Source organism: Streptomyces sp. ISL-98 (genome assembly GCF_018614055.1).
Classification (GTDB): domain Bacteria; phylum Actinomycetota; class Actinomycetes; order Streptomycetales; family Streptomycetaceae; genus Streptomyces; species Streptomyces spiramyceticus.
Genome location: NZ_JAGGPB010000045.1, coordinates 1 through 57,671, shown reverse-complemented (window position 1 = coordinate 57,671; position 57,671 = coordinate 1). Strand labels below are relative to the sequence as shown.

General features: G+C 69.3%; 52 protein-coding genes, 1 tRNA gene and 1 riboswitch (1 of these 54 running past the window's edge). Of the genes, 27 read left to right on the top strand and 26 right to left on the bottom strand.

All coding sequences use genetic code 11. The annotated features are described in order from the left end of the window. From J7I98_RS28735 to J7I98_RS28720, 4 genes are all read right to left on the bottom strand, one after another. A protein-coding gene (locus J7I98_RS28735; RefSeq protein ID WP_214927948.1) for an acyl-CoA dehydrogenase family protein crosses the window boundary here: on the bottom strand, nt 1–91 show its start. Its footprint begins 1,046 nt before the window's first position; the window shows 91 of its 1,137 coding nt (coding positions 1–91); its start codon is at nt 89–91; its stop codon lies off the left edge, out of view. Beyond that, nucleotides 91–1,104, bottom strand: a complete 1,014-nt coding sequence (locus J7I98_RS28730) for a bifunctional MaoC family dehydratase N-terminal/OB-fold nucleic acid binding domain-containing protein (protein WP_214927947.1) — start codon at nt 1,102–1,104, stop codon at nt 91–93. The genes J7I98_RS28735 and J7I98_RS28730 overlap by 1 nt, the downstream gene beginning before the upstream one ends. Continuing rightward, nucleotides 1,101–2,279, bottom strand: coding sequence for an acyl-CoA dehydrogenase family protein (locus tag J7I98_RS28725; RefSeq protein WP_214927963.1), 1,179 nt, complete (start codon nt 2,277–2,279; stop codon nt 1,101–1,103). Before J7I98_RS28725 ends, J7I98_RS28730 begins: the two co-directional genes overlap by 4 nt. Before the next feature lie 191 nt (nt 2,280–2,470). Next, nucleotides 2,471–2,782 carry a hypothetical protein gene (locus J7I98_RS28720; protein WP_214927946.1) on the bottom strand — a complete coding sequence of 104 codons (312 nt, stop codon included), beginning with the start codon at nt 2,780–2,782 and terminating at the stop codon, nt 2,471–2,473. Between the two features lie 324 nt (nt 2,783–3,106). On the opposite strand from J7I98_RS28720, the gene J7I98_RS28715 reads away from it, so the two are divergent. Continuing rightward, on the top strand, nt 3,107–3,976 hold the full coding sequence (locus J7I98_RS28715; RefSeq protein ID WP_214927945.1) for a bifunctional DNA primase/polymerase: 870 nt from the start codon (nt 3,107–3,109) through the stop codon (nt 3,974–3,976). Nucleotides 3,977–4,346: 370 nt separating this feature from the next. Beyond that, complete coding sequence (locus J7I98_RS41395; protein ID WP_251021336.1) at nt 4,347–4,544, top strand: hypothetical protein; 198 nt, start codon at nt 4,347–4,349, stop codon at nt 4,542–4,544. A gap of 360 nt (nt 4,545–4,904) precedes the next feature. Here J7I98_RS41395 and J7I98_RS28705 read toward each other — a convergent pair whose 3' ends face one another. The 3 genes from J7I98_RS28705 to J7I98_RS28695 form a co-directional block, all read right to left on the bottom strand. Next, entirely contained in the window at nt 4,905–5,105 is a 201-nt protein-coding gene (locus tag J7I98_RS28705; protein WP_214927944.1) for an EF-hand domain-containing protein, read from the bottom strand. 485 nt (nt 5,106–5,590) lie between these two features. Beyond that, a tRNA-Ser gene (locus J7I98_RS28700) sits at nt 5,591–5,677 on the bottom strand. Nucleotides 5,678–5,719: 42 nt separating this feature from the next. After that, the gene (locus tag J7I98_RS28695; protein ID WP_214927943.1) at nt 5,720–7,213 is read right to left on the bottom strand and encodes a S1C family serine protease; all 1,494 of its coding nucleotides are present in this window, start codon (nt 7,211–7,213) and stop codon (nt 5,720–5,722) included. Between the two features lie 255 nt (nt 7,214–7,468). On the opposite strand from J7I98_RS28695, the gene J7I98_RS28690 reads away from it, so the two are divergent. The 3 genes from J7I98_RS28690 to J7I98_RS28680 all read left to right on the top strand — a co-directional run bounded on the left by J7I98_RS28690 (nt 7,469) and on the right by J7I98_RS28680 (nt 10,120). Further along, complete coding sequence (locus tag J7I98_RS28690) at nt 7,469–8,284, top strand: glycerophosphodiester phosphodiesterase (RefSeq protein WP_214927942.1); 816 nt, start codon at nt 7,469–7,471, stop codon at nt 8,282–8,284. A gap of 140 nt (nt 8,285–8,424) precedes the next feature. Continuing rightward, nucleotides 8,425–8,937, top strand: coding sequence for an ATP-binding protein (locus J7I98_RS28685; protein ID WP_374225182.1), 513 nt, complete (start codon nt 8,425–8,427; stop codon nt 8,935–8,937). A gap of 208 nt (nt 8,938–9,145) precedes the next feature. Further along, a complete protein-coding gene (locus J7I98_RS28680) occupies nt 9,146–10,120 on the top strand; it encodes a DUF5926 family protein (protein WP_214927941.1) in 975 nt (324 codons plus the stop codon). 228 nt (nt 10,121–10,348) lie between these two features. Here J7I98_RS28680 and J7I98_RS28675 read toward each other — a convergent pair whose 3' ends face one another. Further along, the gene (locus J7I98_RS28675; protein ID WP_251021334.1) at nt 10,349–10,873 is read right to left on the bottom strand and encodes a hypothetical protein; all 525 of its coding nucleotides are present in this window, start codon (nt 10,871–10,873) and stop codon (nt 10,349–10,351) included. 285 nt (nt 10,874–11,158) lie between these two features. After that, nucleotides 11,159–11,851, bottom strand: a complete 693-nt coding sequence (locus tag J7I98_RS28670; protein ID WP_214927939.1) for a bifunctional DNA primase/polymerase — start codon at nt 11,849–11,851, stop codon at nt 11,159–11,161. A gap of 463 nt (nt 11,852–12,314) precedes the next feature. On the opposite strand from J7I98_RS28670, the gene J7I98_RS28665 reads away from it, so the two are divergent. Next, complete coding sequence (locus tag J7I98_RS28665) at nt 12,315–13,814, top strand: PP2C family protein-serine/threonine phosphatase (RefSeq protein ID WP_214927938.1); 1,500 nt, start codon at nt 12,315–12,317, stop codon at nt 13,812–13,814. 88 nt (nt 13,815–13,902) lie between these two features. After that, nucleotides 13,903–15,363 (top strand): aminopeptidase P family protein, encoded by a 1,461-nt coding sequence (locus J7I98_RS28660; protein WP_214927937.1) that lies wholly within the window; start codon nt 13,903–13,905, stop codon nt 15,361–15,363. A 36-nt stretch (nt 15,364–15,399) separates the two neighbouring features. Here J7I98_RS28660 and J7I98_RS28655 read toward each other — a convergent pair whose 3' ends face one another. Beyond that, complete coding sequence (locus J7I98_RS28655; RefSeq protein WP_214927936.1) at nt 15,400–15,858, bottom strand: ATP-binding protein; 459 nt, start codon at nt 15,856–15,858, stop codon at nt 15,400–15,402. 180 nt (nt 15,859–16,038) lie between these two features. Here J7I98_RS28655 and J7I98_RS28650 point away from each other — a divergent pair, with 180 nt between their 5' ends. The 10 genes from J7I98_RS28650 to J7I98_RS28605 all read left to right on the top strand — a co-directional run bounded on the left by J7I98_RS28650 (nt 16,039) and on the right by J7I98_RS28605 (nt 26,148). Beyond that, complete coding sequence (locus J7I98_RS28650; RefSeq protein WP_214927935.1) at nt 16,039–16,863, top strand: hypothetical protein; 825 nt, start codon at nt 16,039–16,041, stop codon at nt 16,861–16,863. A 106-nt stretch (nt 16,864–16,969) separates the two neighbouring features. Next, nucleotides 16,970–17,716, top strand: coding sequence for a YcnI family protein (locus J7I98_RS28645; protein ID WP_214927934.1), 747 nt, complete (start codon nt 16,970–16,972; stop codon nt 17,714–17,716). A 29-nt stretch (nt 17,717–17,745) separates the two neighbouring features. After that, nucleotides 17,746–18,402 carry an SCO family protein gene (locus J7I98_RS28640; protein ID WP_214927933.1) on the top strand — a complete coding sequence of 219 codons (657 nt, stop codon included), beginning with the start codon at nt 17,746–17,748 and terminating at the stop codon, nt 18,400–18,402. Continuing rightward, complete coding sequence (locus tag J7I98_RS28635; protein WP_214927932.1) at nt 18,399–18,875, top strand: copper chaperone PCu(A)C; 477 nt, start codon at nt 18,399–18,401, stop codon at nt 18,873–18,875. The genes J7I98_RS28640 and J7I98_RS28635 overlap by 4 nt, the downstream gene beginning before the upstream one ends. 14 nt (nt 18,876–18,889) lie before the next feature. Next, on the top strand, nt 18,890–20,806 hold the full coding sequence (locus J7I98_RS28630) for a copper resistance CopC/CopD family protein (protein WP_214927931.1): 1,917 nt from the start codon (nt 18,890–18,892) through the stop codon (nt 20,804–20,806). Nucleotides 20,807–20,811: 5 nt separating this feature from the next. Next, entirely contained in the window at nt 20,812–22,056 is a 1,245-nt protein-coding gene (gene efeB, locus J7I98_RS28625; protein WP_214927930.1) for an iron uptake transporter deferrochelatase/peroxidase subunit, read from the top strand. Between the two features lie 56 nt (nt 22,057–22,112). Continuing rightward, nucleotides 22,113–23,048, top strand: a complete 936-nt coding sequence (gene pheA / locus J7I98_RS28620) for a prephenate dehydratase (protein ID WP_214927929.1) — start codon at nt 22,113–22,115, stop codon at nt 23,046–23,048. A 606-nt stretch (nt 23,049–23,654) separates the two neighbouring features. Then, complete coding sequence (serS, locus tag J7I98_RS28615) at nt 23,655–24,932, top strand: serine--tRNA ligase (RefSeq protein ID WP_214927928.1); 1,278 nt, start codon at nt 23,655–23,657, stop codon at nt 24,930–24,932. After that, nucleotides 24,929–25,747, top strand: coding sequence for an HAD family hydrolase (locus tag J7I98_RS28610; RefSeq protein WP_214927927.1), 819 nt, complete (start codon nt 24,929–24,931; stop codon nt 25,745–25,747). Before serS ends, J7I98_RS28610 begins: the two co-directional genes overlap by 4 nt. Before the next feature lie 35 nt (nt 25,748–25,782). Continuing rightward, nucleotides 25,783–26,148: a DUF488 domain-containing protein gene (locus J7I98_RS28605; protein ID WP_214927961.1), complete on the top strand. Its 366-nt coding sequence runs from the start codon at nt 25,783–25,785 to the stop codon at nt 26,146–26,148. Nucleotides 26,149–26,191: 43 nt separating this feature from the next. On the opposite strand, the gene J7I98_RS28600 is transcribed toward J7I98_RS28605, so the two are convergent. From J7I98_RS28600 to J7I98_RS28580, 5 genes are all read right to left on the bottom strand, one after another. Beyond that, complete coding sequence (locus tag J7I98_RS28600; protein ID WP_214927926.1) at nt 26,192–26,908, bottom strand: hypothetical protein; 717 nt, start codon at nt 26,906–26,908, stop codon at nt 26,192–26,194. Between the two features lie 269 nt (nt 26,909–27,177). Then, on the bottom strand, nt 27,178–27,897 hold the full coding sequence (locus J7I98_RS28595; RefSeq protein WP_214927925.1) for an ABC transporter permease: 720 nt from the start codon (nt 27,895–27,897) through the stop codon (nt 27,178–27,180). Nucleotides 27,898–27,915: 18 nt separating this feature from the next. Further along, nucleotides 27,916–28,827 carry an ABC transporter ATP-binding protein gene (locus tag J7I98_RS28590; RefSeq protein ID WP_214927924.1) on the bottom strand — a complete coding sequence of 304 codons (912 nt, stop codon included), beginning with the start codon at nt 28,825–28,827 and terminating at the stop codon, nt 27,916–27,918. Continuing rightward, the gene (locus J7I98_RS28585; RefSeq protein ID WP_214927923.1) at nt 28,824–29,732 is read right to left on the bottom strand and encodes an ABC transporter permease; all 909 of its coding nucleotides are present in this window, start codon (nt 29,730–29,732) and stop codon (nt 28,824–28,826) included. The genes J7I98_RS28590 and J7I98_RS28585 overlap by 4 nt, the downstream gene beginning before the upstream one ends. Next, complete coding sequence (locus J7I98_RS28580) at nt 29,722–30,759, bottom strand: ABC transporter ATP-binding protein (RefSeq protein WP_308377979.1); 1,038 nt, start codon at nt 30,757–30,759, stop codon at nt 29,722–29,724. Before J7I98_RS28580 ends, J7I98_RS28585 begins: the two co-directional genes overlap by 11 nt. Before the next feature lie 295 nt (nt 30,760–31,054). Between J7I98_RS28580 and J7I98_RS28575 the strand changes: the two genes are divergently transcribed. The 5 genes from J7I98_RS28575 to J7I98_RS28555 all read left to right on the top strand — a co-directional run bounded on the left by J7I98_RS28575 (nt 31,055) and on the right by J7I98_RS28555 (nt 36,273). Then, nucleotides 31,055–31,930 (top strand): M24 family metallopeptidase, encoded by an 876-nt coding sequence (locus J7I98_RS28575; RefSeq protein WP_214927921.1) that lies wholly within the window; start codon nt 31,055–31,057, stop codon nt 31,928–31,930. After that, nucleotides 31,927–33,696, top strand: a complete 1,770-nt coding sequence (locus tag J7I98_RS28570) for an SDR family oxidoreductase (RefSeq protein ID WP_214927920.1) — start codon at nt 31,927–31,929, stop codon at nt 33,694–33,696. Before J7I98_RS28575 ends, J7I98_RS28570 begins: the two co-directional genes overlap by 4 nt. Further along, complete coding sequence (locus J7I98_RS28565) at nt 33,693–34,640, top strand: metal-dependent hydrolase (RefSeq protein ID WP_214927919.1); 948 nt, start codon at nt 33,693–33,695, stop codon at nt 34,638–34,640. The genes J7I98_RS28570 and J7I98_RS28565 overlap by 4 nt, the downstream gene beginning before the upstream one ends. A 25-nt stretch (nt 34,641–34,665) precedes the next feature. Further along, entirely contained in the window at nt 34,666–35,607 is a 942-nt protein-coding gene (locus tag J7I98_RS28560; RefSeq protein ID WP_214927918.1) for a MerR family transcriptional regulator, read from the top strand. A 123-nt stretch (nt 35,608–35,730) separates the two neighbouring features. Next, nucleotides 35,731–36,273, top strand: coding sequence for an RNA 2'-phosphotransferase (locus J7I98_RS28555; RefSeq protein WP_214927917.1), 543 nt, complete (start codon nt 35,731–35,733; stop codon nt 36,271–36,273). Nucleotides 36,274–36,347: 74 nt separating this feature from the next. Here J7I98_RS28555 and J7I98_RS28550 read toward each other — a convergent pair whose 3' ends face one another. Together J7I98_RS28550 and J7I98_RS28545 are read right to left on the bottom strand one after the other, a co-directional pair. Further along, nucleotides 36,348–37,043, bottom strand: coding sequence for a maleylpyruvate isomerase N-terminal domain-containing protein (locus J7I98_RS28550; protein WP_214927916.1), 696 nt, complete (start codon nt 37,041–37,043; stop codon nt 36,348–36,350). Between the two features lie 127 nt (nt 37,044–37,170). Further along, nucleotides 37,171–38,070 carry an LLM class flavin-dependent oxidoreductase gene (locus tag J7I98_RS28545; RefSeq protein ID WP_214927915.1) on the bottom strand — a complete coding sequence of 300 codons (900 nt, stop codon included), beginning with the start codon at nt 38,068–38,070 and terminating at the stop codon, nt 37,171–37,173. Nucleotides 38,071–38,440: 370 nt separating this feature from the next. Here J7I98_RS28545 and J7I98_RS28540 point away from each other — a divergent pair, with 370 nt between their 5' ends. Further along, the gene (locus J7I98_RS28540) at nt 38,441–39,310 is read left to right on the top strand and encodes an HAD hydrolase family protein (protein WP_308377976.1); all 870 of its coding nucleotides are present in this window, start codon (nt 38,441–38,443) and stop codon (nt 39,308–39,310) included. Nucleotides 39,311–39,358: 48 nt separating this feature from the next. Here J7I98_RS28540 and J7I98_RS28535 read toward each other — a convergent pair whose 3' ends face one another. From J7I98_RS28535 to hisC, 6 genes are all read right to left on the bottom strand, one after another. After that, entirely contained in the window at nt 39,359–40,435 is a 1,077-nt protein-coding gene (locus J7I98_RS28535) for a M23 family metallopeptidase (protein WP_374225185.1), read from the bottom strand. Between the two features lie 131 nt (nt 40,436–40,566). Beyond that, a complete protein-coding gene (locus J7I98_RS28530) occupies nt 40,567–42,300 on the bottom strand; it encodes a GAF domain-containing protein (RefSeq protein ID WP_214927912.1) in 1,734 nt (577 codons plus the stop codon). Between the two features lie 24 nt (nt 42,301–42,324). Continuing rightward, the gene (gene cydD / locus J7I98_RS28525) at nt 42,325–46,170 is read right to left on the bottom strand and encodes a thiol reductant ABC exporter subunit CydD (protein ID WP_374225181.1); all 3,846 of its coding nucleotides are present in this window, start codon (nt 46,168–46,170) and stop codon (nt 42,325–42,327) included. 15 nt (nt 46,171–46,185) lie between these two features. Continuing rightward, nucleotides 46,186–47,187, bottom strand: coding sequence for a cytochrome d ubiquinol oxidase subunit II (gene cydB / locus J7I98_RS28520; RefSeq protein ID WP_214927910.1), 1,002 nt, complete (start codon nt 47,185–47,187; stop codon nt 46,186–46,188). 18 nt (nt 47,188–47,205) lie between these two features. Continuing rightward, a complete protein-coding gene (locus J7I98_RS28515; protein WP_214927909.1) occupies nt 47,206–48,711 on the bottom strand; it encodes a cytochrome ubiquinol oxidase subunit I in 1,506 nt (501 codons plus the stop codon). A gap of 224 nt (nt 48,712–48,935) precedes the next feature. Next, nucleotides 48,936–50,015 carry a histidinol-phosphate transaminase gene (gene hisC / locus J7I98_RS28510; protein ID WP_214927908.1) on the bottom strand — a complete coding sequence of 360 codons (1,080 nt, stop codon included), beginning with the start codon at nt 50,013–50,015 and terminating at the stop codon, nt 48,936–48,938. 349 nt (nt 50,016–50,364) lie between these two features. Between hisC and J7I98_RS28505 the strand changes: the two genes are divergently transcribed. The 3 genes from J7I98_RS28505 to J7I98_RS28495 all read left to right on the top strand — a co-directional run bounded on the left by J7I98_RS28505 (nt 50,365) and on the right by J7I98_RS28495 (nt 53,784). Then, nucleotides 50,365–51,477: a LacI family DNA-binding transcriptional regulator gene (locus J7I98_RS28505; RefSeq protein WP_214927907.1), complete on the top strand. Its 1,113-nt coding sequence runs from the start codon at nt 50,365–50,367 to the stop codon at nt 51,475–51,477. A 193-nt stretch (nt 51,478–51,670) separates the two neighbouring features. Beyond that, nucleotides 51,671–52,771, top strand: a complete 1,101-nt coding sequence (locus tag J7I98_RS28500) for a metallophosphoesterase (RefSeq protein WP_374225184.1) — start codon at nt 51,671–51,673, stop codon at nt 52,769–52,771. A gap of 182 nt (nt 52,772–52,953) precedes the next feature. Then, the gene (locus J7I98_RS28495; RefSeq protein ID WP_214927905.1) at nt 52,954–53,784 is read left to right on the top strand and encodes a hypothetical protein; all 831 of its coding nucleotides are present in this window, start codon (nt 52,954–52,956) and stop codon (nt 53,782–53,784) included. A 49-nt stretch (nt 53,785–53,833) separates the two neighbouring features. On the opposite strand, the gene thiC is transcribed toward J7I98_RS28495, so the two are convergent. Beyond that, a complete protein-coding gene (thiC, locus tag J7I98_RS28490) occupies nt 53,834–55,609 on the bottom strand; it encodes a phosphomethylpyrimidine synthase ThiC (protein WP_214927904.1) in 1,776 nt (591 codons plus the stop codon). Continuing rightward, nucleotides 55,602–55,739: riboswitch (TPP riboswitch) on the bottom strand. It overlaps the preceding gene by 8 nt. 71 nt (nt 55,740–55,810) lie before the next feature. Here thiC and J7I98_RS28485 point away from each other — a divergent pair. Beyond that, entirely contained in the window at nt 55,811–57,130 is a 1,320-nt protein-coding gene (locus J7I98_RS28485; protein WP_214927903.1) for a YibE/F family protein, read from the top strand. Between the two features lie 10 nt (nt 57,131–57,140). On the opposite strand, the gene J7I98_RS28480 is transcribed toward J7I98_RS28485, so the two are convergent. Together J7I98_RS28480 and J7I98_RS28475 are read right to left on the bottom strand one after the other, a co-directional pair. Continuing rightward, nucleotides 57,141–57,356: a DUF5326 family protein gene (locus J7I98_RS28480; protein ID WP_214927960.1), complete on the bottom strand. Its 216-nt coding sequence runs from the start codon at nt 57,354–57,356 to the stop codon at nt 57,141–57,143. 179 nt (nt 57,357–57,535) lie between these two features. After that, a partial coding sequence (locus tag J7I98_RS28475; RefSeq protein ID WP_374225183.1) for a transposase occupies nt 57,536–57,671 on the bottom strand: 136 nt, incomplete at its 5' end.

Sequence of the window (57,671 nt, the reverse complement as noted above, 5' to 3'; positions counted from 1 at the left end):
GGGACAGCCGCTCATGCGTCGGCAGGTCCCCGAAGATCTGCGCGGCCAGCTCCTGCGCCGCTCTCTGCTCCTCCGTCGGCGTGAAATCCATCAGCCCTCACCCCCTCCGCCATGCTCGGCCGGGCGAAAGACCGGCAGCTCCAACTCCTTGTCCACGCGCAGGAATTCCAGCTGTACGGGCATGCCGATCCGCACCTTGTCGTACGCCACCCCGACCACATTGCTGATGATCCGCACACCCTCCGACAGCTCGATCAGCACGACCGCGTAGGGACCCGCCGCGTCAGCGGCATGATCAGACGCAGCGAAGGCCGGGAAGGCGGGGTGGTGCATGACGACGTACGAGAAGACCGTCCCCGCGCCGCTCGCCTCGACCGTGTCCCACTCCGGTGACCCGCACGCCCCGCACCCCGGCAGCCAGGGGAACCGCAGTGTCCCGCAGCCGCCGCACCGCTGTATCAGCAGCCTGTGCCCGGCCACCCCGTCCCAGAACCCGGCGTTGTCCCGGTTGATCACGGGCCTCGGCCGCTCGCCCTTGGGCCTTTTCCCCGCCGGCGCGTACTTGAGGATGCGGAATCGGTGCGTCCCCGCCAGTTCGCCGTCCGCACGGACATCCATCCGCGTCGTGACGAAGTGTCCCGTCCCCAGCTTGGTGGTTTTGCGCTCCGACACCGACTCGATCACTGCGTCGAAGGTGATCCGGTCCCCCGGCCGCAGATCCCGTACGTACTCCTGCTCGCAGTCGGTCGCGACCACCGAGGTGTACCCCTCGCCGTCGAGCAGCGCGGACAGTTCGTCGTACGCCGACGACCTGCCCGTATGCCCGGAAAGGCCGCCCATCGTCCAGGCCTGGAGCATTGTCGGCGGAGCAATCGCGTCCGGGCCCGAATACGCCGGACTCTCGTCCCCCATCGCCTCGCACCAGTGTCTGATCATCGGCTCGTTGACGGCGTCCTTGCCGACGCCCGAGGTCGCGGCCGCCCGCCCCTCGAACGCCTTGAGAAGCCGAAGCAGATCCGCGCCCGAGTCCACACCCGCGCTCGCGTCCGCCTTCACGTCGGCGCTCACGTCGGCGCTCACCTCTGCATGCACATCCGCACTCATCGACGCCCCCTCCGCATCCCGAGCCGCATCGTCGCCACGATCTCCCGCTGCACCTCGCTCACCCCGCCCCCGAAGGTGTTGATCTGCGCGGCCCTGTTCATCCGCTCCAACTCCCCGTCCCCGAACGCCCCCACGGAGCCGGAGCGGACCAGTCCGGCCTCGCCCGCAACTTCCTGACATATTCGATACACCGCGACGGCCGATTCGGTTCCCATAAATTTCACGCCACTCGCATCACCCGGCGCGAGCGTCCCCGCCCCCACGTCGCCGACCAGCCGCCAGTTCAGGAGCCGCACCGCCGCCAGCCGTGCGTGCGCCTCGGCCAGCCGCGCGCGCACCCACGGCCGGTCCGCCGGCCGTTCTCCCGTCGTCGGGTCGGGAGTCGCGGCGTACGCCAGCGCCTGGTCGTAGCAGTCCTCGGCCTGCATGCCGATCGCGGCGAGCGCCACCCGCTCGTGGTTGAGCTGGTTGGTGATCAGCCCCCAGCCGCCGTTCTCCTCACCGACCAGGTTCGTGACGGGCACCCGGATGCCGTCGTAGTACGTGGCGGTCGTCGTCAGACCGCCCACCGTCTCGATCGGCGTCCACGAGAAGCCCGGTGCGTCCGTCGGCACCAGCACGATCGAGATGCCCTTGTGCTTCGGGGCGTCCGGGTCCGTACGGCAGGCGAGCCAGATCCAGTCGGCGTTCTGGGCGTTGCTGGTGAAGATCTTCTGCCCGTCGATCACCCACTGGTCGCCCTCGCCGGCCTCGCCTGCGCTCACGCGCACGGCGCGCGTACGGAGCGAGGCGAGGTCGGTACCGGCCGACGGCTCCGTGTAGCCGATCGCGAAGACGAGCTCGCCGCGCAGGATGCGCGGCAGGAAGAAGTCCTTCTGTTCGGGCGTCCCGTACTTCATGAGGGTCGGCCCGACCGTATTGAGTGTGACCATCGAGACGGGCGCACCCGCCCGGTACGCCTCGTCGAAGAAGACGAACTGCTCGTCGGCGCCGCGCCCCTGACCGCCGTACGCGACGGGCCAGCCCAGGCCGAGCATTCCGTCGCCGCCAATCCGCCGCAGCAACGCTCGCTGCCCGACCGGATCCGTCGCCTCCTCGCCCTTCATCACCTCGCGGAAGTACGAGCGGAGTTCGGCGCGCAGCTGCCGCTGGCGCGCGGTGGGGGCGAGATGCACGGCGGCGGCCTCCGACAACGTACGGATGAAGGTTTCTGACTGTCCGTCAGATTCATCACCACTGTCAAGACCGAAGACGACGCTCGCCGGGCGCCGGATGCCAAAACGCGAACGGCCTGCGCAACGGCGCCGTAGCGCCGTCGCACAGGCAGTCGCTCACCCCACGACACAGACCCCGTCCGGGCCGCGTCTCACCAGAGGTTGGTGAAGTTGACGGCGACGTTCTCGTTCGACTGGTCGACCGCCGTGAAGCCAGAGCCGTTCACGCTCGCGGTTTTGTTCTGGTTGGACGCGCCGGAGCCGGTCGCCACCTGCTGTGTGGTGGTCGAGTTGCCGTTGTTGTCGCCGCCGACACCACTGCCGCTGACCGTGGCCACAGACGCGTTCGATCCGAGGTTCGCGAAGGCACCGTTGTCAGCAACGGCAACACCCGAGAAGAGCGCCGCCGCGAGGGGCAGAGCTGCGAAGGCGGCGATGACGCGGGCGGTGCGGATGCTTGCCATGTCAATTCCTCCAGGAACTGTAAGTACGGCTGATTCCGGAGCAGTTGGCCGACCGCTTCGGTAGTGGTCACGACGTCGCAAGATCAGAGTTGCCCATCGAATCCCCGGCGAACCAGCCCGGAGGCCCTATTTCCCCCTCAAGCGTGAGGACAAGTCGATAAACCCCCTTCACGTCCCCAAAACCGCAGCTCAACCCATCCCGCACCACGGAAACCGCCCACGGCAAGGGAAAAAGCGTTTCGCAGCGCTTTCGGCCAGCACCTCCCCCTGCCCCCTCACCCCCTCCCCCTTCCTTTCTTCGAACACTCGTACGAAAATAGATCCATGGCCACATCCGACCGGCGCACAGCCACCCTGGCCCTCGCCCACGCTCTCTCCGCCGCCGAGCGCGGGCTCCCCGTCATCCCCCTGTCCCGCACAAAGCTCCCCGCCCTGCGTTCACCGCACAGGGGTTCCTCCGAGCCGGTTCCGTGCCGAGGCGAGTGCGGGCTGCCGGGCCACGGCGTCCACGACGCCACGACCGACCCCGCCGCCGTCCGTGCCCTCTTCGCCGCCGCCCCCTGGGCCACCGGCTACGGCATCGCCTGCGGCCGCCCGCCCCACCACCTCATCGGCATCGACCTCGATACGAAATCGGATACCGACGCCACGGCGGCCCTCAGGCACCTGGCCCTTCAGCACCTCTTCACGATCCCGGACACCGTGGTCGTCCTCACGCCCAGCGGCGGCCGCCACATCTGGCTCACAGGGCCGCCCGAAACCGTCGTCCCCAACTCCGTGAGCCGCCTCGCCCCCGGCATCGACATCCGCGGCGCCGGCGGCTATCTGGTGGGTCCCGGCTCCCTCACCACCCACGGCATCTACCGCACGGCCCCCGGCACCGGCCACCTGACCCCGGCCCCCTGCCCCAGCGCACTCCTGCGCCTCCTCACACCCCCCGCACGCCCGCACACCCCCACGACCCGCCCCACCGACCACCCCGGCCGAGGCCACGGCCTGGTCCAGTTCGTACTCACCGCCCAAGAAGGCCAGCGCAACACCCGCCTCTTCTGGGCCGCATGTCGTGCGTACGAGAACGGCATGGGCGACTCCCTCGCGGACGCCCTGACAGAAGCCGCAGTCCAAGCAGGCCTCACCGAACGCGAAGCCCGCGCCACAATCGCCTCCGCAGCCCGCCTCTCCACGGCCTCCTGACCCCACACCGGACACGCCGAAGGGACGCCCGCTGTGCGGTCCGCGCTCGATACCCGGTTCGTCCCTGGCCCCCAATTGGCGAAGAAGCTGATCAGCGCTGTTGGCTCACAGGGCGGACGTGTCAGCAGCTGAAGCCTTCTTCGGCTGCCGCTACTACACCGCCACCCGCCCGGCTGAGGCCACCAATCTCAAGGCCACAGACTTCGTCCTGCCGGAAGAGGGTTGGGGAGAGCTCGTGTTGTCCAGCAGCACGCCTCGGGTCGGCTCCGGTGGACGGACACTGGAGAGCCCTACGACTCACGCGGCTTGAAGAAGCGGGCGCGTAAGGCCACCCGCGCCGTTCCGATCCCGCCCGGTTCTCGTGCGCCTGGTGCGCGAGCACATCGTGCAGTTCGGCACGGGGGAGGACAGCCGGCTGTTCCGCGCGGCGCGGGGCGGTCACCTGCTGTCCAAGGAGTACGGACAGGTTTGGAAGGCTGCTCGCCGCTCGGTGCTCACCGAGTCCGAGGCGGCTTCCCGGCTCGCGGACGTGCCGTACTCCCTCCGCCATGCGGGCGTCTCCCTGTAGCTGGAATCGGGGGTCTCCCCGGCCGAGGTAGCCCGCCGAGCGGGGCACAGCATCGCTGCTCTCTTCCGCTTCTACGCCAAGGCCATCCACCGAAATCAGCAACGCTCTGATCAGCAGATCGAGCAAGCTCTCGACGCAGCAGACGAGGAGTAAACGGCCACGTCAGGCGTCACCATGTGCCACGTGCGGCCAGGCGGCGCAGAGGACCGGAGTTCGGCAGGTTCGCTACAGACGGAAGCTGGGGGAAGAAGCAAATGCTTCTTCCCCCAGCTCTGTTTGTTGAGCTACTTGCCGGTGGTACGTAGCAGCGCGAAGGGCGGCCACGGTCCGATGAGACCGGGGCCGCCCTCGTATGCCGACTCAGCGGGCGAACTTGGCGTACTCGTCGAAGTCGATCTTCTTGTCGCCGTTCTCGTCGGCCATCCGCACGACCATCTTGGCGTTCTCGTCCGAGACCTTCCCACTGGCGGTCTGGAGAGACGCCTTGAATTCGTCGGCGGTGATGAAGCCGTCCTGATCGGTGTCGATCTTGTCGAAGGCTGCGCGCTTGTCGGCACTCATCTGGGGTCTCCCTCAAATCATAGATACTGGTCGTGGGTCAACGACCGAACGCGCGTGGCAGGCACGGGCGGCTGGATCGGCGTTCGGGTGAACCGTGACGGTTGATCAGCGGGCCTGGAAGCCGGGTTATGAGAGGCGGCGTGCCGGGCGACGAGCCGACGCCGGGGTGGGCGAGGTGGAGCACGGACCAGGAGGCTTCTGCCCATGCGGTGCAGCTCGCCTCCTCAATGGGACTTGTCTGCTTCGATCCCCAGACGGACAAGCTCCGAACATAGCTCCCGTGTGACGGGACCCTCTGGTCCACCACCGTTCGTGCGGCGCATGGTCTGACCTGGACAGTCGTGACTTCGGCGCGGTCCACGCCTGGTCCACACACACTGGTCGACGACGTGACACGGGCGGATCAAGGTGAGACAGGCGGCACGACGAAGGGGTGCCCGACGATTCGGGACACCCCTTCTGACCTGTACCTATGTTGAGCTGTGCGGTGGGTGTGGGATTTGAACCCACGGTGACATCGCTGCCACGACGGTTTTCAAGACCGTTCCCTTAGGCCGCTCGGGCAACCCACCCCGCGCCACCGGCCTGCGGTGACGCGAGGACAGCCTAGCCGGTCAGCCGTCGCCCTTGCGCTGGCCCAGGGTTACTTCGACCGTGGACGTCTTGCCGTCGCGTTCGTACGTCAGCATGACCTTGTCGCCCGGCTTGTGCGTCCAGATCTCGCTGATCAGGGTCGGGCCGCTGTCGATCGCCCGGTCGCCGAGCTTCGTGATGACATCGCCCGGCTTGAGGCCGGCCTTGGCGGCCGGGCCGTTGGGCTGGATCGCCGCTGAGCCGTCGGCGCCGGTGTCCGCGATCGTGGCGCCGCCCTCGCTCTTCTCGTCCATGGAGACCGTCGCGCCGATCACCGGGTAGACCGGCTGACGCGTCTTGATCAGCTGCTGGGCGACCGTATCGGCCTGGTTGACCGGGATCGCGAAGCCGAGGCCTATCGAGCCCGCCTGTGACTGGCCGAAGCCGCCGCCTGTACCGGCGGACTGGATGGCCGAGTTGATGCCGATGACAGCGCCGCGCGAATCGAGCAGCGGGCCGCCGGAGTTGCCCGGGTTGATCGAGGCGTCGGTCTGCAGTGCGCTCATGTACGAGGCCTTGCTGCCCTGGCCGTCGCCCGAGGCCACCGGGCGGTTCTTGGCGCTGATGATGCCGGTCGTGACCGTGTTCGACAGGCCGAAGGGGGCTCCGATGGCGATCGTCGAGTCTCCGACGGCGACCTGGTCCGAGTTGCCCAACGGCAGCGGGGCCAGGCTCGAAGGGGCGTTCTTCAGCTTCAGCACGGCTACGTCGTAACCCTGCGCACGGCCGACCACCTCGGCGTCGTACTTCTTGCCGTTGGAGAACGTGACGGACAGTTCGCCGCTGTCGGCCGCGGACGCCACCACGTGGTTGTTGGTGACGATGTGGCCCTGCTTGTCGTAGACGAAACCGGTGCCCGTACCGCCCTCGCCGTCCCCTCCCTGCGCCTGGATCGTGACGACACTCGGCAGCGCCTTTGCCGCGACCGCCGCGACGGTGCCCGCGTCGCGCTTGAAGTCCTTCGGGTTACCTGCGGCCGAGAGGGTGGTCGAGTCGGTGGAGTCGTCGTTGCGCTCCGCGGCCCAGTACCCGATGCCCCCGCCGACACCGCCCGCGACCAGCGCGGCGGCCAGCACCGCGGCGACCAGGCCGCCGGTACGCCGCTTCTTCTGCGCCGGCGGTACGGGCGCCATGGGCGAGCCCCACGCGGAGCCGCCCCCGGCTTCGCCGCCGTACGAGGGCATCGCCGGAGGAGGCGGCGGCCATCCGGGGCCGGCGCCCTGTGTCTGCGCGGTCCCGGCCGGGGCCCCGGCATGCGCGTGCTGAAGGGGAGAGGGAGGGGCAGGGGTGTGGCCGTGCTGGGAGGTGGGGGTGTGCGCCGGCGGTTCCGGCGCAGGTGCCGACTGGTCGTAAGCACTGCCGTCGCCCGGCGCCGGGGTGCTCTCCGGCTCGGCAGCGGTCCCGGGAGCGGCCGCCGGCACGGGAGGTTCAGACGGGGCGGCCGGAACCGCAGTGCCCTCGTTCTCTGTGCTCACAGCTTCTTCTCCTCGGTCCCAGGGTCGGGTCTCAGGTCGGGCTCAGTCGGCCTTCGGTCAACCTTCGGTCAACGTCCCACTGTGCAAGTGTCCGCTGCCAGCTTTTCCCACCACACGTCAGAGGACCGTAAGCGGGAGCTGTGCATCCACCGACCATCCTTTACTTCGGACAAAGCGGGCGCACCTCCAGGAGTTCACCTGTGCCCGCCTCCCCTGCCTTCCCCGTCTTCCCCGTCGCGGTGGCACCATGACGCGGTGACCCACGCACGGCAGCACACCATCCAAGTCGTCGCTCACCGCGGGGCCTCCGAGGACGCCCCCGAGCACACCCTGGCCGCGTACATGAAGGCCATCGAGGACGGCGCGGACGCCCTCGAATGCGATGTACGGCTCACCGCGGACGGGCACCTCGTCTGCGTGCACGACCGCCGGGTGAACCGTACGTCCAACGGCCGCGGCGCCGTCTCGGCCCTCGAACTGGCCGACCTCGCCGCCCTGGACTTCGGCTCGTGGAAGGACCGCGACGAGTCCCCCGACTGGGATCCCGGCCGGGACCCGGACCACGGCCTCACCTCCGTACTCACCCTCGAGCGGCTCCTGGAGCTGGTCACGGACTCCGGTCGCCACATCGAGCTCGCCATTGAGACGAAGCACCCCACCCGCTGGGCCGGCCAGGTCGAGGAGCGGCTCCTCCACCTCCTGAAGCGCTTCGGCCTCGACGCTCCCGAAGCCGCCGGGCCCTCGCCCGTACGGATCATGAGCTTCTCGGCGCGCTCACTGCACCGCGTCGCCGCCGCCGCACCGACCATCCCGACCGTCTATCTGATGCAGTTCGTGTCGCCGCGACTGCGCGACGGACGACTTCCGGCCGGCGCGCGGATCGCCGGCCCCGGGATGCGGATCGTCCGGAACCACCCCGGCTACATCGCGCGGCTGCACCGCGCGGGGCACCGGGTGCACGTGTGGACGGTGAACGAGCCCGAAGACGTCGACCTCTGTGTACGTCTCGGTGTGGACGCAATTATTACGAATCGCCCGAAACGGGTGCTGTCTCAATTGGGTCGCCTCTGACGGCCGTTACAGGGAGTGCACCGGCGCGTTCGGTCCGTGTTCGATCGTTGCGAGTGCGTCACTGACCGACGCCTGGCCGGTTTCCGGTCCAGGCCATTGGGGCATTCACTTCGTGGCGTGGGGCGAAGGAGGTCTCGGGGGTGGCGTTTGTGGTGGCACGGGAAGTGCCCACGTCGTCGAGCATGGCCGTACCCCATGGCCCTGCGGGCGTGGGTGAGGCGAGACATCGCATGCGTGATGAGCTGCGCGTGAACGGGGTGTCCGAATCGGTCATTGACGATGCCGTACTGATCCTTTCCGAACTGCTCAGCAATGCCTGCCGTCATGGCAGGCCGCTGGGGCAGGCGGAGGTCGGTGACGGTGACATCCGCGCCGCATGGCGCGTCGACAGAGCAGGCAGGCTGACCGTCGAGGTGACGGACGGAGGCGGTCCGACCCGACCGGTTCCGGCCACACCTTCGGTCACCGCGCGCGGCGGCCGCGGGCTCAACATCATCAGTGCGCTGGCACAGGACTGGGGTGTGCGGGACAGTGCGTCCGGCGAAGTCACGGTCTGGGTAAAAGTGACGGAGGGGCATCGTCACGACGACTTCGCTACGCGCGTCACAAGCCCCGGGATGGACTTCGCGGCCACTTTCGAAGACCTGGACTGATCCGGAGGGCCGGACCGAGCCGGGCGCGGGGCCCAGCGGACCAGGCCATGCGGCCGGGCCCGTCCCGGGCCGCCGCCGAAGGCCGCCGTCCAAAGACCGCCTCCCTGTGCCGTTTCCGCATGTCCCGGGACGGCCCGTCAGATCCGGGCGGCACAGCGGCTAGGCTCGCGCCCGACACAGCAATGCCGTGAACGGGAGAAGCCAAGCCATGGCCAAGAAGCGCCCCCAGCCCGCAAGGGGAACCAAGCCGCAGGCTCAGGTATCCAGCGGGGAGGTGCCGGTGGTCGGGGCCCGCGAGCCCTGCCCGTGCGGTTCCGGCCGTCGTTACAAGGCCTGCCACGGCCGCGCCGCCTCGCACGCCGTGACCGAGCTGGTCCAGCGCCCCTTCGAAGGCCTGGCCGGGGAGAGCGACTGGGTCGCCCTGCGCGAGCTGGTGCCCGCGGCGACCGCCCCGCTGACGCTGAAGGACGGGCTGCCCGTGGGGGTCCCCTCCGTCACGCTGGCGACCGTACTGCCGATGGCGTGGCCCGCCCTGCGCCGCGACGACGGCTCCGTCCTGCTCGGCCTGCAGAACGACACGCCCTCCGGCGACCTCAGCCGCGACCTCGCCGACACCCTCCGGCGCGCACTGACCGCCAAGCCCGGTACCCCGGTCGCCGCCGAGCGCGCCCCGGCCGACGGGCCTCGCCTCCAGGACCTCCTCGACCCCGATGCGGCCTTCGAGCCCACCGTGCACTCGGGCTTCGAGTTCTGGGTTCCGGACGCGGAGAACGCGACGCCCGACGTGAGCGCGTCGCTCGAGCGCGCCAACGCGGCCGCGATCCCGACGGTCAGGCTGACCGGCGTCGACGCCGCGTACTGGTGCGAGACTCCCGAGAAGAACCACCTGCGCTGGGTCATGCCCTACGCCGAGGAGCAGCTGCTCGACGCCCTCGCCCGGCTGCACGCCGCCGGTACGTCGTCGCTCGGCGAAGGCACCCGTCTGGTCGGCTCCTTCCGGGCGCACGGGCTGATGGTTCCGGTCTGGGACCTGCCCAGCGAGGTCACGGCGCAGGACATCGAGAAGCCCGCCGCGGAGCTCGCGGAGCGGCTCGCTGCGGCGCTCACGTCGGACGCCCCGCTGACTCCGGAGGAGCGCCGCGCGCGGGGCGGGCTCACCAACCGCCAAGTGACGCTCAGCTGACAGTGACGATTTCTGTCGGGCGATCGGTGACCCCGGTCACAACTCCCTGTACTGGCAGGTAAATAACTGTCTGAATAGGCGAGATCGAATTTGCCAACCGCAGATCTCTTGTTACCGTTCTCGGAGCCCGGTCGCTGGTGCATCCCCCGTCGCCAGCGACCGGGCGTCTGACGTTTCGGAGTCAATGCCACGGCATTTCCCGGACAGGTCGCGCGTCATATTCCCCGGTCAACGGGGCGCAGGCGCAGCAGAGTTACTCCCCGACCTCAGCAGCAACGGTCCGTTTCCGGCCGCAGCGAACTCAGCCACCGCCGTGTAATGCGCGGCTTTTCCGCGAGTCGGCTCTCGCGGTGTTTCACACACTCCCGGTTCGTCGTCCGCACGCACCTTGCAATGCATCTGCAGGGCGCGCCCACCGGGTCCCATCAGCGAGAGTGCGGACCTCAGTTCCTCGCCCGAGGCATTGCGGTAGTACGCCCGCGCCCACGTACTGTCCCCCTCGGTCAGCACGCAGGTCTGGACCTCGATCCCCTCAGGGGAGGTGAGCTCGGGACCGCACCGCACGGGCGACGGCTGCAACGGCTGTGATGACTGCGACGACTCGGGCGGGGGGACAGCAGCCGGAGAGGCCTTCGCGTCGTCGAGCAGTGGTACGGGCAGCGGTACGGGCAGGGGTACGGGATCGGGTTCCGCGGCTGCGCCGGCCAGCGGCAGCAGGACGGTGAACACTACGACGACTGCGAGCCCGATCATGCGGAGGTTCAAAGCGGGTCCCACCTGTCAGCCGCCCGGGAATTCCTGACGGTGGGCCGAAGATATCGACGGATGGGGAACGCCCGCGTCAGCCGCGCGCCTGTTACCCGAGAACTCGGGCCCGCTCACACCCGTACGAGTGAGCCGGCGGCGCGTCGTGCGTAAATCCGCGCCGCCGGGACACGAGCACGCTGCCCGCCGCTCCGTACACGCGTCAGGGCCCGTCGGCACAGGCGCCGGTACACGCATCAGTACGTGCGTCAGCGCGCCCCTCGCCGCACGCCCTCAGTAGGCGAGGCGGCTGCCACCGTCCGGTGCGCCGTTGCTCGCCGCGACCAGTGCGTCCAGGACCGCCTCGACATCCGGCAGCCAGGGCGCCGCGGAACCGGCCAGAGGTGCCCGTTCCCAGCGGACCTGTCCCGTCCCGGTCTCGGAGGGCGGCAGCACCAGATAGCCGCCCTCGCCGTGGAACCGCAGCGAACTGGGCACCCAGTCCTTGGCGTACAGCAGCTCGCCGAGCCGCTCCAGGGAGTACGGGGCGACCAGCAGCGACCACCGGGTCGGGGTCGCGACGACCGGGCCGAGGCGCATGCCCATCCCGTCGAGCGCGGTCAGCGCGACGGCGCCGGCCACTGCGGGGAGGCTGAGTGCGCAGGGCGCGCGGCCGCCGGTGGCCAGCATGATCGGGGCCGTCGGGCGGTTCGTCCACCACCAGCGGATGAGGCGTTCGTCCGTCGTGGCGGCCAGGATGCCCGGGTCGAAGGGGTGCGCGCCGGGAACCACGCACTCGGGGTCGGGGCAGGCACAGCCCTGTGCGCGGTCGCCGCGGCTGCCGCGACCGCCCGACGTCTTCAGGCCCACGCCGGGAAGAACGGGCCACTGCCACGCGGTGGCGCAGGTCAGCGCCGCGCCGAGTTGGGCAGACTCCTCACTTCGCCGGAACCGGAGCCTGCGTCGCCTTCCGAGGATCTCGCGCATGAGCGCTCGTTCCTTTCCGTTGAACGCCGAGGTCCACATTGCACTTCGTGTGCGTCACTTCACTGCGCGTGCTCGTCGCGTACTGGCTGCGTACTGGTTGGCGTATCGCCGAACTTTCAGCCTGAGGCACGGTTAACCCCTCGTGGCCGAGCGTGAAACGTAGCGGAGGGTGGCGCACGCATGGCGCTTGCTGATCCGTAGTGCAGTCCCGCTGCTCGGGGATGGGGCGCGGCCTACGGCGGTTAAGACGCCACGGCCCGCCGCCAGGTTCCGGGGCGGTCGCAACTGCCCCTGGCCATCACCGATTAGGTACCCATCACGGTTTGAGATGACGCTCCCCCCAGGACTCCGCCCGGGAGGTACCCCCTGTCGAACACTCTCAGTCGACCGCAAATTATTGCCGTAGGTGCCATTTTTAGGCCAAGTTGGCTATCCCATAGACACCACGAGTCCCACGATCCCAATGCTGGACATCCCCTTACTTGTGCGTGTACATGTGGATGCATTGATAGCGGCGCAGAATGACATGGGGGTTTGCGATGCTATTGAGCAAAACGCACCAGCAGGAAAGCCTGCGATCATGAGCGCCCCACACGTTCCGAAAGTGGCTGGAATCGATCCCAAGGTTCCTGGTCCCACGCACACTGTCGCGCCTCTTCCGCCCGCCCCCACTCCTCCCGCCCCTGCCGGCGCGGTCCTTCAGGACCGGCTCGCGGGCTGGGTTTCCGATCTCACCACCCTCCACGAACTCACGGAACGCCTGGTCCGTACCGGTGCGCTCGACGACGCTCTGCACGAACTGCTCCGTGCGGGCGCCGCCCTCGTCGGCGCCCGCCGCGGCCTTCTCGTGCTCGAACCCGCCGACGGCCACGGCCCCTCCACCACGATCGGCCTCGGCCTCGCCCATGCCGACCTCGGCCACATCGAGACAGTGCCGCGTAGTTCCACGTCGTACGGCTGCCTCCTCGACGGCCTCCCCGGAAGCCCCGGCCCCAGCGAGATCGCCCACCCCGACCTCCTCGGCGAGGAGGAACTCGACCCGCGCCACCGCGAGGTCGCCGCGCGGCTCGGCTATGCCGCCAGTTACGCCCTGCCCCTGTCCACCCAGGCGGGCCGCCTGGGCGCGGCCGTCTGGCTGTACGACGAGCCGACCGAGCCCGTGGAGCGTCAGCGCCATCTCGCCGGCCTCTATGCGCGGTACGCCTCCGAGCACCTGGCCCGGCTGCTGGAGCTGGAGCGCGCCCGTGCGCGCGTCGCGACCGTAACCGAGGAGCTGCTGCCCACCAGGCTGCCCCGGGTCGCCGGGGTGCAGCTCGCCGCCCGCCACCGCACAGGAGCGCTGGGCGGCGGCGACTGGTACGACGCGCTGCCGCTGCCGGAGGGCGCCCTCGGGCTCGCCGTCGGGTCGGTGTCCGGATCGGGGCCGAGCGCACTGGCCGCGATGGGACGGCTGCGGGCGAGCCTGCGGGCGTACGCCGTGATGGAGGGCGAGGACCCCGTCGCCGTACTGTCCGATCTGGAGCTGCTGCTGCGGCTCACCGAGCCCGCCAGGTCGGCCACCGCGCTCTTCGCCTACTGCGAACCGGCGGAACGCCGGATCGTGCTGGCCGGGGCCGGGCACAGCCCGCCGCTGGTCATCGGTGAACGGCGTACCGAGTTCGTGGAGACGTCACTGTCCGCGCCGCTGGGGATGCTGGCCTGCTGGGAGGCGCCGAGCGTGGAGCTCGCGCCGGAGCCCGGAGAAACGGTGCTTCTCTACACGGACGGGCTGCTGCAGCGCACCGGCGACCCGATGGACCGGGCCTTCGCGCGGCTGCACGCGGCCGCTGCGAGCGTGCCGAAGTCGGTCAGGGCGGACCCGCGTGCCGTGGCCGACCATGTGCTGCGGGCGGTGCTGCCGGACGGGCTCGACGCTACGGATTCGATGGAGGATTTCGTGCTGCTCGCGGCACGCTTCGACTGATACCTCACAGTTGTCCACAGGGCCCTGGGCCGTCCTCTCCTCGCACATACGATGGAGGACGGTCCAGTGTCGTATCAAGGAGACAGTCGTGTCCGATGAGCTCAATCCGGAGACCCCGGGCGAAGCGCAAGAGCCGATCAAGCAGCGGAAGAACGGCCTGTACCCGGGCGTTTCCGACGAGCTCGCCGAGAACATGAAGTCCGGCTGGGCCGACACCGAGCTGCACGGTCTGGAGCCCATCGCCCAGGCTGCGCACACCGCCGCCCGCCGCGCCGCGCTCTCCGCGCGCTTCCCCGGCGAGCGCCTGGTCATCCCCGCGGGGAACCTCAAGACTCGCTCCAACGACACCGAGTACGCCTTCCGCGCCTCCACCGAGTACGCGTACCTGACCGGTGACCAGACGCAGGACGGCGTCCTCGTGCTGGAGCCGAAGGACGGGGGCCACGTCGCGACGATCTACCTCCTGCCGCGCTCGAACCGGGAGAACGGCGAGTTCTGGCTGGACGGGCAGGGCGAGCTGTGGGTCGGCCGCCGCCACTCCCTGGCCGAGGCCGAGCAGCTGCTGGGGATTCCGGCGAAGGACGTCCGCGAACTGCGCGCCGCCCTGACGGAGGCCACAGGCCCGGTCCGTAACGTCCGTGGGCACGACGCGGGCATCGAGGCCGCGCTGACCGACAAGGTCACCGCCGAGCGCGACGAGGAGCTGCGCGTCTACCTCTCCGAGGCCCGCGCGGTGAAGGACGAGTTCGAGATCGGCGAGCTCCAGAAGGCCGTCGACTCGACCGTCCGCGGCTTCGAGGACGTCGTGAAGGTCCTCGACAAGGCCGAGGCGACGAGCGAGCGCTACATCGAGGGCACGTTCTTCCTGCGCGCCCGTGTCGAGGGCAACGACATCGGCTACGGCTCGATCTGCGCCGCCGGCCCGCACGCGACCACCCTGCACTGGGTGCGCAACGACGGCGACGTACGCTCCGGCGACCTGCTGCTGCTCGACGCCGGCGTGGAGACCCACACCCTCTACACCGCCGACGTCACGCGCACGCTGCCGATCAACGGCACCTTCACCGACCTGCAGCGCAAGATCTACGACGCGGTGTACGAGTCCCAGGAGGCCGGCATCGCGGCCGTGAAGCCCGGCGCCAAGTACCACGACTTCCACGACGCGTCGCAGCGCGTTCTCGCCGAGAAGCTCGTCGAATGGGGTCTTCTCGAAGGCCCGGTCGAGAAGGTCCTGGAGCTCGGCCTCCAGCGCCGCTGGACCCTGCACGGCACCGGCCACATGCTCGGCATGGACGTCCACGACTGCGCCGCCGCGCGCCGTGAGGCGTACGTCGACGGGACCCTGGAGCCGGGCATGTGCCTGACGGTGGAGCCCGGGCTGTACTTCCAGGCCGACGACCTGACCGTGCCCGAGGAGTACCGCGGCATCGGCGTCCGGATCGAGGACGACATCGTCGTGACCGAGGACGGCAACCAGAACCTGTCGGCAGGGCTGCCGCGCCGCTCCGACGAGGTCGAGGCGTGGATGGCCCGGGTCAAGCAGGGCTGACGAGACCGATCGCCGGTCGCCGCGAGGGCGTGCCGCTCAGGACACCTTGAGCAGCGCGTCCTCGCGCCATTTCAGGATCTTGTCGAAGCTGACCACCGCGCCGCGTCCCGGCCGGTTCCTGAAGTGGACATGGTCCGCGAGCTGCTCGATCAGGCAGAGGCCTCTGCCGTCTTCCGCCGTGCTGGGTGCGGGGCGCAGTGCGGCATGGTGCCCTCGCCGTGAGGGGGGAAAGCCCGGCCCGGAGTCGGTGACCTCGATACGGCATTTCTCGCCGTCCAGATAAGCGGTCACGCGGTATTCCGCAGAGGGTGTTCCGGACCGTTCGTCCCCGCCGTGCTCGACCGCATTCGCACAGGCTTCGCTGAGCGCGACCGAGAGATCGTAGGAAATGTCCGGATCGACCCCTGCTGTCTCCATGGTGCCGAGCAGAAGGCGGCGGGCGAGCGGAACGCTCGCGGCTTCGCGCCGCAAGTGGAGTGACCACCAGATGCTCATGCTCCAGCCTCCTGGCTGCGGCTCGACATACGGTTACGTATTGCCACAAGCAGTCCGTCATAAGCGTGCGATCGATGTGATTGCGCTCATTCGGCCGATGCGCGCACCACGGCCGGCGGTGTATGTGCGCGCGGACCTGCCGTATGAGGCAGGTGGACGCAATGCGATGATGTCGGCGCCATGTCTACATCGGTCGTACGCGCCGGAGCCGGTCCGCGGCTGCTGAGGACCGCGGTGTTCACCGCGGTCTGCGTCGCGCTGTCCGCGACCGGACACGTCATGGCATCCTGCGCCACCGTCCCGTGGTGGACGATCGCGCTCGGCTGCGCCGCTGTCTTCGCCGTGGTAGCCCCGCTGGCCGGGCGCGCGCGCTCGCTGCCCGCCATCGCCACCGCGCTGACCTGCGGACAACTCGCCCTGCACGTCCTCTTCGGGCTCGGCCAGCACAACCCCGCCCTGCAGTCGGCCGCCACCGACACCTCGCTGCGCATGCTGGCGGCGAAGCTGCTGTGCGGCGCCGGGGCCCTGCCGCTCAGCACCGCAGAGGCCCGGCGGATCGTCACCGAAGCGGGCATCGACCCGGCATCCGTGCAGGCGGCCCAACAGCACCTCACGCATGCGGCTCACGCATCCCACACGGCCAATGCGGCGCAGCAGTCCGAGGCCGTGGCGAATGCCGGGCTGTTCCCCACCCTCCCCATGCTGCTCGGGCACATGCTGGCCGCCGTCGCGGCAGGCTGGCTGCTGCGGCGCGGGGAGGCGGCGCTGACCCGGCTGGTTCTGCTGTCGGCGCATGGAGTCGCGGAGGGCGCACTCGTACGGTCGTTGCGCGCCGCGCTCGCACTTGTACGTTCGCTGCGCGCCGGGCTGCCCGGTGCGCCCGCGCAGCGCCGGCGCGCCCTGCGCACCCCGTTCCTCGCGCCGCTGCGGCCGCCCGGGGAAGCCCTCCAGCACACGGTGATCAGGCGCGGTCCGCCCTCGGCGGCGCTCGTTCTCGCAGCCTGACGCGGCGCACTCCTCGACGTAGCACCACGGGAGCGGCGTCGCGATGCCGGTGCGTACCCGCGCGCCGGAACATCATTCACCTCTGCTCCGTGGAGTGTTTCCAGCCATGAATGTCACGCGTATCTCCGCCGTCGCCGGCGCCGTTGCCGCTTCCACCGTCCTGCTGATCGCGGGCCCGGCCCTCGCGCACGTCGGCGTTCAGCCCGTCGGCCCCGCCGAGAAGGGCGGCTACGCCACCGTCAACGTCAAGGTGCCCAACGAGCGGGACAACGCCTCGACCACCAAGCTCGAAGTCTCCTTCCCCACCGACCACCCGCTGTCCTCCGTGATGCCGCAGCCCGTGCCCGGATGGACCGTCAAGGTCACCAAGACCGAGCTCGACAAGCCGCTCAAGGTGCACGGCAAGGAGATCACCGAGGCTGTCTCCAAGGTCACCTGGACCGGCGGCAAGATCGGGCCCGGCGAGTTCCAGCAGTTCCCGCTCTCGCTCGGGCAGTTGCCGGAAGACGCCGACCAGTTGGTCTTCAAGGCCGTCCAGACGTACGACAACAAGGAAGTTGTCCGCTGGATCGAGGAGCCCAAGGAGGGCCAGGAGGAGCCGCAGTCCCCGGCCCCCGTCCTCAAGCTGACCGAGCCCACCGGTGACGACCACCACGGCTCCGGCAGCGCCAAGAACGACGAGGCGTCCGCCCATGACGCCAAGGCCCACGACGACGGCAAGAAGAGCGAAACCGCCGCCGACAGCACCAGCAACAGCGACTCGACCGCCCGCGTCCTCGCCGTCGTCGGCATCGCCGTCGGTGTCGCGGGCGTGGCCTTCGGCGTTCTCGCCGGCCGCCGCCGCACCTCCTGACACTCACCGAAACACCGGGACCTATTCCTATGCGCAAGAAGAACGCGCTGGCCGTGGCGCTCGTAGCCTCGGCCGCGCTCACCCTGTCCGCGTGCGGCGGCGGCAAGGCCGACAGCTCCAAGCCGCTCAGCGGCGTCTCCGCCGATGCCGCGACGAAGGCCGCGACCGTACTGGACCGGCCTTTCAAGAAGCCGAATCTCGTCCTCACGGACACGCACGGCAAGAAGTACGACCTGCGTGAGCAGACAGAAGGCAAGCCGACGCTCGTCTACTACGGCTACACCAACTGCCCCGACGTATGCCCGCTGACGATGAGCAACATCGCCATCGCGTACAAGAAGCTCTCCCCTGCGGACCGGGAGAAGCTCCAGGTCGTCTTCATCACGACGGACCCCGAACGGGACACCCCGAAGGCACTCGGCAAGTGGCTCAAGGGCGCGGGCGACCCCGCGTTCACCGGGCTCTCCGGCGACTTCCCGACCATTCAGGCCGGGGCCCGCCAGATGGGTATCGGCATCGACCCGCCCAAGAAGGAAAAGGACGGCTCGGTCGTCTCCATGCACGGTGCACAGGTCATCGCGTTCTCGCCGAAGACCGATGCCGGATACGTGCTGTACGGCGAGGACGCCACCGCCGACGACTACGCCAATGACCTTCCGAAGCTCCTCAAGGGGGAGAACCCGTGAACCGCCGCACCACCCTCGTCACCGCCGTAGCCCTGACCACGGGCCTTGTTCTGGCGGGCTGTTCCACCGACGGCTCGGGCGACGCCGACGTCAAGAACGCCAAGCCCGAGCTGAAGGTCAGCGGGGCCTTCATGCCCGAGCCCGTCATGGACGACATGGCCGCCGGCTTCCTGACCGTCAAGAACGACAGCGATGTCGCGGACAAGCTCACCTCCGTCACCAGCAACATCTCGGGCGAGGTCCAGATCCACGAGACCAAGAACCAGAAGATGCGGGAGGTGAAGTCCTTCGACATCCCCGCGGACGGTCAGCTGAACCTTGAGCGCGGCGGGAGCCACATCATGTTCCTGAAGCTGAAGAAGAAGCCCCAGGTGGGCGAGAAGGTGGCCGTGGAGCTGCACTTCGAGAAGGCCGGCGTGATCAAGACCGAACTTCCGGTCGAGGAGACCACCCACAACCCGAAGAAGCAGTGAGGGACTGACACACCATGCCGGCAACCGCCCCGCGCTTCGGAGCCGCAGTGATCCGGCTGCTGCTCATCACTACGGCACTCCTCGGCACCCTGCTCGCAGGAGCCGCCCCCGCATCGGCGCACGCCGCGCTGACCGGGAGCAACCCGAAGGACGGGGCGGTCGTCGCCACGGCGCCCAAGAACATCACCCTCACCTTCTCGGAGCAGATCGCCCTGGGCGACGACTCGATCCGCGTACTCGAACCCAGCGGCAAGCGCGCCGACACCGGTGAGCTGCGCAACATGTGCAGCGGAAACGTCGTCAAGTACGGCGTCCAACTGCACTCCGGGCTGCCCGACGGCACGTACACCGTGGCCTGGCAGGCCGTCTCCGCCGACAGCCACCCCATCTCCGGCGCTTTCACCTTCTCCATCGGCGCCCCCTCCAAGACCACCGTCGAGGTACCCGAACAGGCTGCGGGCGGCGGCCTCGTGGGCACGCTCTACGGCATCGCGCGCTACACGTCGTACGCCGGCTTCATCCTGCTCGTCGGCGGCGCCGCCTTCGTGCTGGCCTGTTGGCAGCGCGGCGCGGGCGAGCGGCCGCTGCAACGCCTCGTCGTCCAGGGGTGGATCACGCTCACCGCGTCCACCCTGGTGATGCTGCTGCTGCGCGCCCCCTACACGGGCTCGGGCAAGCTCGCCGACGCCTTCGACCTGAGTGGGCTCAAGGCTGTACTGGACACCAAGACCGGGGCTTCGCTCGTCTCGCGGCTGCTGCTGCTCGGCGCGGGCGCGCTGTTCGTCGCCGTGCTGTTCGGGGCGTACGCCAAGCGCGAGGACCCCAAGGAGAAGAAGGACCTCACGTTCGGACTCGCCCTGGGCGGCGGGGTCCTGGCGGCCGGTGTCGCGGCGACCTGGGCGCTCTCCGAGCACGCGTCGACGGGGCTCCAGCCGGGCATCGCGATGCCCGTGGACGTGCTGCATCTGCTGGCGGTCGCAGCCTGGCTGGGCGGGCTCGCGGCGCTGCTGGTCGCGCTCTACCGGACTCCGGGCATCGAACGTACGGCTGTACGGAACTTCTCCCGCGTCGCCTTCGCGAGCGTCGTCGTGCTGGCCGCGACCGGCCTCTACCAGTCGTGGCGGCAGGTCGGTTCCTGGTCGGCGCTGACCGGGACGGCGTACGGGCAGCTGCTGCTCGTCAAGGTCGGGCTGGTCGCCGTGCTCGTCGGCATCGCCTGGCTCTCGCGGCGCTGGACGGGGCGGCTGGCCGAGACCGTGGCGCCGGAGGCAGAAGCGGCCGCACTCATCGAGCAGCGGGCGGAGGTTGAGGACGAGAGTGAGGGTGAGGCGGCTGAGGCCGTTACCGTCCCCGAGGAACCCGCCCGGGCCGCTCAACTCGCCCGGCAGAAGGCCGCTGTGGCCACCGCGCGCGTGAAGCGCGTACGGGACGCCGATCCCGAGCGGCTCGGGCTGCGGCGTTCCGTACTGGCGGAGGCCGGGGTCGCGGTGGTGCTGCTGGCCGTGACGACCGTACTGACCAGCACCGAGCCGGGGCGTACCGAGGAGAAGGAAGTGGCGAGGGCGGAGACTTCCACCGCCGTCCCCGACCGCCCGATCGACATCCGTATCCCCTTCGATACGGGCGGCGAGGATGGCAAGGGCACAGCCAGGGTCGAACTCGACCCGGCGCGTTCGGGCAGCAACGGACTGCATGTGTGGCTGGAGCGGCCCAACGGGCGGGTGATGGACGCCCCCGAGGTGAAGGTCGCGTTCACCCACAACGAGAAGGAGATCGGGCCGCTGCCCGCCATCCCGGACCGCGTCGCGAGCGGACACTGGAGCGCGAACGGTGTGCAGATCCCGATGCCCGGTACGTGGGAGCTCGAACTGACCGTCCGTACCTCCGACATCGACCAAGTGACCGTCAAGAAGAACGTGAAGATCGGCTGACCGGCGTGAGCGACATCGACATTTCCAGGCGGCGGCTGCTCGGCACCGCGGGCGCGGCCGGCGCCGCGGGGCTCGCGCTGGGCGCTAGGGGCGGGGCCGCTGTGTACGCCGCTGCCTCGGATTCCGGCAGTGCGGCGGACGGGAAGGCGCTGACGTCCGTCGGCTCGACGTCCGCCCCCTTCCACGGCGAGCACCAGGCCGGTATCACCACGCCCCTCCAGTCCCGAGGGCATCTCATCGCGTTCGACCTGGCGGCGGGCGCGGGGCGCAAGGAGGCCGCGGCGCTGCTGCGGCGCTGGTCGGCGGCGGCGCGCACGCTGATGGCGGGCGAGCCGTTCGGGGACGGCGACACCGGGGTGGCGCTGGATGCGGGGCCGTCCTCGCTGACCGTCACCTTTGGCTTCGGCAGGACCTTCTTCGACCGTACGGGCCTGGCCGCCCGGCGGCCGTCGGCCCTCGACCCGCTGCCCGACTTCTCCTCCGACCAGCTGGACCCGCGGCGCAGCAACGGCGACCTGTGGGTACAGATCGGCGCCGACGACTCGTTGGTCGCTTTTCACGCGCTGCGCGCCATCCAGAAGGAGGCGGGGGACGCGGCCAAGGTGCGCTGGCAGATGAACGGCTTCAACCGTTCGCCGGGCACGACCGCGCAGCCGATGACCGCCCGCAATCTGATGGGGCAGATCGACGGCACGGGCAATCCGAAGCCGTCCGATGCCGACTTCGACCGGCGGATCTTCGTGCCCGCGAGTGGCGATCCCGAGTGGATGACGGGCGGCTCGTACGCCGTCGTACGCCGCATCCGGATGCTCCTCGACGACTGGGAGAAGCTGGCGCGCGGCGAGCAGGAGAAGGTCATCGGGCGGAAGAAGTCCGACGGGGCTCCGCTGACGGGCGGCAGCGAGACGACCGAGCTGGATCTGAACAAGACCGGCCCGGACGGCAAGCTGGTCGTCCCTTCCAACGCCCACGCCCGTATCTCCGCGCCCGAGCAGAACGGCGGCGCGGCGATGCTGCGGCGGCCGTTCTCGTACCACGACGGGATCTCCGCCGACGGGACGCCTGACGCCGGGCTTCTCTTCATCTGCTGGCAGGCGGACCCGCTGCGCGGCTTCGTGCCGGTGCAGCGCAAGCTCGACAGGGGGGACGCATTGTCGCCTTTTGTCCGGCACGAGGCGAGCGGGCTTTTCGCGGTTCCGGGCGGGGCGCTGGACGGGGAGTACGTGGGGCAGCGGCTGCTGGAATCCTGAGGGCGCGGTGCGGCTGTCCGTACGGGCTGTTTCACAGCGCGCATTAAGGTGACCGTATGTCGGCAACGCGCTATGCCTATCTCGGCCCCGAGGGCACCTTCACCGAGGTCGCCCTCCGTACGCTTCCGGAAGCCGCCACCCGGGAGCTCGTCCCGATGGTGTCCGTGCCGGCCGCGCTCGACGCGGTACGCAGCGGGGAAGCGGCGGCGGCGCTCGTACCGATCGAGAACTCCGTCGAGGGCGGGATCACCGCGACCCTCGACGAGCTGACGTCCGGCGAACCGCTGATGATCTACCGCGAGGTGCTGCTCTCCATCAGCTTCGCGCTGCTGGTGCGCCCCGGCACGAAGCTCGGCGACATCAAGACGGTCACCGCGCACCCGGCCGCTCAGCCGCAGGTGCGCAACTGGATGGCGGCGAATCTGCCGGACGTGCTGTGGGAGTCGGCGGCGTCGAACGCGGACGGCGCGCGGCTGGTCCAGGAGGGCCGGTACGACGCGGCCTTCGCGGGTGAGTTCGCGGCGGCGAAGTACGGCCTCGAACCGCTCGTCACCGAGATCCACGACGCGGTGAACGCGCAGACGCGCTTCGTGCTGGTGGGCCGTCCCGGGCGGCCGGCCGCGCCGACCGGTGCGGACAAGACGTCGGTGGTCATCTGGCTGGGCGACGACCACCCGGGTGCGCTGCTCGAACTGCTCCAGGAGTTCGCGGTGCGCGGGGTCAACCTGATGCTGATCCAGTCGCGGCCGACGGGGGCGGGGATCGGCAACTACTGCTTCGCCGTGGACGCCGAGGGGCACATCTCGGACCGGCGGGTGGGCGAGGCACTGATGGGGCTCAAGCGGATCTGCCCGAATGTGCGGTTCCTCGGGTCGTATCCGAGGGCCGGGGTGTCGGTCGAGGACGTGCGGGCGCTGCGGGCGGGGACGTCGGACGCGGAATTCGTGGCGGCGTCGGAGTGGCTGGCGCGCAGTCAGGACGGCCGGGCCTGATCGGCCCGTATCAGCTGAGCCGCACGGGGGCACGGCCGCACAAGCCCTGCTCGCGCTAGTCCTACCTGCAGATTTGCGTTACCCACAGAAGTTATCCACAGGACTGCTTCTCGACCTGGGGACAAGTCGACAACGTATCCCGACATGGTCGACAAATCTCCTCAGAGGGCACCCTTCCGTCCACAGGTCGTCAGGTCGGGTGACGTCACCTCAATTCCATTGATCAACTCTTTAGAGCGAGTAATTCCCACCCGAATGAGCGTGTGAACTGGGTTTGACCGGGGAATCTTCCGCCCCGCATGCACCATTCGGAACGATCCCTTCCGGCATCCACAGATCTTTCGCACAGCCTGTGGATAACCTTCCGGGGTAGTGCATTCCTGTGGACAACCGGTCCGCCAACTCCCGTTCGCCGCAAGGAAGAAGCGTCAACGCGACCGACGGAAAGTGCCCTGTTTCGGGGAATAGTGCCTGTTTTATTGACGCGCACCGGCGGGCACGTGCGGCGATTCTCGCGAGCATTCCCAATATGGGCAATTCGGGCAAATTGCCATGCAATGCAATATCAAGTCGATGGCCGCAAGCGGTCGCGGGTAGCCTGGTGGGGTGATTGACCTTCGCCTGCTCCGTGAGGACCCCGACCGTGTTCGCGCCTCCCAGCGCGCCCGTGGAGAGGACGTCGCGCTCGTCGACGCCCTCCTCTCCGCCGACGAGCGGCGCAGGTCGTCCGGCGTCCGCTTCGACGAACTCCGCTCCGAGCAGAAGTCGCTCGGCAAACTCATCCCCAAGGCCACCGGCGACGAGAAGGCCGAGCTGCTGAAGAAGGCCGCCGAGCTCTCCGCCGCCGTCAAGGCGGCCGACGCCGAGCAGGACGAGGCGGCCGAGGAGTCCAAGCGGCTGCTCCTCCAGCTCGGCAACATCGTGCACGCCGACGTACCGGTCGGCGGCGAAGAAGACTTCGTCGTTCTGGAGACGCACGGCACGATCCGCGACTTCGGCGCCGAGGGCTTCGAGCCCAAGGACCACCTGGAGCTCGGCGAGGCGCTCGGCGCCATCGACGTCGAGCGCGGCGCCAAGGTGTCCGGCTCGCGCTTCTACTACCTGACGGGTGTCGGCGCGCTGCTCGAACTGGCGCTGGTGAACGCGGCGATCGCGCAGGCGACCGAGGCCGGCTTCATCCCGATGCTCACGCCCGCGCTGGTCCGCCCGCGCGCCATGGAGGGCACGGGCTTCCTCGGCCAGGCCTCCGAGAACGTGTACCACCTGGAGAAGGACGACTACTACCTGGTCGGCACCTCCGAGGTCCCCCTCGCGGCGTACCACATGGACGAGATCATCGACGCGGACAAGCTGCCGCTGCGCTACGCCGGCTTCTCGCCCTGCTTCCGGCGCGAGGCCGGTACGTACGGCAAGGACACCCGGGGCATCTTCCGGGTGCACCAGTTCGACAAGGTCGAGATGTTCTCGTACGTCAATCCCGAGGACGCGGAGGCCGAGCACCAGCGGCTCCTGGAGTGGGAGAAGCAGTGGCTGACCGGCCTGGAACTGCCCTTCCAGGTGATCGACGTGGCCACGGGCGACCTGGGCTCCTCCGCCTCGCGCAAGTTCGACTGCGAGGCGTGGATCCCGACGCAGGGCAAGTACCGCGAGCTGACGTCCGCGTCGAACTGCGGCGGCTTCCAGGCCCGGAGGCTGTCGGTCCGTATGCGCGACGGCAAGAAGGTCCAGCCGCTCGCGACGCTGAACGGCACGCTGTGCGCCGTACCGCGCACGATTGTGGCGATCCTGGAGAACCACCAGCTGGCGGACGGTTCGGTGCGGGTGCCCGAGGTGCTCCGTCCGTACCTGGGCGGCCGTGAAGTGCTGGAGCCGATCACCAAGTGAGCCTTCGCTCCGCCCCTTTTCCGTACAAGCTTGTCGCGACCGACCTCGACGGGACGCTGCTGCGCTCCGACGAGACGGTCTCGGCCCGTACGCGCGACGCGCTCGCCGCCGCCACGGCGGCGGGCGCGGCCCACATCGTCGTCACCGGACGTGCGGTCCCGTGGACCCGGCACATCCTGGACGACCTGGGCTACGAAGGCCTCGCGGTCTGCGGCCAGGGCGCGCAGGTCTACCACGCCGGTGAGCACCGGCTGCTGACCTCGGTGACGCTGGACCGGCAACTGGCCGGGCTCGCGCTCTCCAAGATCGAGGCGGAGGTCGGTCCGCTGGCGCTCGCCGCCAGCCGCGACGGTCTGCAGGGGGCGGTGCTGGTCGGCCCCGGGTACCAGGTGCAGGAAGGCCCGCTTCCGTACGTACCGTTCAAGGACCCCGCTGATCTGTGGTCGGCGCCGCTGAACAAGGTCTACATCCAGCACCCCGAGCTGAGCGACGACGCGCTCGCGCAGGTCGCGCGTCAGACGGTCGGCAGCCTGGTGGACGTAGTCATGGCGGGCCCGGGTGTGGTGGAGATGCTTCCGCTGGGCCTGAGCAAGGCGACGGGCCTGTCGCTGGCGGCGCGGCGGCTGGGGCTCAAGGCCTCGGACACGATCGCCTTCGGTGACATGCCGAACGACATCCCGATGTTCGGGTGGGCGACACACGGTGTGGCGATGGCCAATGCGCACGACGAGCTGAAGGCCGTGGCCCACGAGATCACGGCGTCGAACGAGAACGACGGCATCGCGGTGGTGCTGGAGCAGCTGCTACAGGGCTGAGGAGCGCGCGCCGGACCGGAACGTGTAGCAGGCTGATTCCTGTGAGCAAACCTGATGTCCGAGTGCGCAGGGTGTACGAGCAGCCGTCGGCCGAGGACGGCACCCGGGTGCTGGTCGACCGGCTCTGGCCGCGCGGTCTCAGCAAGGACGCGGCGGGCGTCGACGAATGGCCGAAGGCCCTGACGCCGTCCGACGAGCTGCGTCGCTGGTATCACAGCCCTTCCGGCGAGTTCGAGGAGTTCGGCCGCCGTTACGAGGCCGAGCTCGCCGCCCCCGATGCGGCAGAGGCTCTGGACGGTCTGCGTACGCTCGCCAAGGCGGGCCGGGTCACCCTGCTGACCGCCGCCAAGGACCCGGACCACAGCCACACCGCCGTACTACTGCGGTTGCTGCTGACCTGAGTGCGGCCCGAGGTCCTCGACAGCGGCCGGTATCAGCGGAGGATCAGCGGCGCTTACGCCGCTGGCTGCGCTCCAGAGCGCTCAGCCGATGGGAGACGGCGTCCAGCTTTTTGTCCATGCGGTGCTCCATCCGCCGCATGTCGTCGGAGAGGTCGCAGAGGCGGTTGCTGATGGCGCCGACGACCTGGTTGGTGGTTTCGAGCCGCCGGTCGAGCCGGTCCAGCCGTACCGAGATCCCGTTGATGACGGGGCCGAGCTCTTGGAGCGCGTGCCCGACCGAGTCCAGGTGGGACTCGACCTTGGTGACGCGCCGGTCGAGCGAGGCGTAGCCCTCGCGCCAGCCGCTCTCCTCGGCATCGAGGAGGTACGTACGGACGCAGCGGGCGATGTCGCTGTCGCGAAGAAGCATCGCCATGTTGAGCACCGCTCGGCGGGTGTACAACGTGAGTTGAGTGGCGGCCTGTGGATAACTTGTCCCCAGGTCGTCGCTCCATAGGGACAAGATGTCCCTATGGAAGACCCGCAGGTCATCGCCTCGCAGTACTTGCAACCCGTTCTCGTTGAGTTCCTCCCGATGGCGCTGGACGACCTTCTTCAGGACCTCTGTGGATACTTCGAAATACCGGGCCACGTCCTCTGTGCGGACGTAAATTCCGTCCGGGAGCATGACAAGCGCCTTGACCTTGTCGAGGACGTCGATGCGGCCCAGGTGCTCGTCGCGCATCGTGCGCGATTCGAGCAGGGTGACTTCCGATGGCATGAGGATGCCTTCCGTTCGTGAAAGCCGGCGATGGACAGCCCTGTCCCCGGGCTTTCAGGGGCGGAGGACGCTCAAGGTGGCTACTCACTCTTGTGACCGGCCCGGATTCGCTCCGGCACCGGCAATCCCCAAATTCACGAACGCTCGACGTCACAGATCCCAGTTGCCTCCACGCAGGGTGAACAACGAGCCGATAAACGTACAGTTTCGCGGAAATGCGTCAACCCCCGCCCACAGGGCAGGGGTTGACGGACGAAGGCGTTCCGCTTCTACTCCTCGCCCGCGAGCGTCAGCGTCCGCAGCTTCTGGCCCGCGTACCAAGTCGCCGCCGCCGTGACCGCCGCCAGCAGGACCGCCGCCGTAGGCAGTGCGACGTCCGAGGTGATCGTGCCGTTCGCGCCGATCCGTTCCGCCAGGGACAGCGCCCACTGCTGGACACTGAGCGTGCGCGCGCCGGGCACGAGGCTGCCGAACAGGGTCTCCCACACCAGCGCGTAGACCAGCCCGAAGACCACCGCGTGCCGGGTGACCGTACCGAGCAGCAGGAAGATCGCGCTGTATGCGATCGAGGCGACGAGCGCCGCGACCGTATAGGCGATCGCGATCTGTCCGCCGTTGCCGTTGAGGATCATGCCGGCGATGAAGGTGGGGATCGCGGAGAAGGCCATCGTCACGGCGATCGCAACGATGAGCTTGGTGAAGATGATCGTGGACCGCTTCACCGGCTTGGAGAGCAGATAGACGATCGAGCCGTCGTCGATCTCCGGGCCGATCGCCCCCGTGCCCGCGATCACACCGATCAGCGGGATCATCGTGGCGAGCGCGAAACCGCCGAGCACATCGGCGGCCACCTGGTCGTCCGCGCCCGTGAGGACCCGTACCGCGACCGCGATGACCAGCAGCAGGGCCGGCAGGATGAAGAGGACGGCTGCCCGGCGGCGGCCGAGGAGGGCCCGGTAGGTGAGCCGGGCGACTGTGGGTTCGTACATGATCGCTGCAAGCTCCTTTCAGGCCGCTACGAGGTAGGAGAAGACCGACTCGAGGGACTCGTCGGACGGCGAGACCGTGAGGAGCCGGATGCCGTGCGCACGCGCGACCTGCGGGAGCAGCTCGGTGAAGCGGCCGAAGTCGACGGCCTGGATGCGCAGTGCGCCTTCCTTCAGGTCCACTTCGATGCCCGCCGTCGACGGGTCCGCAATCAGCGCGGCGGCGAGCGCGCGGTCGTCGCTGGACCGTACGAGATAGCGGTGCGGGCGGTCCGTCATCAGGCGGCGGATCCTGCGGAAGTCGCCGGAGGCCGCATGACGTCCCGCCACGATCACCTCGATGTGCGAGGCGAGCTGTTCGACCTCCTCCAGGATGTGGGAGGAGAACAGGACGGTGCGGCCCTCCGCGCCCATCCGTCGCAGCAGGTCCATGAGCTGCATGCGCTGGCGTGGGTCCATGCCGTTGAAGGGCTCGTCGAGGAGCAGCACGGACGGGTCGTGGACCAGGGCGGACGCCATCTTCACGCGCTGGCGCATGCCCTTGCTGTACGTCGCGATCTTGCGGTCCTGTGCGTACTCCATCTCGACGGTGGCGAGCGCCTTGTCCGCCGCGCCGGCCTCCAGTCCGTGCAATTCGGCGTTGGCGACGACGAATTCGCGGCCCGTGAGGAAGTCGTACATCGCCTCCCGCTCGGGCACGATCCCGATGTGCTTGTACACGGCTTCGTTGCGCCAGATCGGCTTCCCGTCGAGGGTGACGGTGCCGGTGGAGGGGGCGAGGAAGCCGCCCATCATGTTGATCAGGGTGGACTTGCCGGCGCCGTTGGGGCCGAGCAGTCCGGTCACGCCGGGGCCGACCCGCATCGTGATGTCGTTGACCGCCACCACATTGCCGAACCAGCGCGAGGTGTGGTCGATGTCGATGGTGGTCACAGCCCGACCTTTCGGTAACGGCGCATCAGTACGGCGTACGAGCCGAAGCTGAGCGCGAGGAGGACGAGCAGGTAGACCATGCCGCTGCCGGCCGAGGGGCCTTCCCCTCCGGGGAAGGCAGAGGTGGCGCCGAGGAAGGCCGTCTGTACGCCGTCGATGAGGGTGACGGGCGAGAAGAGGCCGAGCCATTCCACCGCACTGTTCGCGCCCTGCTCCCAGGCGATGGCCTGGACGGTGGACACGGCTCCGTACGAGATGGTCAGTACGGCGATGACGGCGGCGACGCCGAAGCCGCGGCGCGGGGTCAGTGCGGCCATCACGAGGCCGAGACCGGCGAAGAGGACGGAGAGCAGTGCCACGGAGACCAGTCCCTGTGCGAACCCCTTCGTCTGGTCCGCGAAGTCGAATTCGGCGAGCAGGGCGCCTGCGTACAGGATCACCAGGGGTGTCGCCGTGAGGACGAAGAGGGCCGAGGCCATCGCCGCGTACTTGGCGAGGACGTAGTCGCTGCGCTCGATGGGGCGTGAGAAATACAGTGGGACGGTTTTGAAGCGCAGGTCGCGCGAGACGGACTGCGGAGCCTGGGAGGCGAGGTAGAGGGCGATGACGGCCTGCAGGTAGATCGCGTACCGCGTGTACGTGACCGGCAGGTCCTTCATTTCCACAGGGGCAGCGACCGCCACCGCGACAATGATCGCCGCGACCAGGCACATCACCGCGAAGAGAATCATCGGCAGCACCTTGGACTTGGCGCTGCGGCCCAGTCCGTACGCCCCGCGCAGTGACTGCGAGAAGAGCGAGCGGCGCGCGTACGCACGGCCGAGGCGGGGGCCGTCGTACGATCGGTAGCCGATGTTGTGGATACGGGTCGGGTCGGTGCCCGGTGTGGTGATTTCAGATGCCATCGCGGCCGGCTCCCTTCTGGTCTGCGGCGACCTGCTGCTGTGCGGCGACGGCGGCGACGGGCTGTCGCTGCCCGCTTTCCGCCGGCCGGCCGTGCTCGTCCGTGCGGAATACCTCGGCGATGTGGTGGCGGCGCTGTTCCATCCGTACAAGACCGACTCCGAGGTCCGCCACGGTGTCCCGCACCAGGTCGTACGTCTCTTCGCCGGTCGCTTCGACGAGCAGGATGTGGCCCGCGCCCGGCAGACCGTCCTCCATCGCCGCGTGGAGGGTCGTACCGGCGGCGGTGAGCGCCTCGCGCAGCGCGCGGGTGCCGTCCGGGTGGGTGTCGGTGTCCGTGACTTCGACGGCGATGGTGGTCGTCGTCCGGGTGAAGTCGCTGGTGGAACTGGAGCGGAGCAGCTTGCCGCCGTCGACGACAACGACGTGGTCGCAGGTGCGCTCCAGCTCGCCGAGCAGGTGCGAGGTGACCAGTACCGAGATGCCGAAGTCGGTGTAGATGCGGCGGATGAGGCCGAGCATCTCGTCGCGGCCCACCGGGTCGAGGCCGTTGGTCGGCTCGTCGAGGAGCACCAGCTTCGGGTCGTGGACCAGTGCCTGGGCCAGCTTCACGCGCTGCTTCATGCCGGTCGAGTAGCCGCCGATGGGGCGGTAGCGCTCCTCGTACAGCCCGACGTGGCGCAGGGTGTCGGCGGTGCGCTCGCGGGCGGCGGTGGGCGGCAGGCCGGACATGCGCGCCATGTGGACGACGAACTCGGTGGCCGAGACGTCGGGTGGCAGCGCATCGTGCTCGGGCATGTAGCCGACCTGCTCGCGGATGGCGCCGCCGCTGGTGGCGACATCGAGGCCGAACACTGCGGCCCGGCCCTCCGTGGCGGGGGACAGACCCAGCAGAATCTTGATCAAGGTGGACTTGCCGGCTCCGTTGGCGCCCACCAGGCCGGTCACGCCGGGTCCGATGTCCAGGGAGAGCCGGTCAAGCGCGGTCACCCTCGGGAACCGCTTGCTCAGGCTTTCGGTCGCGATCACAGTCACATTTCGAAGGTAGTGGCGCAGACCACACCTCGCGTCAGACCAGGCGGCTGGATCCGTGTCCGACTCCAGGCGTACGGACCCGTAGGGGAAACGCCCGAAGTAGGACTCCGGGGCGAGGGACGGGACAGGTGCGAGGGCGGGTCCGGCGGGCGGGTCCGGGGACGGGTCCGGCGGGCGGCCGGTTATCCACAGGTCGCGCACACCCCTTGACGTCGCCGCCGGGCATTGTCACATTCATCAGTGTCAAGTTACGAGCGCGTACCTACCGCATACGGGACGGACAGGTGGCATGGCTTCAGCAGCCTCAGCAGTTCCAGCAACCTCTGCAGCACAGAGCGAACTGACCGCGGACCTGCAGGGATTCAGGGAGGTGCAGCGCCTCGCCTACGCATGCGCCGAAGCCGTCGCCGCCCAGCTCAAGCCGGGGGTGACGGAGCGCGATGCGGCGCGGATGCAGCGTGACTGGCTGCGCGAGCGGGGCGTACGGGACTGGTTCCATCTGCCCTTCGCCTGGTTCGGGGACCGGACGGCCTTCGTCAACTTCCGGGTGCCGTTGCAGTTCTTCCCGACGAACCGGCGGCTGGAGCCGGGAATGCCATTCATCCTCGACATGGCCCCGGTCTACAACGGCTATACGTCGGACATCGGGTACTCGGGGTGCCTGGGCCTCAATCCCGTGCACGACAAACTGCTCGCCGATCTCGAACCTCACCGTGAGCTGATCCTGCGCGAGGTACGCGAGCGTCGGTCGCTGCGGGAGATATACGAGAACGTCGAACGGCTCATGATCCGCCAGGGATACGCCAACCGGCACCGCGCATACCCCTTCGGCGTCATCGCCCACAAAGTCGACCGGGTCAAGGAGCGCCGCTGGTCGCCACATCTCTTCGGGTTCGGCACGCAGTCGCTGAAGGGGCTGGCGAGCGATGCCCTGCACGGTCACCGCGACGGCTGGTCGCCGCTGTGGAGCCCGTACAAATTCTCCGACCACCCGCCGCAGCCGGGGCTGTGGGCGGTCGAGCCGCATCTCGGATTCCGGGGTACGGGCGCGAAGTTCGAGGAAATCCTGGTGGTGACCGACTCCCGGGATCCCGAGCAGAGCGCGTTCTGGCTGGACGACGATCTGCCGCATGTGCGGCGCTGGGCAGAGGAGAAGTCGGCGTGAGTCTTCAGGGGGCGCGCGAGCGCTGGGTGCGTACGGGAGGGGTCGAGCTCTGCGTCGCCGAGCTGGGCGATGCCGCGCAGCCGACCGTACTGCTGGTGCACGGCTATCCGGACAGCAAGGAAGTGTGGTCCGAGGTCGCCTCGCGCCTGGCCGAACACTTTCATGTGGTGCTCTACGACGTACGCGGGCACGGCAGGTCGACGGCGCCCATGCCGCTGCGCGGCGGCTTCACGCTGGAGAAGCTGACGGACGACTTCCTGGCGGTCGCGGACGCGGTCAGCCCGGACAAACCGGTGCACCTGGTCGGGCACGACTGGGGGTCCGTGCAGTCCTGGGAGTTCGTGACGGTCAAGCGCACCGAGGGCCGGATCGCGTCCTTCACCTCGATGTCCGGCCCTTCCCTGGACCACTTCGGGCACTGGATCAAGAAGCGGATGTCGCGGCCGACGCCGCGCAGGGCGGCCCAGCTGCTCGGCCAGGGCGCCAAGTCCTGGTACGTGTACATGCTGCACACGCCCGTCCTGCCCGAGCTTGCGTGGCGCGGCCCGCTGGGCAAGCAGTGGCCAAAGATCCTCCAGCGGGTGGAGAAGGTGGCGGCCGGTGACTATCCGACGGCGTCGCTGCCGCAGGACGCGGCGCACGGCGCCTGGCTGTACCGGGACAACGTCCGCGCCCGGCTGCGCAGGCCGCGCACCGATGCGTACGCCCATGCGCCGGTCCAGCTGATCACGCCGACCGGCGACATCTTCCTCTCGGAGCGGCTGTACGACGACCTGGAGCTGTGGGCGCCGCAACTGGTGCGGCGCACGCTGCCCGCCAAGCACTGGGTGCCGCGGACCCGACCTGATCAACTGGCCGCCTGGATCAGCGAGTTCGTCGCGGGGAACGAGGACAGCGCGGCCGGGGTGGCGCCCAGGGAGACGGCGGCCAAGGGCCCGTACGCCGACAGGTTCGGCGGGCAGCTCGTGCTGGTGACGGGAGCGGCCAGCGGCATAGGGCGGGCCACCGCCTTCGCGTTCGCCGAGGCGGGGGCGCGGATCGTGGCCGTCGACCGGGACGCTGAGGGGGCGGCCAGGACGGCCGAGATGGCCCGGCTGATCGGGGCGCCGCAGGCCTGGGGCGAGACGGTGGACGTCAGTGACGAGCAGGCGATGGAGAAGCTCGCCGAGAAGGTCTCCACCGAGTACGGCGTCGTCGACGTCCTGGTCAACAACGCCGGTATCGGTCTTTCGGGCTCCTTCCTGGACACCACCGCCGAGGACTGGAAGAAGGTCCTCGACGTGAACCTGTGGGGCGTCATCCACGGCTGCCGGCTCTTCGGCAAGCAGATGGCCGAGCGCGGGCAGGGCGGCCACATCGTCAACACCGCGTCCGCGGCGGCGTACCAGCCGTCGAAGATGCTGCCCGCGTACAGCACGTCGAAGGCGGCGGTGCTGATGCTGAGCGAGTGCCTGCGGGCGGAGTTCGCGGGACAGGGCATCGGTGTCACGGCGATATGCCCTGGGTTCGTGAACACCAACATCACCACGACGGCGCGGTTCGCCGGGGTCTCGGCCGACGAGGAGAAGCGCCGGCAGAAGCGGTCGACACGGCTGTACGGGCTGCGCAACTATCCGCCGGAGAAGGTCGCCGAAGCGGTGCTCAAGGCCGTCGTGCGCAACCAGGCGGTTGTGCCCGTGACACCCGAGGCGCGCGGTGCCCACTTCATGTCCCGCTTCGCGCCGAGGACGCTGCGCGCCATCGCCCGAATGGAGCCGCCGCTGTGAGCACGGAGGAGGAGCGAACCGAGAACGCCGAGAGCGCTGACCACGCCGAGCACTACGCCATAACGCCCCGCCGGGTCTCGTTCGACTGGCGCGATACGCCGCTGCACTGGATACCGGACGAGCCCACCGCCACGCATGTGATCAATGTGCTGCACCTGCTGCTGCCGGCGGGGGAGCGGTGGTTCGTCAAGGTCTTCAAGGAGGCCTTGCCGCTGGTCCGCGATCCCGAACTCCTGAAGGACGTCAAGGGGTTCATGGGACAGGAGGCGACGCACAGCGTGCAGCACGCGTATGTGCTGAACCATCTGGCCGAGCAGCAACTGGACACCCGGCCGTACACCAAGCATGTGGACTTCCTCTTCGAGAAACTCCTGGGCGAGGCACCGCCGTTCGGCGTGCCGATACCGGCGCAGGAGTGGCTGCGCTTCCGCCTCTCCCTGATCGCGGCGATCGAGCAGTTCACCGCCGTCCTGGGGAACTGGGTGCTGCACGCCGAGGACCTCGACCACGCCGATCCGGACGCGGTGATGCTCGACCTGTTGCGCTGGCACGGCGCCGAGGAGGTCGAACACCGGGCGGTGGCCTTCGACATGTACCAGCACTGCGGTGGTTCCGGGCTGCCCCGGTACGCCCGCCGCATCGAGGGCATGGTGGTGGTCGCCCCCACGCTGCTGTGGCTGTGGTGGTGGGGCGCGGCGTATCTGATCCGGCACGACCCCGAGCTCGCCGGCCGGCTGCGGTACTCGCTGCGCGAGCACAACAGGGCCGTCGCCAAGGGCTTGCTGCCCACCTGGCGCGAGCTCGGCTCCGCGATACCGCGCTACTTCCGGCGGTCGTACCATCCCTCGCAGGAGGGCTCACTGCGCAAGGCCGTCGAGTACCTCGCGACGTCGCCCGCGGCTCGCGCCGCCGCGGGTGCGGTGGGCCGGGCAGCCCTGTCGTAGGCGTGTGGGGACCGAGGGAGTGAGCGTGTCAGGTCAGCCGACAGCCGAGTACCGGATCGAGGACCTGGCGCACCACAGCGGCGCCACGGTCCGCACGATCCGCGCCTACCAGGACCGCGGGCTGCTCCCCAAGCCGGAACGGCGCGGCCGGTCCAATGTGTACGGGGACACGCATCTGGCCCGGCTCCACCAGATCGCCGCGCTGCTCGACCGCGGCTACACCCTGGCCAGCATCAAGGAACTGCTGGAGGCCTGGGACGCGGGGAAGGGGCTCGGCGGGGTGCTCGGTCTCGTCGCCGAGGTCAACGGGCCGTGGACGGACGAGAAGGCGGACCGGATATCGCGGGCGGAGCTGGACGAGCGGTTCGGCGGGAAGCCCGACGACGAGGCGGTCGAGGACGCGGTGGAGCTCGGGGTGCTTGAACGTATCCCGGGGCGTGACGACGAGTTCCTGGTGCCGTCACCGCAAGAACTGGCTGTGGCGGCCGAGTTGCATGCGGCCGGTGTGCCGCTGCTGGCAATATCTGGGCACTTGCGGGAACTTCGCGGCCAGGTGGAGCACATCGCCACGCGTTTCCTGGAGTTCACCACGGAGCACGTCTTCGCGCGCTACCTCGGTCACCGTCCGCCCACGGACGCGGAAGCGGCGGAGGCGGCGGAAATGGTGCGGCGATTGCGGCCGCTCGCGCAGCAGACCGTGGACGCCGAACTGGCCCGTGCCATGCAGACGTTCGCCACCCGTCACCTCCAGCAGCACCTCGGCACTGCAGCTCCGCCCGCAACGGGGCCGGAGTCGGAGATTGTCAGCCTTCCCGAAGAGACAATGCGGGCGGTGCGCAGGCTGGTTGGATCCGCCAATGCGGCTGCGTTCATCGCGGCTGCCGCTGAACGGGAGGTGCAGTCCCGGACGTTGGATTCGCTGACCCCAAAGTTCCAAATAGCCAACGAACTTGACCAAATACCCTGAAAAGGCATGTACGTTGTCCACAGAAGCGCGAAATCCCTTGTGGATAACCGGACTTGGCTGTGGATCAAACCTGTCGTTCGAATCTGAGTAGCGTGACGCTCGCCTCCCGGGCACCCTGGCCTGATGGATGAAAGACGCATCACAAAGGTGTCGAAATATCTCTCGAAGCACCTTCGGCACCAGCCGGAGCGGATCGGGATCACGCTCGACGAGAACGGCTGGGTCGAGATCGAGACGCTGATCAAGGCTGCGGCGGAGCACGGCTTCCGGTTCACCCGCGCCGAGCTCGACCACGTTGTCGCCGCCAACGACAAGCAGCGGTTCGCGATCGACGGCTCCCGGATCCGTGCCAACCAGGGCCACACGGTCGAGGTCGACCTCGGTCTCCCGGAGGCCGAGCCGCCGGCGTACCTCTACCACGGAACTGTCGCCCGAAGCCTGGACGCGATCCGCACCGAAGGCCTGCGCCCCATGGCCAGGCACGACGTCCACCTCTCGCCCGACCGCGAGACTGCCACCCGCGTCGGCGCCCGGCGCGGCCGTCCCGTCGTCATCAGCGTGGACGCCGGGGCGATGCACCGTGCCGGTCACATCTTCCGTGTCAGCGCCAATGGCGTGTGGCTCACCGCTTCAGTACCGCCGGAGTACCTGCGCTTCCCCGACTGACCGGCATGGCTGGGAGGGCTGGGGCGGACACGCCCTAGGAGCTGGGACGGTCCGTTGTTTCACGTGAAACAGGCTCAACCCAGCGTCAGCCGCCGCAGTCCCAGGCGTTCAGCCGCGCGCTCCGCCGCGGTCATCGGAAGTCGCCCGGTCGCCTTGCGCAGAAACGTCGTACGGTCCCAGCCGCCTCCTGGCACGGGCACGGATGCGTCGTACGGGCGGCCGCCCAGCAACAGCCGCGCCACCACGTCCGCCGCCTCGTCGGTAGGCCACGGCTCGTGGCCGAGCCCCACCGCGACGTCGAAGCCGTGCACGCAGACTTCGACGACCCGGGTAACGAGGAAGTCCGACAGCAGCATGGGGTCGCCGTGCCGCGTACGGACCCGGCGCTCCGGAGGCTCCTTGGCGCAAGCGGTGGTTACAGAGCGCCAGACGGAGTCGAAGTGCTCGGCAAGCGCGCGGCCGTCGGCGTACCAGCCGGCGGAATCCTGGGCCGTCTCGATGCGGACCTCATTGGCGTCCGTCGAGAAGCGCTCGTCGGGTGCGTAATACCCGGCGGCCGTCACCAGCGCCCCCGACGGCTCGGGCTCAGGCTCCGCCAGCATGCTGCCGACCCGGTCGACCGCGTTCGTCAGGTGGGCGAACACCTCACGCACGGTCCAGGGATCGCACGGGCTCGGCCGGTCCCACTCACCCTCCGGGATCGCGCAGACCTTCTCGTACAGACGCTGCGATTCGGCCCTGAGGGCCGCCAACACCGTTTCCCCGTCCATACCGACCAGCCTAGGCAACGGGCTTGACCACCGGCGTAGAACAACCGCACTTTCCCGCCACCGAGTTCGTTGTCACCGCGCTCCGCCTCTGACCCGGATCAAGCCCTGATCCGAAACGACCCGACGGTCACGAGCGGAGCTGAGCCAGCCCCTCCGTCGCGATCTGCTCGAAGACCTTCTCATCGGCCGCGAAGTCCGAGTCGGCGATCGGGGCGTGGAGCACGATCTCGGTGAAGCCGAGCGCGAAGTGCCGGCCGGCGAAGTCGACGAAGGCGTCGAGGGACTCCAGCGGGCCACTCCGCTCAGGGGTGAAGCCGGTCAGCAGGATCTTGTCGATCTCGTTCACATCCCGGCCGATCTCGGCGCAGGCGGCGTCGAGCTTGGCGGCCTGGCCGCGGATGGCCTCCAGCGACTGGGCGGGTGTGCCGGACTCGAAGAGCTTCGGGTCGCCGGCCGTCACCCAGGCCTGGCCGTACCGGGCGGCGAGCTTCAGCCCGCGCGGGCCTGTCGCGGCGATCGCGAAGGGCAGGCGGGGCCGCTGCACGCAGCCGGGAATGTTGCGCGCCTCGACAGCGGAGTAGTACGTGCCCTCGTGGGTGACGGCGGGCTCGGTGAGCAGCCGGTCGAGCAGCGGCACGAACTCCCCGAAGCGGTCGGCGCGCTCACGCGGCGTCCAGGGCTCCTGGCCCAACGCGGTGGCGTCGAACCCATTGGCGCCGGCGCCGATGCCGAGCGTGATGCGCCCGTTGGACACGTCGTCCAGCGTGATCAGGTCTTTGGCGAGCGTCACGGGGTGCCGGAAGTTCGGCGACGTGACGAGGGTGCCGAGGCGCATCCGCGAAGTCTCGGCGGCCGCGGCGGTAAGGGTCGGCACGGCGCCGAACCACGGACCGTCGCGGAAGGTCCGCCAGGACAGGTGGTCGTAGGTGTACGCGGCGTGGAAACCGAGCTGCTCGGCTCGCTGCCACGCATCGCGGCCACCCTGCGACCAGCGGCGGATGGGAAGGATCACGGTGCTCAAACGCATGCCCTCGACCATACGTGGAGAACGCGCTGCCCGGGCCACCGTTCCCAGCCGTTGTCCGGGGGCAGGATCGCCCCCGGACAGGACAGATCGCTGAGCCGGATGCGGCCAGGGACGCCCCATCCCTCTGGCCGCCCCCTGCGAATGCAGGCCCCGAACCGATCACCGGCCGGTCCGTGACTGATCGTGGACGCGATCCAGGCCGTACCCCGGCCGAACCCTGACGCGTTCCCGTCCGTAAGCCGGACGTACCCCGCCGATCATGGCCGCGTGCCCGGTCGAGCCCGGACGCGCTCCCCCGCAGGCGATTCCGCGCGCTCTCAGATGTGCGCCCCTTCGCACGCCCGTGTACTCCATACGGGAAGATGGATCTGTGACCTCAGCTACGGACGCTACCGACCCCCAGCACACCCGCCCGGTCCCGGCCGCCACCACGCGGCTCATCGCGACCGACCTCGACGGCACCCTGTTGCGCGACGACAAGTCCATGTCGGACCGTACGATCGCCGCGCTCGCCGCCGCCGAGGAGGCCGGTATCGAGGTCTTCTTCGTCACCGGCCGCCCGGCCCGCTGGATGGACGTCGTCAGCGACCATGTCCACGGCCACGGCATGGCGATCTGCGCCAACGGCGCCGCCGTCGTCGACCTGCACGCGGGCGGAAGCCTGCTGAAGGTACGACCGCTGCCCCGCGAGAACGCCCTCGCCGTCGCCCTCGCGCTGCGCGCCGCAGCCCCCGGCACCTCGTTCGCGGTCGAGCTCACCAACGGCATCCACTACGAGCCCGGCTACCCGCCCTTCCACCTCGACCCGGGCGCCACCGTCGCCGCCGTCGAGAAGCTGCTCCACGAGGCGGCCCCCGGCTCCGGGACCCCGGTCATCAAGCTGCTGGCCCACCACGCCGAGCTGTCCCCCGACGACTTCCTCACCCTGGCCCGGGCCACCGCGGGCGACCACGTGTCCATCACCCGGTCCAGCCCGACCGCCCTGCTGGAGATCAGCGGTTTCGGCGTCTCCAAGGCGAGCACGCTCGCGCAGTGCTGTGCGGAGCGCGGCATCTCCCCCGCCGAGGTCGTGGCCTTCGGGGACATGCCCAACGACGTGGAGATGCTGACCTGGGCGGGCACGTCGTACGCCATGGGCAACGCGCACCCGGACGTGGTGGCCGCGGCGTCCGGCCGTACGGTCGCGAACAACGACGACGGCGTAGCGGTCGTCATCGAACGAATCCTCGCCGGCCTGTAGTCACGCAAGGGGCTCCCGCCCCAAGACCCCACGCCTCAGAACCGCCCGTCAAAACCCCGCCCCGTGCTCGCGCATCCAGCGCGCCGGATCGACGGCCGAGCCCATGTGGCGAGTGAGCCGCACCTCGAAGTGGAGGTGCGGCCCCGACGAGTTCCCGGTGGTGCCGGCCTGCCCGACCCACTGTCCGGTACGCACCAGCTGCCCCTGGTCGACGGTGACGCCGGCCAGGTGTGCGTACTGCGAGTAGTAGCCGCCCGGGTGCCCGACCACCACCTCGATGCCGAATGCGCCGCCGCAGGAGACCGAAACGACACGGCCCGCGCCGATGGCCCGTACCGGTGTGCCGATGGGCACGGCGAAGTCCTGCCCGGTGTGCCTGCTCTTCCAGCGCGCGCCCTCGCCGCCGAACCCTGCCGACAGCTCGTATTTCTCGACGGGCGTCACCCACGCGCGCGTGGTCGGCTCCTCCTGCTGCTCCAGCCGTACGGCGCCCGCGCAGCGCCCCGCAGCGACGCTGCGGTCCGCCGCACCCTGGAGCTTCCACCGCGCCTCTTCGAGTTTCACCGCGATACCGCGCTTGATCGCCGCCAGCTGCAGAGAACGGGCGTCGAAGTCGCGCCAGGCGGCGGTCGCCCGCTTCTCGTCCCTGGCGAGCCTGCGTTCGGCCCTCTCGGCCCTCTCCAGCATCCGGGACACGGCCAGATCTGCCTGCCAGGCGAGCTGTTGACCGTTCATCAGATCCTCCGGATCGTCGGCCAGCAGCAGTTGCGTGGTGTACGTGATGCCTCCGCTCCCGGTGCGGTACTGGGCCCGGGCGACTCGCCCCACGTCCGCGTGCAGCGCTTCGACCTCGCGCCGCTCCGCCTCCAGCAGCTGTTCCAGCCGGTGGGCCTTCATCCGCTGGGTCTTCGCCGCGAGCCTGCCACGCTCGTACGTCTGCGAGGTCTGCGCCGCTTCCTCGTACAGCCGCGCGACCTCGGCGCTGATGGCGGGCCCGTCGGAGGAGCTGTCACGCGCGACGACAGCGACGGCGGGAGCGGGGAGCCAGAGGAGCACGCAGAGAGGTACGCACAGGAGGGCGCACAGCACGGCCACGAGGGGCCATTGGCAGGGGCCGCAGCGCATTGGTCCGCGGCGCATGGGTCCGAGGCGCATTGACGGATCGTGGCCCGGCCGCACCACGATTCCCCGTACCGAGGTAGCGCCACCGGGGTGTCGTCCCGCCATCCGGCGTACCGGCACACCCTGCGCCGGACCTAGAGCGGCGCCTCCCACACCACCGTCGTGCCGCCGCCGTCCGGCCCGATCCCCGGCCCGCACTCGCTGGTCCCGCCCAGCGACTCGGCCCGCCGCTTGAGGTTGCGCAGACCGCTGCGCCTGCCGCCCTCCGGAATGCCCACCCCGTCGTCGGCGACCGACAGCCGCACCCCGCGTCGGCCGTCAGCGAGTTCGGCGGTGGCGTCGACGACAACTTCGATGCGGGACGCCTGTGCGTGCCGGAAGGCGTTGGACAGCGTCTCGCGCAGCGCCGCGATGAGGTTCTTGCCGGTGAGCTCGCCGACCAGCGCGTCGACCGGGCCGACGAAGCGGTGCGCAGGTTTGAAGCCCAGCGGCACGGCAGCCATGTTGACCTCCCGCAGTACGCGCGTACGCAGCCCCGAAGGCGCCTCGGCCGGACCCTGCTGGAGCGCGAAGATGGCCGTACGGATCTCCTGGATCGTCACGTCCAGTTCGTCGACCGCCTTGCCCACACCCGACCGCACCTCGGGCACCACCGACCTGCGCTGCGCGCCCTCCAGCATCATCCCGGTGGCGAACAGCCGCTGGATCACCAGGTCGTGCAGGTCGCGGGCGATCCGGTCGCGGTCCTCGTACACCGCGAGCCGCTCCCGGTCCCGCTGCGCCTCCGCCATCATCAGTGCGAGCGCCGCCTGCGACGCGAACTGTGTGGCCAGAGTCCTCTCCGCCTCCGTGAAGAGCTTCGCGCCACGCGCGCGCGGCGTGGCGAGTGCGCCCAGCACCCGCCCGCCGCTGTGCAGCGGCAGCAGCATGCTCGGCCCGTACTGCTTCGCGAGCCTGGTGCTCATGCGCGGGTCGCTCGCGGAGTCGGCGATGAAGACCGCCTCGCCGTCGAGGAGCCGCCCCACGACCGGGCTCTCCGGCGGGATGACCACCCCCAGGGACTGGGCAGGGTCGTCGGCGGAGACGGCGACGATCTCCAGGCCGCCCTCTTCGGCGGGCAGCAGCACTATCCCGGCCGCCGAATCGGCGAGCCGACGTGCCTGTTCCGCTACGACCGTGAGGGCTTCGTCGGCGTCGCCGCCCGCCAGCAGGGCGGTCGTGACGGCGACAGACCCGTCGATCCAGCGCTCACGCTGCCGCGCCGCCTCGTACAGCCGGGCATTGCCGATGGCGATCCCGGCCTCCGTGGCGAGCACCCGGACCATGTGCAGGTCGTAGTCGTTGAACTCCGCCCCGCCGCTCTTCTCCGCCAGATAGAGATTGCCGAAGATCTCACCCTGTACGCAGACAGGGACCCCCAGAAAGGACCGCATCGGGGGATGGTGCGCGGGAAATCCGGCAAAGCGCGGATCGGCCGTCAGGTCGTCGAGCAGCACGGATTCGGGGTGCTGGATCAGCGCTCCGAGCAGCCCCTTGCGTCCGTCGGGCAGCCGCCCGATCAGTGCCGCCCGCTCCTCGGTGACTCCGTACGTCACGAAGTCGGAGAGCCCGTCGCCCTCCTCGTCGATGACGCCGATCGCCGCGTACCGGGCATCTGCGAGCTCTGCCGCGGTCTCGCAGATCCGGTCGAGGGTGGAGTGCAGCTCCAGGCCGGTGCCGACGGATCGCATGGCCTCCAGCAGCTGGGGCACGCGCGCGGTGAGTTCGGTGGAGAGCCCCTGCAGGCTGCGGGTCGCCTCCGTCGCGGCTTCAAGAAGGCCCCTCGGATCATCTCGATCGCCCGGTTCCCGCGCGTCCTCCACTGACATGCCCTGAGCCTAGTTAGTCCTATTTCAGGTGGAAAGTCGGGTGTCGAGCGGCTCGGCCTCCCGCTCGCGCGCCAGCATCCGCCGAAGTGGGCCTTCCTCCGCCACGAGTTCCGCGTAAGCGCCCCGCTGTACGGCGTGACCGTCGTCCAGCACGATCACCTCGTCCACGGCGTCCAGGCCCTGGAGCCGGTGCGTGATGATCAGCGTCGTACGCCCCTCGGTCGCCCTCAGCAGGTCGGCCGTCAGCGCGTCCGCCGTCGCCAGGTCCAGGTGCTCTGCGGGCTCGTCGAGTACGAGCACCGGGAAGTCGGCCAGCAGGGCGCGGGCCAGCGCGAGCCGCTGGCGCTGGCCGCCGGACAGGCGGGCGCCGTGTTCACCGACGAGCGTGTCGAGGCCGTCGGGAAGCGCGTCGACCCAGGTCAGCAAGCGGGCGGCGGCGAGTGCGTCCCTCAGCTGCTCCTCGGTGGCGTCGGTCCGGGCCAGCCGGAGATTCTCGCGTACGGAGCTGTCGAAGATGTGCGCGTCCTGCGCGCACAGGCCGACGAGCCGCCGCACGTCGTCCCCGGCGAGCTCGGCCACGTCCGTACCGCCGAGCGTGTACGTCCCGGCCCGCGCATCCAGGAAGCGCAGCAGCACCTGCGCGAGCGTCGTCTTCCCGGCCCCGGAGGCCCCGACCACGGCGATACGCCGACCCGCCTCCAGCGTCAGATCGAAGTCCGCCAGCGCGTCGCGCTCCTGCCCGGCGTACCGGGCGGCCAGCCCCCGTACCTCCAACGGGAACGGCGATGCGGGCCCTGCGGCAGGCGTCTCGGGCTCGTGCACCGGCACCGGCGCATCCAGCACCTCGTACACCCGCTCCGCGCTGCGCTTGACCCGCTGCCGGTACTGCACGGCGAGCGGCAGCCCGATGACGGCTTCGAAGGCGGCGAGCGGGGTGAGTACGACCACCGCCAGCGTCACGCCCGACAGCCGCCCGTCCTGCACTGCCTGCACCCCGGCGAGGGCGGCGAACACGACGGTCAGCCCGCAGGCCAGCGCGGAGAGGCCGCCGCCGAGCGCGGTGGCGGTGGCGGCCCGAGAGGCGATCCGCGTGAGCACGCCGTCCGCCTCCCGTACGTCCTGTGTACGTCGCTTCAGCGCGCCCGCGACGGTCAACTCAGCCGTACCGCCCAGCAGATCGGCGACCCGCGTCGCCAGCACCCCACGGGCGGGCGACAGCTGCCGCTCGGCCCGCCGGGCACAGGCGCCGCTCACCCACGGCACGCCCACCCCGGCGACGACCAGCCCGACGGCGAGGACGGCACCGGCCTCGGGCAGCAGCCAAGCGGTAAAGCCGACGGCTCCCGCCCCGACGACCAGCGCTGTCCCGGCCGGCAGCAACCAGCGCAGCCAGTAGTCCTGCAGGGCGTCCACATCGGCAACGAGCCGGGACAGCAGGTCCCCGCGCCGGGTCTCACGCAGGCCGGCGGGCGCGATCCGCTCCAGCCTGCGGTACACCGCGACCCGCAGTTCCGCCAGCATCCGCAGCACCGCATCGTGCGACACGAGCCGCTCGGCGTACCGGAAGACGGCACGCCCAATACCGAAGGCCCGGGTCGCGGTGACGGCGACCATCAGATAGAGCACGGGCGGCTGTTCGGACGCCCGCGAGATCAGCCACCCGGACACGGCCATGAGCCCCACGGCCGACCCGAGCGCCAGGCTCCCCAGCAGAAGCGCGAGCCCTATCCGCCCCCGCAGCTCCTCGGCAGCCATCCGTACGCGCCGAAGAACCCCCGTGCGGTCCTGCGGAGTTGACGATGCCCGCGTCGCAACGGGCGCAGTGGCGCCCTCCCGTTCCACGTCGACGAACGGTCCGACGGTGGAGCCACCCGCCATGGACGGGGAGAGACCCGCCCCGTCCGCCGAAGGCGACGTTAGCGACGGCCGCCCAGCGAGGGTGCTATCAACCAGCCCCCCTCCAACCGGCGGGCGATTGGGAAGATCCCCCGCCACACCCACCGCAGAAGAACCCTGCCCCGCCACGGGCAGAGGGTCAGCCAAGACCTCTTCAGCAGCAAGGCCGGTGGGAAGTTCCCCCGCCCCGGAGGGACGCGAATCCCCCGCCTTACCTGCCGTGGACGACGCCTGCCGCGCCACGGGCACAGAGTCACCAATCAAGCCCCCTTGGGCAGCTGCGCCGGTGGGAACCCCTCTCGCCCCAGAGGCCCGCTCGTTCCCCGCCCCACAGTGGCGGGAAAGCTCCACCACCCGGTCCGCGACAGCCAGCAGCGCCGGCCGGTGCACAACCAGCACCACCGTGCGCCCCGCCGCCAGCCTCCGTACCGCATCGACGATGCCCGCTTCGGTCTCGCCGTCGAGGTTCGCCGTCGGTTCGTCGAGGAGCAGCAGTGGCCGGTCGGCGAGGAACGCCCGTGCCAGGGCGAGCCGTTGGCGCTGCCCCGCCGAAATCCCCGCGCCGTCCTCGCCGAGCCGTGTCTCGACACCTTGCGGCAGGGCGGCCACGAAGTCGTACGCCCCCGCGTCCCGCAAGGCCGCGGCCACCGCAGCGTCGTCGGCGTCCGGCCGCGCCAGCCGTACGTTCTCGGCGATCGTTCCCGCGAAGAGGTGCGGCCGCTGCGGCACCCACGCAATCCGCTCCCGCCACCGCTCCTTGGAGACAGTCGCCAGATCCACCGCTCCAAGGCCGTCCCCGACCAGCACCCGGCCCTCGTCCACCGGCGCGAACCCCAGCAGCACGTTCAGCAGCGTGGTCTTGCCGACCCCGCTCGGCCCGACGACGGCGACCGTCTCACCTTCCCCGACGACCAGCGAGGCCGAGTCGAGCGAAGGCTCGGTCCGCCCCGAATGCCGGACCGTCACGCCCTCGACCCGCAGCGCACCGGTCGGAGCATTCCCTGTGCCGTCCGCCCGCGGCTCCGTTTCGAGAACCTCGAAGATCTCCTCCGCGGCGGACAGTCCCTCCGCCGCCGCGTGGAACTGCGCCCCCACCTGCCGCAGCGGCAGATACGCCTCGGGGGCCAGCACCAGAATCACCAGACCCGTGTACAGATCCAGGTCCCCGTGCACGAGCCGCATGCCGATACCGACCGCCACCAGCGCCACCGACAGCGTCGCCAGCAGCTCCAGCGCGAACGACGACAGGAACGCGATGCGCAGCGTCCGCAGGGTGGCCCGCCGGTACTCGGCCGTGATCGACCGGATCGACTCGGCCTGCGCCTTCGCCCGGCCGAAGACCTTGAGCGTGGGCAGCCCGGCGACCACGTCCAGGAAGTGGCCGGACAGCCGCGACAGCAGCCGCCACTGGCGGTCCATCCTGGCCTGGGTCGCCCAGCCGATGAGGATCATGAAGATCGGGATGAGCGGCAGTGTCACCACGATCACCGCTGCCGAGATCCAGTCCTCGGTGACGATCCGCGCGAGCACCGCGACGGGCACGACCACCGCGAGCCCGAGCTGCGGCAAGTACCGGGAGAAGTAGTCGTCCAGCGCGTCGACGCCCCGCGTCGCCAGCGCCACCAGCGAACCGACCCTCTGTCCGCTCAGCCACCCGGGCCCCAGCTCGACGGCCCGCTCAAGCAGCCGTCCCCGCAGCTCCGACTTGACCGCCGCGCTCGCTCGGTGCGCCGCGAGTTCGGTCAGCCAGGCCACCAGGCCCCGCCCCAGGGCGACACCCGCCAGCAGGATCAGCGGCGTACGCAGCTCCGTACCGTCCAGTCCGCGCTGGAACGCCCCGACCACCACCTCGGCGATGAGCATCGCCTGGGCGACGACCAGGCCCGCGCCGGCAAGCCCGAGAACCACCACCGCCCCCAGGAAGAGGCGGGTGGCCCGGGCGTACCGGAGCAGACGCGGGTCGATCGGTTTCACGTGAAACATCCCCCACTAGTGGGCATCGGCAATGTGCTGCGTACCGATCCGCTTACGGAACACCCAGTACGTCCAGCCCTGATACAGGAGCACCACCGGCGTGGCGATCCCCGCGCACCAGGTCATGATCTTCAAGGTATACGGCGTGGAAGAGGCGTTGGTGACCGTAAGGCTCCACGCGTCATTCAGCGAAGACGGCATGACGTTCGGGAAAAGTGCCAGGAAGAGCATCGCAACGGCGGCCACGATGGTCACCCCCGAGAGCGCGAAGGCCCACCCTTCACGCCCCGCCGCCGTGAGAGCGATGGCCGCGACCAGCGCCAGCACTGCCACGATCATCGCGACGAGGCTCTCGGTGTCGCCGTTGTCCTTCTGCGTCCACAGCAGGAAGACGAGCGCCAGCACTGCGGTGACCGCGCCGAGCTTCAGCGCCAGGTTGCGTGCCCGCCCGCGGATGTCGCCGAGCGTCTTGAGCCCCGCGAACACCGCGCCGTGGAAGGTGAAGAGGGTCAGCGTGACAAGCCCGCCCAGCAACGCGTACGGGTTGAGCAGGTCCCCGAGATTGCCGACGTACTCCATCTCCGCGTCGATCTTTACGCCGCGCACGATGTTGGCGAAGGCGACGCCCCACAGGAAGGCCGGCAGCAGCGAGGTCCAGAAGATCGCGTGCTCCCAGTTGGTCTGCCAGCGCTCCTCGTTCCGCTTGGCCCGGTACTCGAACGCGACGCCGCGCACGATCAGGCACAGCAGGATGAGCAGCAGCGGCAGGTAGAACCCGGAGAAGAGGGTGGCGTACCAGTCGGGGAAGGCGGCGAAGGTCGCGCCGGCGGCGCTCAGCAGCCACACCTCGTTGCCGTCCCAGACGGGCCCGATGGTGTTGATGAGGACCCGCCGCTCCTTGCGGTCACGGGCGAGCAGTTTCGTCAGGACACCGATCCCGAAGTCGAAGCCTTCCAGGAAGAAGTAGCCGGTCCAGAGAACGGCGATGAGTACGAACCAGACGTCGTGGAGTTCCATACCTCAGCTCCTCATTCCTCAGTACGAGAAGGCCATCGGCCGGTCGGCGTCTTTCTCGTCGCCGCCGATCTTGGTGGGCGGGTTGAGGTCGGACTCCGTGAGTTCGGGCGGTCCGGCCTTGACGTACTTCAGGAGCAGCCTCACCTCGATCACGGCGAGGACCGCGTAGAGGAGGGTGAAGACGGTCATCGAGGCGATGACCTCGCCCTGCGAGACGCCGGGGGAGACCGCGTCGCGGGTGCGCAGGACGCCGTACACGACCCAGGGCTGACGCCCCATCTCGGTGAAGATCCAGCCCCAGGAGCTGGCGATCAGCGGGAAGCCCATCGTCCACAGGGCGAGGAGCCAGTACCACTGGGCGAACCTGGCGTTGAGCGGCTTCTTGAAGAGCACCAGATTCGGTACCTCGTCCTCACCGGTCCGCAGTCGCGGCGGCAGCATGAACTTCTTGCGGGTCAGCCACAGCCCGAGCAGCCCGAGCCCGAAGGACGCCATGCCGAAGCCGATCATCCAGCGGAAGCCCCAGTACGCGACGGGGATGTTGGGCCGGTAGTCGCCGGGCCCGAACTGCTCCTGCTCGGACTTGTTGACGTCGTTGATGCCGGGGACGTACGAGGAGAAGTCGTCGTTTGCGAGGAAGGACAGCAGTCCGGGGATCTCGACAGCGACCGTGTTGTGGCCCTTTTCGACGTCTCCGTACGCGAATACGGAGAAGGGCGCGGGCGCCTCGCCGTCCCACAGCGCCTCGGCAGCGGCCATCTTCATCGGCTGCTGCTTGAACATGACCTTGCCGAGGAGGTCACCACTGACGGCGGTGAGCATTCCGGCGGCCACCACGGTGACCAGGCCGAGCCGCAGCGACATCCGCATCACCGGGATGTGCTTCTTGCGCGCCAGGTGGAAGGCGGCGATGCCGACCATGAAGGCGCCGCCGACGAGGAACGCGGCCGTGATGGTGTGGAAGAACTGGGTGAGCGCGGTGTCCTGGGTCAGGACCCGCCAGAAGTCGGTGAGCTCGGCCCGGCCCCGCTCCTCGTTGAAGCGGTAGCCGACCGGGTGCTGCATCCAGGAGTTGGCCGCCAGGATGAAGTACGCGGAGAGGACCGTGCCGATCGAGACCATCCAGATGCAGGCCAGGTGGATCTTCTTGGGCAGCTTGTCCCAGCCGAAGATCCACAGACCGATGAAGGTGGATTCGAAGAAGAAGGCGATCAGGGCCTCGAAGGCCAGCGGCGCACCGAAGACGTCGCCCACGAAGCGCGAGTAGTCGGACCAGTTCATGCCGAACTGGAACTCCTGGACGATGCCGGTGACGACACCCATGGCGATGTTGATCAGGAAGAGCTTGCCCCAGAACTTCGTGGCCCTGAGGTACTTCTCGTTCTCGGTACGCACCCATGCCGTCTGCAGGCCCGCGGTGAGCGCGGCGAGCGAGATCGTCAGGGGGACGAAGAGGAAGTGATAGACGGTGGTGATGCCGAACTGCCATCGCGCCAGAGTCTCCGGCGCCAGTGCCAGATCCACGTCGTCTTCTCCTTTTCTCCTAGGTCGCCGTAGTCACGGAGGCCGCCTGCCCCTTCAATCCCGCCTATTCCGGGCCATTAGGGACGCTTGTGAACGCGTTCACATTCACAAGCAATTATGACGCATACGTGTTCGCGACCTTGCAGGGGGTACACCCGTGCCCCCGAATGCCAGGACTAGGCACGCGGGGGCACAGGAAAGCCAGGCGAGACGACCTTCAGGCCTTACAGGCCCTTGCGAAATGTCTCTGCGGTGTGCAGGAAGATGTCGTTGGCCTCGTCCTCGCCGATCGTGACCCGCAGCCCCTCACCCGCGAAGGGCCTGACGACGACGCCGGCCTTCTCACAGGCCGCCGCGAAGTCGACCGTACGCTCCCCCAGCCGCATCCAGACGAAGTTCGCCTGCGTGTCCGGCACGGTCCAGCCCTGCTTGACCAGCGCCTCGTGCACCCGCTTCCGCTCGCAGACCAGCGAGCCGACCCGGCCGAGCAGCTCGTCCTCGGCCCGCAGCGACGCGACCGCCGCGTCCTGCGCCAGCTGGCTCACCCCGAAAGGCACCGCCGTCTTGCGCAGCGCAGCCGCCACCGGCTCGTGCGCCACAGCGAAGCCGACCCGCAGGCCCGCCAGGCCGTACGCCTTGGAGAAGGTACGCAGCACCGCCACGTTGGGGCGGCTGCGGTAGAGCTCGATGCCGTCCGGCACATCGGCGTCCCGGACGAACTCCCGGTAGGCCTCGTCCAGCACCACCAGCACGTCGGAGGGCACCCGGTCCAGGAAGCGCTCCAGCTCGGCCCTGCGCACCGCCGTGCCGGTCGGGTTGTTCGGGTTGCAGACAAAAATCAGCCGGGTCCGATCGGTGATCGCAGCGGCCATCGCGTCAAGGTCGTGCACATCGCCGGCCGTCAGCGGCACCTGCACCGCAGTGGCGCCGCTGATTTGCGTGATGATCGGGTACGCCTCGAAGGAGCGCCAGGCGTAGATCACTTCGTCGCCGGGACCCGAGGTCGCCTGAAGCAGCGACTGCGCGACGCCGACCGATCCCGTGCCGGTCGCCAGGTGCGTCACCGGCACCCCGAAGCGGTCGGCGAGCTCGTTCATGAGGCCGGTACAGGCCATGTCCGGGTAACGGTTGAAATTCCCGGCTGCGGCAATCGCGCTCTCCAGCACGCCGCGCAGCGGCGGGTACGGGTTCTCGTTGGAGGACAGCTTGTACGCCACCGGCCCCCCGGCAGCAGCAGGCTTGCCCGGCTTGTAGGTGGGGATGCCGTCCAGCACCGCGCGCAGCTTGGGGCTCGTCTCGCTCACTTCGGGTCCTCCTTGACCGTACGTACCACCAATACTGCTCACCTTATGAGGATTGACGCCCCGTGCGAACAGCAGGCGCCCGGAAAGGGGGGAGCGCTGCCCGCCGTGGCGCGCGCCGGTGGCTCACGCCGTGGCGCGCATCCCCCGTGAAGGTGAGTTGAGACCTCTTCGAGACCTGGGCCACTTGGCAGGACCGTACCGCTCGACAAGCGCCACCCAATGCCCAGTAACGCCAACTGCCTTATATTGCAAGGTCATTGACGGCTCATCACCTTGCAGAAACGTGCCTGTCAACGCGTGCATATGCATCCGCCCTAACCACCCGCCCGAGCCCTACTATCGGCTCGCCATGACAGCAGCAGGGAAGCATCAGGTGAGCCGGACGGAAACCCCCCGGCGGAGCACCCGGCCAGGGCGAGCGGGCATTCGGGACGTCGCCGCCGCAGCCGGTGTCTCCATCACGACGGTCTCCGACGCGCTCAACGGCAAGGGCCGGCTCCCGGACGCCACCCGCAGCCATGTTCGCGAGGTCGCCGAAAGACTGGGCTACCGCCCTTCCGCGGCGGCCCGGACCCTCCGTACGGGCAAGTCGGGCCTCATCGGCCTGACCGTGACCACGTACGGGGATGAACCTTTCACCTTTACGGAATTCGCGTACTTCGCAGAGATGGCGAGAGCGGCGACATCCGCCGCTCTCGCCCGCGGCTACGCCCTAGTCATCCTGCCCGCCACCTCCCGTCACGACGTCTGGTCGAACGTCGCCCTCGACGGCACCGTAGTCATCGACCCCTCCGACCAGGACGCCGTCGTCACCGAGCTCGTACGCCAGGGCCTTCCCGTCGTCTCCGACGGCCGGCCTGCCGGCACCCTGCCGGTGACCGCCTGGGTCGACAACGACCACGAAGCCGCCGTCCTCGACCTGCTCGACCATCTCGCCGACGCCGGAGCCCGGCGCATCGGGCTGCTCACCGGCAACACCACCGACACCTACACCCGCCTGTCCACCACCGCATATCTGCACTGGTGCGAGCGCGTGGGCCAGGACCCCGTCTACGAGTCCTATCCCGCGCACGACCCCTGCGCGGGCGCCGTAGCCGCCGACCGGCTGCTCGCCCGCCCGGACAGGCCGGACGCCGTGTACGGGCTCTTCGATCCCAACGGCACCGACCTGCTCGCCGCCGCCCGCCGCTACGGACTGCGCGTACCCGAGGACCTGCTGCTCGTCTGCTGCAGCGAATCCACCGTGTACGCCGCCACCGATCCGCCCATCACGACGCTCTCCCTGAAGCCGCGCAGGATCGGCACAGCGGTCGTCCAGCTCCTCATCGACGCCATCGAGGGCATCAATACCGACAGTCCCGTCGAGCAGGTCATACCGACCGAACTCATCGTCCGGACGTCCTCGCAGCGCAGAACGCATCGCACGACGGTGAGCCCGCCGCGCTCACCTGCCGGGGACTGACCCCGGGGTGACCTCGGTCGACCTCGGGGACCGACCTCCCCAATTCGGACGAAACAACCGTTGAACCGCGTGCGCATCCGGATTCACCACCCCTGGTGCGTCACACAGCCCGAGGCTCATTCCTATGATGGGCGCACGACACCGCGGACCAACCAAGACCAGGTGGGACCGAGAGGTGTACGGCGGCGCGACGGTGGTGGAGGGGTCGATGACTCAGGGGGCCGGTCAGGGACCCGCAGTGCGGACGGCTACATTGCGGGACTTCCGCGTACCGCCGTACGCACAGGCCCCCATTCCCGCGGACGCGAACACATATGGGAACGCCTACGGCGAGGGTGAAGAGCCCGAGGGGTACACACCCACTCAGCGCGACCTCCCGGTGATCAGCCGCGGCGGTCCCGGCGACACGGTCCAGGTGTCGCTGCCGACCGAGCCCGAGCCGCGGCCCGAAGCGGCCGACGGCGGTCTCGGTCCGCTCTTCGTCGTCGGCGACGTCCACGGCTACCTCGACGAACTGATCGCCGCGCTGGCAGAACAGAACCTCATCGACGCGGAAGGCCACTGGGCGGCGGGCAACGCCCGTCTCTGGTTCCTCGGCGACTTCACCGACCGCGGCCCGGACGGCATCGGCGTCATCGACCTGGTGATGCGACTGTCCGCGGAGGCCGCGGCGGCGGGCGGCTACTGCAAAGCCCTCATGGGCAACCACGAGCTGCTGCTGATCGGCGCCAAGCGGTTCGGCGACACCCCCGTCAACTCCGGGGCGGGCACCGCCACCTTCCAGGCCGCCTGGCTGCTCAACGGTGGCCAGAAGGCGGACATGGACCGGCTCCAGGACGTACACCTGCAGTGGATGTCCCGCCTCGACGCGGTCGCGCTGGAGGACGCGCATCTCCTGACGCACTCCGACACGACCGCCTACCTCGATTACGGCAGCACCATCGAGGACGTGAACGACACAGTCCACGCCATCCTCACGCGCAACGACGCCGACGAGTGCTGGGACGTCTTCCGCAAGTTCACCAAGCGCTTCGCCTTCCGCGACGAGGGCGGCGCGCAGGCGGTGCGTGAACTGCTCAACGCGTACGGCGGCGAGCGCATCGTCCATGGTCACAGCCCGATCCCGTATCTCCTGGGGCAGGTGGGCAACGAGAGTTCCGACGACGGCGACGACAGCTCGGGGCCGGTCGTCGAGGGTCCTCATGTGTACGCCGACGGGCTCGCCATCGCCATGGACGGCGGTGTGACCATGGCCGGAAAGCTACTGGTGGTGCAACTTCCCCTGCATGGCTGACCGTCGTACGGGAAGGGGCAGCAGCACACTCGTCGCACCCACCGCGGGGCCAATTTCAGGAAACCCCCTGTCACCCCCTGCCGTGGGCGTTCTACCATCGGCTTATCCGTAGCAGGCTCTCCTCCGTTTCCGCCCAACTGCCCGCCCGGCGCGGGTTGTCCGGCCCTACGGAGCATCGGGGGATGCACATGAACAGCAGCGCTCCGCACCTGCTGGCCGAGGACCGCCCGGAATTCGCACGCGTCCTCGACGAGGCACTGCGCACTGCGCCCGACCGCCCGGACCTGGCCGCCGTCGGGCAGCGGCTCAACAGCGAACAGCTGCGCACCATGGCGCTGAACGCCACCGCGATCATCGCGACGGCGGCGGCAGCCGAGTACGACCACTACGTGAAGGTCCGCGAGGAAGTACGCACACCGCCCGGGGCAGCCACCGGCGGCAGTTCCGTTCTCGCCATGGGCGAGGCCACCGAGCCGACGGGCGCCGGCGCCGTCGCGGTCGTCGCCGTGCTGACCCCCGTGCTCGCGGGAACAGCCGCCGCGATCTTCCTGCTCGTCGGCTCTCTGCTGACGATGCTCACACCTGAACCGGCCTTCGCCGAGACACTGCTGACGGCCGGCTGGTGTTTCGGGGGGCTCACCGCGGCGGGCATCCTCGTCGCCGCCGTCGGACTGCTGCTGACCGCTCTGCGCAACGGCTCGACGGCCTTCCCCGACGGGCAGGTGGGTGAACAGACCGAAGAGGTCGACCGGGCCAGGGAAGCCTGGCGGCATGCCCTGCTGGAGCGCGGGATCGTGCCGTTCCTGCGCGAAGCCATGGCCGACCCGGACGCGGGCCGGACTGCTCCCACGCCGCGCCGCCCTGCCGGCCGTATCCCGGATCTCGGGTACTCACGGCCGGACTTCAGCAGTCCCGGCCCGGACGGCGGCACCGCACCGGGGCCCCGCCCGAGCTACTCCAGCCCGGACTTCTCCAGCCCCGACTTCGGCGGTCCGGATCACAAACCCGAGTGATCCGGACCGGCCGCAGAGCAGAGCCAGGCCCCGCAGAGCCAGCTCGGGCTCAGTCGGCAATCGGGAGGTACACCCGGTTGCCGGCGGCGGCGAACTCCTTGGACTTCTCCGCCATGCCCGCCTCGATTTCGTCCTGCGTCCCCCCGTGGTCGCGTCGGATGTCGTGGCTGATCTTCATCGAGCAGAACTTCGGCCCGCACATGGAGCAGAAGTGCGCGGTCTTCGCCGGCTCGGCGGGGAGCGTCTCGTCGTGGAACTCCCGTGCCGTGTCCGGGTCCAGAGCCAGGTTGAACTGGTCCTCCCAGCGGAACTCGAAACGCGCGTCGGACAGTGCGTCGTCCCACTCCTGCGCCCCCGGGTGCCCCTTGGCGAGATCCGCCGCATGTGCGGCGATCTTGTAGGTGATGACGCCGGTCTTCACGTCGTCACGGTTGGGCAGACCCAGGTGCTCCTTGGGCGTGACGTAGCAGAGCATGGCCGTGCCCCACCACGCGATCATTGCCGCCCCGATGCCGGAGGTGATGTGGTCATACGCCGGGGCCACGTCCGTCGTGAGCGGGCCGAGCGTATAGAAGGGGGCCTCCTCGCAGATTTCCTGCTGGAGGTCGATGTTCTCCTTGATCTTGTGCATCGGGACGTGACCGGGACCCTCGATCATCGTCTGTACGTTGTGACGCTTGGCGATCGTGTTGAGTTCCCCGAGGGTCTTGAGCTCGGCGAACTGTGCCTCGTCGTTGGCGTCCGCGATCGAACCCGGCCGCAGGCCGTCGCCGAGCGAGTACGTCACGTCGTACGCCGCGAGGATCTCGCAGAGCTCCTCGAAGTGCTCGTACAGGAACGATTCCTTGTGGTGCGCCAGGCACCACGCGGCCATGATCGAGCCGCCGCGCGAGACGATGCCGGTCTTGCGCCGGGCGGTCAGCGGGACGTACTGGAGCCGCACACCCGCGTGGACCGTCATGTAGTCGACGCCCTGCTCGGCCTGCTCGATGACAGTGTCCTTGTAGACGTCCCAGGTCAGCTCCTCCGCGCGGCCGTCGACCTTCTCGAGGGCCTGGTAGAGCGGAACGGTGCCGATCGGCACGGGAGCATTGCGCAGGATCCACTCACGCGTGGTGTGGATGTTGCGGCCGGTCGACAGGTCCATGACCGTGTCCGCGCCCCACTTGGTGGCCCAGGTCATCTTGTCGACCTCCTCCTCGATGGAGGAGGTGACCGCGGAGTTCCCGATGTTGGCGTTGACCTTCACCAGGAAACGCTTGCCGATGATCATCGGCTCGATCTCCGGGTGATTGACGTTCGCCGGCAGGACGGCCCGGCCCGCCGCGATCTCGTCCCGTACGACCTCGGGGGCGACGTTCTCGCGGATCGCCACGAACTCCATCTCGGGCGTGATGTCCCCGCGGCGCGCGTACGCGAGCTGGGTCACCGCCTGCCCGTCACGGCCCCGGCGGGGCTGGCGCGGACGCCCGGGGAAGACCGCGTCGAGGTTCCTGAGGCCCCCGCGCGGCGAGGTGTGCTTGATCCCGTCGTCCTCGGGACGGACGGGGCGGCCCGCGTACTCCTCGGTGTCGCCCCGGCCGATGATCCAGTTCTCGCGCAGCGGCGCGAGCCCCCGGCGTACGTCCGTCTCGATGGTCGGGTCGGTGTACGGGCCGGACGTGTCGTACAGCGTCACGTCCTTCCCGTTGGTGAGGTGCACCTGACGGACCGGCACGCGGAGATCCGAGCGCGAGCCCTCGGGCCCCGCGACGTATCCCTTGTGCCAGCCCGGCTTGCGCCCGTCCTGGCTGGTGGCAGGCGTGTGTGCATCCGCTGTGGTCATGAGACCTACTCCCTACGCCGGCATTACCCGGTAACAGGTTCGGCGGTCGACGCAGCGGCTTTCGTACGGATTTACGTACGAAGGTCAGCGCCCTCTCAGCCCGGTGCTCCGAGCTCCCGCGTGTGCAAAGGTGCCCCCACGCTAGCGTCATGTCTGGCGCGCTGAACAGAGGGCCCCCTCCATTCTTGCGATGATCGGTCGGTGACGTCCCCACAGCCAACGCCCGAATCGCACGGCCACACCCACAGCCACGGGCCCGCCGCGCCCGTCTCCAAGCACCTCCGCAAGGTCATCGCGGCAGTGCTGATTCCTTTCGCCACAGCGGTACTCGTCGGCCTCTTCGTCCTCTGGCCCGGCGGCGCACCCGAACACGAGCGCACAGGTGTCGGTTTCGACCGGCAGACCGTGGACGGCAAGGTGACGTCCGTCCAGCAGGTCGACTGCAAGGACGTGAACGCCGCCCAGGTACCGCCGACCGGTGACACATCGACGCCCTCCGGCCGCGAGGCGCAGCAGGCCCAGCAGGGCACCTGCGAGAAGGCGACGATCGAGGTCACGTCCGGCAAGGACAAGGGCCGCACCTTCACCGAGATCGTCCAGCCGGACGCACCGAGGCAGCTGCGCGAGGGCCAGGGCGTGGTGGTGGCGTACGCGCCCGACGCGCCACGCGACCTCCAGTACTCGGTCACCGATGTGGACCGCGGCCTGCCGATGTCCCTGCTGGCCGGGATCTTCGCCCTCGCGGTGATCGTGGTCGGCCGGATGAAGGGCGTGATGGCGCTGATCGCGCTCGCGGTGTCCTTCGCCGTCCTGACGCTGTTCATCCTCCCTGCGATCCTCCAGGGCTCGAATCCGCTGATCGTCGCGGTCGTCGGTGCGAGCGCCATCATGCTGATCGCGCTCTACGCCTGCCACGGTCTGACGGCCCGCACGTCCGTCGCCGTCGTCGGCACGCTCGTCTCGTTGCTGTTGATCGGGCTGCTGGGCTCGCTCTTCATCGACTGGGCGTCCCTGACCGGCAACACCGATGACAACACCGGACTGATTCACGGTCTTTATCCGGACATCGACATGAGCGGTCTGCTGCTCGCGGGCATCATCATCGGTTCGCTCGGCGTGCTCGACGATGTGACGGTCACCCAGACATCGGCGGTCTGGGAACTCCGCCAGGCCGACCCGACGATGGGCCCACGCGCCCTCTACCGGGCCGGCATCCGTATCGGCCGTGACCACATCGCGTCCGTCGTCAATACGCTCGTCCTGGCCTACGCAGGCGCCGCCCTGCCCCTGCTGCTGCTTTTCTCCATCGCAGAGAGCAGTGTCGGCACGGTCGCCAACAGCGAGCTGGTCGCGGAAGAGATCGTGCGGACACTGGTCGGCTCGATCGGTCTGGTCGCCTCGGTGCCGGTGACGACCGCGCTCGCGGCTCTGGTCGTGTCTGCCGACCGGACCTCACCTGCAGAATCCGCCGCGGCCGCCCCCGCGCGCGGCGGCGGCAGGGGGCGGCGCCGCAAGCGCTGAGCCCATGGGACTACCAGTCGCTGCTCGACGAGGACGAGGAGGACGTGAACTTCCGTACGACGTAGATCAGACCGCCGACCACTGCGACGAAGACGAGAACCTTGAAGAGGATCGCGATCAGCAGACCGATGGCGCTCAGGATCGCTCCGCCGAATACGACCAGAGCGATGACGGGCACCGCGACCCACTTCACCCACCACGGCATTCCCGCGTATATCTCGCGCACAGACATCGTCCTGCCTCTTCTCCCTCGGGGCTTTCTTCCTGCCCTCGATGCTAGGGGCGAGGGGGTGGTCAACGGGGGCTCCGGAGCCCTTGAAGACCCCTGACCGTCCCCCTAAGGGCTGTCCCGTAAATGATCTACAGTCGCCTCGGGCGTGGTTGGCCGCCTTGCGGGTCGCTCGTCTATCCGGTGAGGGCAAGGTTGTGCATGCGGGCGATGCCGAGCATGGCGTGGTGGCCGCCGTCGCCTTTGAGGCGGCAGTCGCGGAGGATCTTCCAGGTCTTCATGCGGGCGAAGACGTGCTCGACGCGGGCGCGG

What these genes read in the sequence shown, in the direction of transcription:
- J7I98_RS28645 (WP_214927934.1), top strand. Translation starts at nt 16,970, where the DNA reads ATGAATGTCACGCGTATCTCCGCCGTCGCCGGCGCCGTTGCCGCTTCC.
- J7I98_RS28730 (WP_214927947.1), bottom strand. Translation starts at nt 1,104, where the DNA reads ATGAGTGCGGATGTGCATGCAGAGGTGAGCGCCGACGTGAGCGCCGAC.
- J7I98_RS28545 (WP_214927915.1), bottom strand. Translation starts at nt 38,070, where the DNA reads ATGCGTTTGAGCACCGTGATCCTTCCCATCCGCCGCTGGTCGCAGGGT.
- J7I98_RS28640 (WP_214927933.1), top strand. Translation starts at nt 17,746, where the DNA reads ATGCGCAAGAAGAACGCGCTGGCCGTGGCGCTCGTAGCCTCGGCCGCG.
- J7I98_RS28530 (WP_214927912.1), bottom strand. Translation starts at nt 42,300, where the DNA reads ATGTCAGTGGAGGACGCGCGGGAACCGGGCGATCGAGATGATCCGAGG.
- J7I98_RS28670 (WP_214927939.1), bottom strand. Translation starts at nt 11,851, where the DNA reads ATGCGCGAGATCCTCGGAAGGCGACGCAGGCTCCGGTTCCGGCGAAGT.
- J7I98_RS28655 (WP_214927936.1), bottom strand. Translation starts at nt 15,858, where the DNA reads ATGAGCATCTGGTGGTCACTCCACTTGCGGCGCGAAGCCGCGAGCGTT.
- J7I98_RS28555 (WP_214927917.1), top strand. Translation starts at nt 35,731, where the DNA reads ATGGATGAAAGACGCATCACAAAGGTGTCGAAATATCTCTCGAAGCAC.
- J7I98_RS28720 (WP_214927946.1), bottom strand. Translation starts at nt 2,782, where the DNA reads ATGGCAAGCATCCGCACCGCCCGCGTCATCGCCGCCTTCGCAGCTCTG.
- J7I98_RS28630 (WP_214927931.1), top strand. Translation starts at nt 18,890, where the DNA reads ATGCCGGCAACCGCCCCGCGCTTCGGAGCCGCAGTGATCCGGCTGCTG.
- J7I98_RS28550 (WP_214927916.1), bottom strand. Translation starts at nt 37,043, where the DNA reads ATGGACGGGGAAACGGTGTTGGCGGCCCTCAGGGCCGAATCGCAGCGT.
- pheA (WP_214927929.1), top strand. Translation starts at nt 22,113, where the DNA reads ATGTCGGCAACGCGCTATGCCTATCTCGGCCCCGAGGGCACCTTCACC.
- J7I98_RS28535 (WP_374225185.1), bottom strand. Translation starts at nt 40,435, where the DNA reads ATGCGCTGCGGCCCCTGCCAATGGCCCCTCGTGGCCGTGCTGTGCGCC.
- J7I98_RS28715 (WP_214927945.1), top strand. Translation starts at nt 3,107, where the DNA reads ATGGCCACATCCGACCGGCGCACAGCCACCCTGGCCCTCGCCCACGCT.
- cydB (WP_214927910.1), bottom strand. Translation starts at nt 47,187, where the DNA reads ATGGAACTCCACGACGTCTGGTTCGTACTCATCGCCGTTCTCTGGACC.
- J7I98_RS28595 (WP_214927925.1), bottom strand. Translation starts at nt 27,897, where the DNA reads ATGTACGAACCCACAGTCGCCCGGCTCACCTACCGGGCCCTCCTCGGC.
- thiC (WP_214927904.1), bottom strand. Translation starts at nt 55,609, where the DNA reads ATGACCACAGCGGATGCACACACGCCTGCCACCAGCCAGGACGGGCGC.
- J7I98_RS28665 (WP_214927938.1), top strand. Translation starts at nt 12,315, where the DNA reads ATGCTGGACATCCCCTTACTTGTGCGTGTACATGTGGATGCATTGATA.
- J7I98_RS28585 (WP_214927923.1), bottom strand. Translation starts at nt 29,732, where the DNA reads ATGGCATCTGAAATCACCACACCGGGCACCGACCCGACCCGTATCCAC.
- J7I98_RS28705 (WP_214927944.1), bottom strand. Translation starts at nt 5,105, where the DNA reads ATGAGTGCCGACAAGCGCGCAGCCTTCGACAAGATCGACACCGATCAG.
- J7I98_RS28675 (WP_251021334.1), bottom strand. Translation starts at nt 10,873, where the DNA reads ATGATCGGGCTCGCAGTCGTCGTAGTGTTCACCGTCCTGCTGCCGCTG.
- J7I98_RS28680 (WP_214927941.1), top strand. Translation starts at nt 9,146, where the DNA reads ATGGCCAAGAAGCGCCCCCAGCCCGCAAGGGGAACCAAGCCGCAGGCT.
- J7I98_RS28505 (WP_214927907.1), top strand. Translation starts at nt 50,365, where the DNA reads ATGACAGCAGCAGGGAAGCATCAGGTGAGCCGGACGGAAACCCCCCGG.
- J7I98_RS28575 (WP_214927921.1), top strand. Translation starts at nt 31,055, where the DNA reads ATGGCTTCAGCAGCCTCAGCAGTTCCAGCAACCTCTGCAGCACAGAGC.
- J7I98_RS28495 (WP_214927905.1), top strand. Translation starts at nt 52,954, where the DNA reads ATGCACATGAACAGCAGCGCTCCGCACCTGCTGGCCGAGGACCGCCCG.
- J7I98_RS28650 (WP_214927935.1), top strand. Translation starts at nt 16,039, where the DNA reads ATGTCTACATCGGTCGTACGCGCCGGAGCCGGTCCGCGGCTGCTGAGG.
- J7I98_RS28600 (WP_214927926.1), bottom strand. Translation starts at nt 26,908, where the DNA reads ATGCCATCGGAAGTCACCCTGCTCGAATCGCGCACGATGCGCGACGAG.